We start from the raw sequence: 57,671 nt of genomic DNA, 5'->3' as shown, positions 1-57,671 counted from the left end.
TCTCCACGCCGAACCCCCCGGTCCCCGGCGCGGAGCACCCCTCCTCGAAGAAGCGAACAAGGCTGCGCACGTGCCGCGGGTTCGGCTGAACCAGCAGGTGCGCGTAGGAAACTCGTGGTGCTGTCATAAGTGCCCATACTAACGCGCGCGCATGGGGACACGGCGCGCTTGTTCTAAAAAATCCCTATAACGTGCACAATTCACACACTGCTGCGTCCGGCGGCGGCGTTCTTCTTCGCCGCGGCGATCATCAGTTTGATGCGGTTGAGCTGGTTCGCCTCGCTTGCGCCGGGGTCGTAGTCGATCGAGACGATGTTCGCCTGCGGGTAGAGCCGGCGGATCTTGCCGAACATGCCACGGCCCGTGACATGGTTCGGCAGGCACGCGAACGGCTGTGCACAGATGATGTTGGGGCAGCCCGATTCGATGAGCTCCACGATCTCGCCCGTGAGCAACCAGCCTTCGCCGGCCTGCACGCCGATCGAGGTGACGGTCTGCGCCTTGGCCACGAGCTGGTCCATCGGCAGGTCCTTCTCGAATTTGCCGCCGCTCGCCTCAAGCGCGCGGTTCACCGGGTTCATGTAGGCGTGGATCACGCCCCTGAACGCCGTGTACAGCGCCTTGTTGCGGCCGGTGCCCAGATTGCGCTCGTTCCATTCGTTGATGTACGGGCGCATCGTCATGAAGTCGATGATGCCGGGCACCACGGCCTCGCAATCCTGTGACTCGATCACTTCGACAACGTGGTTGTTCGCATCAGGCTGGTACTTCACGAGAATCTCGCCGACGACGCCGACCCGCACCTTGCGCTCGACATCTTGCAGCGGCAGCGCATCGAAGGTCTCCACGATCTTCGCCACGAGTTTCGCGTACGGCCAGTACGCGCGCCCGTACAGCATCTTCGCGGTCTTCGACATGCCGTGGTTGAGCAGTGTCTCGCGCACGATCACGTTCCACCGCTCGTACAGGCGGTTCGCGGAACCCGGATTCGCCTCGTACGGGCGCACACGGTACAGGCACTTCATGAGCAGGTCGCCGATGACGAGCGACTTCGCCGCACGGTGCAGCAACGGCACCGTGGGCGTGAAGCCGGGATTGTCCACAAAACCTTGCGTGGAGATCGCGATCACGGGGATCTGCGGATAGCCCGCATCCACGAGCGCCTTGCGGATCAGGGCGAAGTAGTTCGTGGCGCGGCACATGCCGCCGGTCTGCGAGATCGCGAGCGCCGTGGTGTCGGGGTTGTACCGCCCGGATTTGATGGCCTCGACGAGTTGGCCCACGGTCATGATCGCCGGGTAGCAGGCGTCGTTGTTCACATATTTGAGGCCGGTCTCCACGTCGGTTTTGCTGGCGTGTTCGAGCACGTCGAATTTGTATCCGGAGGCGCGTATGGCCGCTTCGACGAGCCGGAAGTGGATGGGGCTCATCTGCGGGGCGACGATGGTGTAGTCGCGGCGCATGTCCTTGCCGAAGGGCACGCGGTTGGCGTAGGCGCTCATGGTGGCGCTTTGCCGGTTCTGCTGGGCGCCGCCTGCTTGCCTCCCCATGACGGCGTCGAGCAGGATTTGCCGGCCGGGTGTGGGCGCTGCGGTGCCGGTGTGCCGGAAGGTGCCGGCGCTAGCTGCGGGCGTAGCGGCGCGCTGGGCGTTGCGTTCGCGTTCCTCGACGGCGGCTTTGAGTGAGCGCAGGCGGATTTTGGCGGCGCCGAGGTTGGAGACTTCGTCGATTTTGAGCATCGTGTACACGTCCGCTTTGTCGGCGAGGATCTCGGACACCTGGTCGGTGGTCACGGCGTCAAGGCCGCAGCCGAACGAGTTGAGTTGCACGAGTTCGAGTCCGGGCCAGGAGGCCACGAACTGCGCGGCGCGGTAGAGGCGCGCGTGATAGGCCCATTGGTTCATCACGCGCAGTGGCATGGTGGTGAGCTTGCGGTCGTTGACGTGCCGGAACCCTTCGCTCGTGTGGGCGGCCGGGTCGGTTTCGTCTTCGGCGAGGTATGCGGTGAGCGCGGGCACGTCGTTGGGGTCGAGCCAGCTGACGGAGTCTTCGGAGAGCACGACCATGCCGAGCGAGCAGATCGTCTCGGGGATGCCGTGGTTGACTTCGGGGTCCACGTGGTAGGGGCGCCCGGCGAGCACGATGCCGCGACAGTTGTGCTCCTTCATGTAGGCGAGCGCGCGCACGCCTTCCTGCTGCACGTCGTGTTTGAACACGGTGTCTTCGGCGTAGGCGGCGGCGACGGCTGCTTCGGCCTCCTCGCGTGTCACGCCGGCCCATGCGAATTCCTCGATGATGCGGTCGACCATGAGGCTGTGCTTGGAGAGGTTGAAGTAAGGGCGCATGAACCGTATGCCGTCTTCGCGCAGTTCGGGCATGTTGGCGCCGATGACCACAGGGTAGTTGGCTACGACCGGGCAGTTGTAGTGGTTGTCGGATTCTGGCACCAGGTCGTCTTCGAACGAGACGCATGGGTAGAAGATCGTGCGTATGCCTTTGTTGAGGAGCCACTTGATGTGCCCGTGCACGAGTTTCGCCGGATAGCAGATGTTTTCGGACGCGATGGATTCGATGCCGGTTTCGAACAGTTCGTGGTTGGAGCGCCCGGAGATGATGACTTTGAATCCGAGGCTCGTGAGCAAGGTGAACCAGAACGGGTAGTTTTCGTACATGTTGAGCACGCGGGGTATGCCGATTTCGCCGCGCGTGGCCTTTTTATCGGTCAGGCGGCGGTAGGCGAAGGCGCGCTTGTATTTGAAGTCGTACAGGTTGGGCCGGTCGCTGCGTTTGCGTTTGGCGTCGCCGCCGCGTTCGCACCGGTTGCCGGTCACGTAGCGCGATCCGTCGTGGAATGTGGTGATGGTGAGCTTGCAGTGGTTCTGGCACAGTTTGCACACGTCGCGTTCGGTCGTCATCGACAGCTCGTCGAGGGCGGTGCCGTGCAGGATGCTCGAGACGGTGTGGTCCACGCCGTCGATGCGCGCCACGTGCACGCCGGCGGCGTCGGTGTCGCCGTCCGTGTCGTCGGCGATGTCGTCGTAGTGCATGCGCGCGGTGAGCGCGGCGCCGTAGGCGCCCATGAGTCCGGCGATGTTGGGGCGTGTCACTTCGCGTTCGGTGAGCAGTTCGAACGCGCGCAGCACGGCGTCGTTGAGGAACGTGCCGCCCTGCACCACGACCGTGCTGCCGAGCTCGCCCGAATCGCGCAGTTTGATGACCTTGTACAGTGCGTTGCGCACGACGGAATAGCACAGGCCGGCGGCGATGTCTTCGATGCTCGCGCCTTCTTTCTGCGCCTGCTTGACGCTCGAGTTCATGAACACCGTGCACCGCGAGCCCAGGTCCACGGGGTGTTCGGAGGCGAGCGCGGCCTGCGTGAACTCCTCGATGGTCAGGCCCATGGAGCGCGCGAAGGTCTGCAGGAACGACCCGCAGCCCGATGAGCAGGCTTCGTTGACGGCGATCGAATCGATCACACCGTCGTCGATGGCGAGGTACTTCATGTCCTGGCCGCCGATGTCGATGACGGCGGTGACGCCTTGGCTCACCATTTCGGCGCCGCGGTAGTGGGCCATCGTCTCCACCACGCCCTCATCGAGGTGCAGCCCGGTGGCGATCAGTCCCTCGCCGTAGCCGGTGGCGCAGCTGCGCGCGATCCAGGCGCCTTCGGGCAGGTCGTGTTCGATCGTGCGCACAATCTCGATCGCGGCGGCCAACGGGCTCCCGTCGTTCGTGGCGTACGACGACCAGACGATCTCGCGGTCGTCGTTGACGAGCGTGGCCTTGATCGTCGTCGACCCGGCGTCGATGCCCAGGAAGTGCGGGCCGCGCGCGCCCTCGAGCGTGCCGATGTGCACGTGTTCGCGGTGGTGGCGCGCGTCAAACGCCTCACGTTCGGCGCGGTTGGCGAACAGCGGCGGCATGGTGGCGGTGTTCGCCGGCAGTGTGCTCAGGTGTTCGAGCGCGGCGATGATGCTGTCCGTGGTGCGCGGCGCATAGTCGCCGGCGTGCTCGATCTGGCCGGGTTCGCCGGCGGTGAGCGCAGCGCCGTACGCCACGTACAGGTGCGCGTCGGCGGGCGTGATGAATTCGCCGACCTTGCCGTCGAGCGCGCGGCGGAACGCTTCGCGCAGCTCGCTCATGAAGAACAATGGCCCGCCGAGGAACACGACGGTGCCGTGGATCGGGCGCCCTGAGGCGAGGCCAGCAATCGTCTGGGTGGCCACGGCGGTGAAGATCGAGGCGGCGAGGTCCGGTTTGGCGGCGCCGTCGTTGATGAGCGGCTGCAAATCCGTCTTCGCGAACACACCACAGCGCGACGCAATCGGGTACAGCGTGGTGTAGTCCTTCGCCATCGCGTTGAGTCCGGCGGCGTCGGTGTCGAGCAGCGTGCTCATCTGGTCGATGAACGCGCCCGTGCCGCCCGCGCACGAGCCGTTCATGCGCTGTTCCGGCGTGGGCTTGAGATAGGTGATCTTCGCGTCTTCACCGCCCAGTTCGATGATCACATCGGCCTGTGGCACATCCTGATCGATCGCGCGCGTCTCGGCGATCACCTCCTGCACGAACGGCACATGGAGCGCGTCGGCGAGCGCCAGGCCGCCCGATCCGGTGATGGCGAGCGCGATCGGCTCATCGGCGCGCCCGAGCGTGGTGAGTGTGGCGCGGATGTCTTTGAGCAGGCCCTCCATGGTGGCGCGCACATTGGCGTGGTGGCGGCGGTAGTCGGCGAACAGTGGCTCACTCAGCGCGTCCGATTCACCGAGCACCACGGCTTTGACCGTGGTCGAACCGATGTCGAGCCCCACGCGCAGCGGGCGCGCGGGGTCGGCGCGCTGTTCTGGGTGGGCGGTCGGGATGCGGTTCGGCTCGGTTGTTGTGTTGTCGTTCGGCATGCTCATGGGTGCCGTCTGAACCATCGATACCTCGTTCATCTTCGGGACGTGCGTTGGTGGGCGCGCACCGTCATCTGTATTGTCGCGCGCGCGACTGCCATAATCGTCAATAATCCGATTATCTTAGTGCCGAGCGGGTACGTTGGTAAGAGGCGGTTCAGCGTGTGGCTCACTGCGTAGACACCCATCTATAATTTCCCTAACCGATTTCACATGCGCGCCATTGCGTCCCGGCGGATTCGCCTTTCTCTGATGGCGCGAGGAACGAGGCAGGGATGAGCGGTCGGAGTGCAGACGGGTCCGGGCAGACGCAGCCCACGCAACGCATCGACGTTGCGATGGCGCAGTTCGAAGAGGATCCGCCAACGCAGGCGCTGCCGGTCCATGAGATCCGCGCGAGCGCGGCGCAGGCGGTGCCGCCGAGCTATGTGGCTGGCGGCGTACCGGGTGTGCCGCAGCCGCACAAGCGCAAAAAATGGCCGATTGTGGTGGCGGTGATCGCGGCCATCGCGCTGATCGGCGCGGTGATTGGCGGCGTGGTGTACAGCCACAAGCACTCCGAGGCGCTCGCCCGCTGCCGTACAGCGGTCAGTGAGTTCAGTGACGCGCGCAAGGCACTGCTCGCCACTTCAGACGATTCGCCGGCGATCCAACGGTTCATCCGCAATGTGCTCGGGGTGGATGACATCCTCGACGCGGTGGCGAAGGCCGCGACCGCCGCCGAGGGCACGGTCTCGGACGAGGGGTGCGCCACGAACGCGACGATCATCCAGCTCAACCTGGTCGCGGACACGCTCGACAGCGCCACGGATTCGCTGCGCGAGTCCACGAAGCAGATTGAGCAGAAGGCGCGGGACGAGGTGGATGACGCGCTCGGTGGCGAAGACCTCAAGCAGGGCGCGTCCGATGCGCTCGATGAGGCGGATGAGACGACTGGTGACGCCGTCGACAGTGCGAAAAGCGGATTGCGGTCCGCGCTCGACCGCGCCGGCGACGTGCTCGACGACCTGCGCGCGCACTATGACGGTTCGGCCGTTGGATCTTACTTGACCGGCGTGCTGCAGAAGGCGGTCGACGCCGGCCAACGGCTCATCGACGACTCGGGCATCAAGGATTCCAAGGTGTACAAGGCGGCTGAGGTGACGATCAATGAGGCGATCGACGCGGTGAACACGTGGATCGACACGCAAGCGGCCAAAGCGGACTAGCGTGCCGTGCGCGTCAGCTCGCGTCGCCTTCGCCGGCGGCGCGCTCGTGGCCGTAGATTTCGGGGATGAACCGCTCCTGGTCGTGCAGTTTGCTCCAGATGACCACGTCGCCCTGCTCAAGTGATGCGGGCACGTCGATGATGCGCTGGTTCGACGAACCACGGAACTGCAGCAGCGAATCGTGCTGCGTCTTGATGTAGCGGCCGTCGACGAGGATGTCGATCTCGCGCAGCAGGTCGAGCTTGTCGGGGCTCTCCCCCTCGCGCATCAGCTCCTCCCACGTGTAGCCGGTCCAGCACCAGATGTCTTTCGTGTGGCCGAAGCGTTCGCGAATCTTGCGGGCGAGCGGCAGCAGCACGCCGGTGTTGAGCAGCGGTTCGCCGCCGAGGAACGTGATGCCCTGCACGAAGCTCTGCGCAAGGTCGTCCATGATCTGCGCCTCGAGCTTCTCGTTGTATTCGTGGCCCGCCTGGAAATCCCAGATCGATGAGTTGTAGCAGCCCTCGCAATGGAACGGGCAGCCCGACACATACAGCGAGCAGCGGATGCCTTCGCCGTCGGTCATGAGGAACCGCTTGTAGTCGGCGATCATGTTGTGGCTCATCGCATTCGTCCACTGCCCCGCGCGCGGGTTGTTCGTCAACGGGCTCGGCACCGACGGGCCCCGGTATTCCTTGGTCTTGACGAAATCGTGGCGTGTGCCTGCCTGTACCATGCGTTCCTGCTCCTCCATGCCCAATCTGCATCCATCATGACACAGGGCGGCGCATCCCGCGTTCACCGCGGATGTGCCGCCCTGCCGGTCGCGCTATGCGCGTGCGTTTACTTCGTTTCCTCGAACCATTCGCGCGTCTCGCCGTTGCCGAGCGTGACGCGGCCGGTCTCACCAGCCATGTGCTTGACGCGGTGGGCGATCTCCTCATGGCGGCCGTGCACCATCGGGCGCTGCACCGGGTTGCCCAGATAGCCGCATGTGCGCTTCGTCACATTGCACTTGTCCGGGTCGGAATTGCCGCACTCAGGGCACTTGAAGCCCTCTTCGGTCGGCTCGAAGTCGCCTTCGAAGCCGCATTCGAAGCAGTGGTCGATCGGCGTGTTCGTGCCGAGGTAGCCGATGCCGATGTTGTACGCGTAATCCCACACAGCCTCGAGCGCCTTCGGGTTGGCCTGCAGGCACGGGAACTCGCAGTAGTTGATGAAGCCGCCCGAAGCGTAGTACGGGAAGTCCTTCTCATAGTCGAGCTTCTCCATCGGCGTCGGCTGCAGCCACACCGGGTAGTGGAACGAGTTCGTGTAGAAGTCGTGGTCAGTCACGCCTTCGATGTCGCCGAACTTCTCGCGGTCCATGCGGTTGAAGCGGTCGGTGAGCGATTCCGCCGGCGTCGAATAGACCGAATAATGGTAGCCTTCGGCGGCCGACCAGTCCTTGCACAGCTGGTTCATGCGGCGCACGATCTCGAGCGCGAACTCCTTGCCCTGCGGATCCCAGCCGTGGTCGCGCATCCAGTTCTTGCCGTAGAAGACGGCAGTCGCCTCATACAGGCCGATGTAGCCGAGCGACACGGTGGCGCGCTCGTTGCGGAACAGCTGATCCACATTGTCGTTCGCGCCGAGACGGCCGAACGCGCCGTAGCGGAACAGCGTCGGCGCATTGACCGGCGTGGCCTGCTTGCAGCGCATGATGCGGAACTGCAGCGCCTGGTGCGCGGTCTCCATGCGTTCGTCGAACAGGCGCCAGAAGCGGTCCACATCGCCGTGCGATTCGAGCGCGATGCGCGGCACGTTAACCGTGACGACGCCGAGGTTCATGCGGCCGTCTTCCACATCTTCACCGGTCTTCGGGTCGATCCAGCCCTGCAGGAACGAGCGGCAGCCCATTGGCGCCTTGAACGAGCCGGTGATCTTCACGATGTTGTCGTAGAACACCACGTCCGGGTACATGCGCTTCGTCGAGCATTCGAGCGCAAGCTGCTTGAGGTCGTAGTTTGGGTCGCCCTCGTCGGCGTTGATGCCGTGCTTGATCGTGAACACGAGCTTGGGGAAAATCGCCGTGTGGCGGTCCTTGCCTAGGCCACGGATGCGGTTGAGCAGGATCGCGCGCTGGATCTCGCGGGCGAACCAGCTCGTGCCGAGGCCGAAGCCGACCGTGACGAACGGCGTCTGGCCGTTCGAGACGCGGTTCGAGTTGATCTGGTATTCCATCGTCTGCATCGCGTCGTAGATGGCCTTGCGGGTCATGATCTTCGCATAGACCTCACGCAGCTGGTCGAGTTCGGGCAGGTCCTTGTCGAACGCCTCGTCCATCGGCAGCGGCTCGCGGTTCTCGAAATGCAGCCAGCGCGGCTCCTGCGCCTTGAGGCCACGCACCATGTCTTCGGCCACGGCGATCGGCGTGGAATCGGGGATCATGGCGCGGGCCATGTCCATGTTCTTCGCATAGTCGCGCTTCGCGTAGTCCTCGAGCATCTCGTCGGCGCGGTTGACGGTCTGGCCGCCGTACTGCGCGCCGGCGATGTCCTTGATGATCTGCGTGATCTGTGTGGCGGCGGTGCCGATGGACTTCGGCGAATCCATCATCGCGTTGCCGAGTGCGAAGCCATGGCGCAGCATGTCGCCGAAATCAGGCAGCGAACAGTTGTTCATCGACGTGAACGGCGAATAGTCGGCGTCATGGAAGTGGATGTCGCCCTTCATGTGCGCGTTCGCCACCGCGTCGGGCAGCATCGAGAACGCGGACGCCTTGGAGACGGCGCCGGCGAGCAGGTCGCGCTGCGTGGCGTAGACGTTCGAGTCCTTGTTCGCGTTTTCGCGCACGAGCGACTCGTCACGGTTGACGAGGCGCTTGACGGCCTCGTTGATGTCGGTGGCCTTGGCGCGCTCGATGTCTTTGTTGAGGCGGTAGTTGGTGTAGGTGCGCGCCACTTCGTACAGGTGGTCCTCGATGAGCGCATGCTCCACGAGGTTCTGGATGTCTTCGATCTTGGCGGGGCCGTTGTAGCGTTCCTTGATTTCGCCTTCCACCTGGCTGGCCAGGTCGCGGATCATGCGCTCCTCTTCGGGCCCGACTTCTTTGTCGAGGTCCGCGAAGGCGGACTTGACGGCTTCGACGATGTTGACGGGGTCGAAATCCACGATGCGACCATCGCGCTTTTCGACCAACACCGTGGTCGCGTTCCTTGCCTGTGTCCGCGGGGCGTCCATGACCTGAGCTTCCATGCGCTTTCCTGTTCTCTTAAGGGACCGGTGCCACCCGGCCGTGTTGCCGAAGCGCCCGCAGCGGTGGGGCGCCGTACTTGCTTGACAGAACTGTACGCCAAAGCCACCCCCCATATCTAGTACAACGCGCCGGCAAATGACCCATATCTTGGGTTTTCGTTGAAATTCCGCCCCAAATGTCATGCGTGTGATACTCGTCACGAACCACCTTGTTCGCCGTGCGGAAATCCGCGCGAGCCTATGGTATCCCAAGCGCCCGGCCGAGGTGCGCGCCGGTGCGTTCGCCGGCCGGGAAAACCAACCGACACGCCGCATTGCGCGCCTTGACGATGTCCGTTCGCTGATGGAATCTAGTCAGTATGGTTTGGAACAACAACAACGGCTCGGGCGGCGCCGGCTCGCCGCTCGACAGGCCGCGCACGGCCGACGAACTGCCCAGGTTCGCGCGCGACACGACCCCCGAAAACCCGTGGCCGGTCTCGCTGCTGAGCCAGCATTTCCACGACGCCGTGGAACGCTGGCCCGCCGCGTGGATCGAGGGGCAGATCATCGAGATCAACGCGCGCCGCACCGGCACGGTGTATCTGACGCTGCGCGACAGCTTCCAGGAGGTGTCGATCTCCGCGCTCGGCTTCGGCGCGTTCGCGCAGAAGGCGCGCGCGTTCCAACAGGGCGACCGCGTGGTCATGCATGGGCAGGCCGATCTGTGGGTCAAATCGACGCGCCTGAGCTTCCGCGCCGACGACATCCGGCGCATCGGTTCCGGCGGCATCAAGGAGCAGATTGACGAACTGCGCAAGAAGCTCAAGGGCGAGGGCCTGTTCGACGAATCCAACAAAGTGCCGATCCCCGAATTCCCCACGACGATCGGCATCGTGTGCGGTCCCGGCGCCCGCGCGGAAGGCGACATCATCACGAACGTCAACCTGCGCTGGCCCATTGTGAACTTCGCCGTCAAATACGCGCATGTGCAGGGCCCACAATGCCCCGCCGAAGTGGTGCAAGCCATCCAGGAGCTCGACGCCGACCCGGCAGTGGACGTGATCATTGTGGCGCGCGGCGGCGGCAGCTTCGAAGACCTCATCGGCTTCTCCGACGAACGGGTGGTGCGCGCCACCGCCGCCTGCGTGACGCCGATCATCTCGGCGGTCGGTCATGAGGACGACTGGACGCTCATCGACCTGGCGTCCGACATGCGCGCCTCCACCCCCACCGACGCCGCCAAACGCGTGGTGCCCGACGTGCGCGAACAGCAGCAGCTCGTCGCGAGCGCAATCGGCACGATGAGCATGCGCATGCGCGCGATGGTGGACAACGAGTCACGCCTGATCGAGGGGTATGTAAACCGCCCGAGCCTGACCCACCCGCAGACGATGGTCGAATCCCACGAACGCGACATCGCCGACGCCGTGCGCGCGATGCGCATCGGGCTGACGCGCATTGTGGACGACGCGCAGATGCATGTGGAGAAGCTCAAGGCCACACTGACCGCATTGAGCCCGCAGTCGACGCTCGACCGTGGCTACGCGGTGCTGCAGAACGCCAGCGGCCATGTGGTCGACGACGCGGGCGACGTGCATGTGGGCGACGAACTGACAATCACCCTGCGCCACGGCACCGTGGTGGCGCAGGCGCAGGCCACGCACGTCTAAACGCCCCGGACAATCCCCCTGCAACCGCAATCAACCAGCACTTCAACCATCACACCATCAAGGAGACACCATGGCAGACGACATCGAAATCACGCAGACCGAAGAGACCATCGACACCAATACCGCACAGCCCGCCCCGCAGGCGGCCACGAGCCTGACCCAAGAGGAACGCGACCTCATCGCCGCCATGCCGTACGAGGAGGCGCGCGACAAGCTCGTGCAGGCCGTGCGCGCGCTGGAGAATGGCGGCCTGAGCCTCGACCAATCGATGCGCCAGTGGGAGATCGGCGAGGCGCTCGCCCAGCGCGCCGAGTCCCTGCTCGCCGACGTGCGCGCGCGCCTCGACGCCGCACAGGCGCAGCAGGCGCAGACCGCGAGCACGGCCGGCACGCAGGAGAACCTGCAGTAACCGGCCGCTCAGCGACGCGTGAAGTCGAGCGTGGCGAGCAGTGCGCGGTGATCCGAGCCACCGATGCGCACCGTGCTTACCTGCCCGACGACCACACCACGTTCGGTGACGATGTGGTCGATGCCCGAGAACGCCGGCAGCCACGGTTTGTCGGCGGGCCAGCTGAATACAAGGCCGTGGCCGCTCGCGCGCGCCGCGTCCTGGAACCGCGATCCGAGCAGGTCGCGGAACACCGCGTGGTCGTAGGTCGCATTGAAATCGCCCATGAGCACGTATTGTGTGCCGGTGCGCGCGGTCAGCTGCTGCATCTCAGTGAGTGACTTGCGCCATAGGTCCCACGACTGCGCGGTGGGCGACGTGGTGTGCACACTGACGAACCGCACCGGCAGCGCGCCGTTGTCAAAGCGGATGGTGCCGGCGGGCATGGCCGAGGCGCTCGACGGGAACTCCGCGTCGGCCGGTTGCTGCAACGGCTGCGCGGACCACAGGCCATTGCCATACCCGCTGCCTGACGACGCGCTGACCGCGTACGGCAGATAGTCACCGATCCCCGCCTGTTCGAGCCGCTGCACGAACTGCGGCGTGGTCTCCTGCAGCGCGAGCACCTCGACATGCTGGTCGCGCACCGCATCGACGATCGCCTGCGGGTCGGCGGCGCCCTTGTACACATTGCACGTCATCACGCGCGCGAACGCGTCGTCGATGGCGGGTTTGGCCTGCGCCACCGCGGCGATGGCCTGCGCGCCGAGCGGCTCGCCGTTGCGGTAGAACGGCAGTTGCCAGTACCCCTGCAGCACGATGCACGCCACGGCCACCGCGGCGGTGAACCAACGGTGTGCAATGCACGCGCAGACGAGCGAGACCATCGCGGCGAGCGCGAACCACGGACTCAACGCGATCACATACGGCACATAGGGCAGCGCCTGCATGTCTTCGGGCAGCAGACGGGCCGCGCAGCCGAGCAATGCGACGAGTGCGAGCAGGGCCCCCACGGAAGCCAGAACAGGGTGCCTACGCGATGCCATATGATGCCTCCTTGCGGGCGGTTGTGTGAACTTATATCGACAGCATATGGCCGGCTCGCCCGCCAGGGTCCGCCGGCCGCATGCCAACCACGGTACCCGCGGCCGCCCGGCCGGCGCTATCCTCCCCGTGAATGATTCGCAGCGCGCCGAAAACCACAGCGCTGGCCACAGGCCGTGCCGCTGTGTATAATGGCAGGTTGTTTGCCCTGGTAGCTCAGTGGATAGAGCACCGCTCTCCTAAAGCGGGTGTCGTCGGTTCGAATCCGATCTGGGGCACCATGGGCGGGTATGAGACCCGCCGGACGTGCGCGCGTGCCGAACGGTACAGTGGTGCGAACCAGCCGTTGTACAAACGAAAGAAGGCCCACGATGACGATGGCCGCATGCGGTTCCGTGACCGCCGAAACACTTGGATTCGAAGCCTCGCAGGCGATTCCCGCGGCGAAAGGCACCCTGCCGAAGGGCCTGTTCGTGGCGAAACCGACCGCTCCCCTTTCCGCGAAGACCAAGCAGCATCTGGTGCACAGCATCGCGTCGATCACGATGCTCGCACTGCTGCGCCCGGCGAGCACCGGTCTTGAGGCGAGCGCCCGCATGCCGGAGATCCTGGTGTTGGGACTGCGTCTGGCCGACGGCGTGCAGGAGACGCCGGACGATGTCATCGAGCTCATCGCCTCGCAGCGCGCATCCGGCATCCTCTTCGCCGTGGTACGCACAGCCGAGCATGAGGGCACTACGCGCGAGGAATGCCAATTCGCCGTGCGCCGCGCGATCCCCGGGCGCGCAGGGCACACGCCCACGTTCCGCGTGTTCCACAGCGCATGGGAGCCCGCCGGCGAGATGTTCCTCGACGTCAATGGCGCCACGATGGACGAGCTGTGGGCGTCATTGTGTTCGCAGACGATCCTGGGGTCGACCGATTTCGCCGACCTGGACGCGCGCATCGCCCGCGTTGAGCGGGTCCGTGCGCTGGAGGCGGCGGTCGCGAAGCTCACCGCCGACCACAAGCGCGCGAAGAACCCGGCGCAGCGCAACGAGATCTACGCGAAACTGCACAAGGCGAAGAACGAGCTCGCCGCGCTGCAGTAACGCCCCGATCAGAACCCAAAGCGCGTGCGCCCGTACTGGTCGAGCCAGCGCAGGATCGCGCCTTCGCGCAACGCCCATGGGCACACTTCGATTTCGTTGATGCCGAGCGCGCGCATGATTTCGACGGCGATGATGCCAGCGCCCACGATCGTCATGGCGCGGTCCTGCGTGATGCCGGGCAGTGCGGCGCGCTGGGCCGGTTCGATCGCGGCGAGGCGCGGGATCCAATCCTCGAGCTGCCCGCGTTCCACGCACAGCGCGTCCTCGCGCCCCGGCTGGTGGATCACGGTGCCAGCGAGGCGCGCGAGCGAACGGATCGCCTTCGACGTGCCGACGGCGTGGCTCGAATAATCCTCGGCGGGTACGGCGTCGACGACCGGCGCGATCATCTTGCGCACTTTCTTGTGGATCGACTCAAGATCCTTGGGCGAGGCCATGCCGCCCGGCAACAGGTCGCGCGTCACCACGCCGGCGCCGGCGTTCACGGCGGCGGCTATGGTGGGCTCCTCGTCGGAGCCGAGCGCGACTTCGAGCGAGCCGCCGCCGATGTCGATCATCAGCAGGCGGCCGGCGTCCCACCCGTACCAACGGCGCGCGGCGAGGAACGTCAGGCGCGCCTCGTCTTCGCCCGAAAGCACGGTGACGCGCTGGCCGATGATCTCTTCGACGCGGTGCAGGATCTTGTTGCCGTTCGGCGCCTCATGCATCGCCGACGTGGCGAGCGCGAGCAGTTGCGAGACCTTGTATTGTTCGGCGAGCCGCATCGCGTCGTCGACGGCGGCGAGCAGCGCGTCGACCGCCTGTTTCTTGATGCTGCCGTCGTCTTTGAGATGGTCCATGAGCCGCACGGTGGTCTTCGAGCTCGCCTCCGGTTCGGGGCGCGCGCCGACGGCCGCGTCGACGACGAGCATGTGCACGGTGTTCGACCCGATGTCGAGCACGCCCAAGCGGGTGGACTGCAGTTTCAGATTTGCCACGGGGGTTCCTCTTATGTGGTTGTTCTTCAGTCCTGCCGCGTGCCGGCGAGCCCATGCACGAAGGCGCCGAGCCGCGTCAATCCTTCGCGTAGGTCGTGGCGTGAGGCCGCGTACGACAGGCGCACGTGCGTGTCGGCGGTCGCCTCGCCGAAGTCGGCGCCCGGGGTGAGCGCCACATGCGCCTCGCGCAGGGCGCGCTCGCAGAATGCGGTGGCGCTCAGGCCGGTGGAGCTCACGTCGAAATACGCATAGAACGCGCCGTTCGGCTCCACGTCGACCGGCAGGCCCAGGTCACGCAGGCCGTCGATCACGATCGCGCGCCGGGCGAGCAGTTCGAGCCGGCGCTTCTCACTGACCGCGAGCGCCTCGTCGCCGAACGCCTCGACTGCGGCGATCTGGGTGGGCGTGTGCGCGCTGAGGAAGAAGTTCGCCGCGAGGTTGTCCACCGCGTCGGCGGCGGCGGGCGGCACGACGATCCAGCCGAGGCGCCAGCCGGTCATGCCGAAGTATTTCGAGAAGCTGCTGCAGACAATCGCGTCGGGGTCAATCGAGAGCACGGATGGCACACGCGAACCGTCGGGCTCGACATCGGCCAGGTCGAGGTAGGTTTCGTCGACGATGCGCCATGCGTCGTGCGCACGCGCGGCGTCGCAGACCGCGCGCAACGTGTCCGGGGTGATCGTGGTGCCGGTGGGGTTCGACGGCGAGGTGATCATGACGGCGCGCGTGCGCTCCGACCAGTATTCGTCGAGCAGTTCGGGCGTCAGGTGGAAGCGTGTGGCGGCGCTCGTCGGCACGTCCACGACGACGCCTTCGAACGCGCGCACGAGCTCGCGGTTGGTGGGGTATGACGGGTCGGCGATGAGCACTTCACTGCCCGCGTCCACGGTGAGCGCCACGGCGAGCAGCAGGGCGGTCGAACCGCCCGCCGTGATGACGATGCGCCCGGGGTCCACGTTCACCTGGTGTTGCGTGGCGTAGAATTCACTGATCTTGCGGCGCAGTTCGGGCAGCCCCTTCGCCTCGGTGTAGGGCAGCGCGCGCCCGTCGTACAGGTCGCGCATGGCCGTGCGCACCGGTTCGGGGGCGTCGTAGTCCGGCTGGCCCAGATTGAGTTTGATCACGTCGACGCCCGCCGTGATCATCATGTCCGCCTGCGCGCCGATGCGCATCGCGCGGAACGGGTGCACCGCGCCGGCGCGCGTGGCGAGCGGCGGCAGCAAGCGCAGATTATGGGATTCGTCCATCATGTCTCCTTTGTGGGTCGCACATGCGCGCCCTGATGCACAATTCATGCTCCGTGGTTCATACTACGCGTTGGGCGTCATGTGGCGTCGCGCGCGCGGCGAAGCGTCTACGGTGGGAATAGTGCGGCCGCGCGCCGCACTGGAATGTTTCCATAAGAAAGGCGGCCATGATGACCGATTCCACCCAATCCCAACCCGAGACCACAACCGGAGGGACCGACACGGCACGCCCGCTCAATGTGGCGATCCTAGGCGCGGGCCGCATTGCCCAGACGATGGCCAAGACCCTCACGATGATGGCCGGCTCCCCCACGTACAGTGCGATGGTCACGCCGTATGCGATCGCCTCACGCTCGCAGGACAAGGCGGACAAGTTCGCCGCCACCTACCATCTGCCGCACGCCTATGGCTCATATGAGGCGATGCTCGCCGACCCGGCGGTGGACCTGGTGTACATCGCCACCCCGCACAGCCTGCACGCCGAACAGGCAATCGCCTGCATGCGGGCGGGCAAGCCCGTGCTCGTGGAGAAGGCGTTCGCCGCGAACCTCGAGCAGGCGCGCGCGGTCATCGACGAATCCGACAAGACCGGCCTGTATTGCGGCGAGGCGATCTGGACGCGCTACATGCCGTCGCGCGCGGTCATCGACCGGATCATCGATTCCGGGCGCATCGGCGCGGTGACCGGCATCAACGCCAACCTGTGCTACCCGATGACGCACAAGGCGCGCCTGACCGACCCGAATCTCGCCGGCGGCGCGCTGCTTGACGTCGGCATCTACCCGCTCACGTTCATCGACATGGTCATGGGCGCCCAGGAGATCGACCACTTGGCCACCTCGATGCAGCCCTACCCCACCGGTGTGGACGCGCAAAGCACGACGACGCTCTACTACGCCGACACGACGATGGCCACGGCGCTCAGTTCGATGCTGTGCGTCTCGGACCGCGAGGGCATGGTATACGGCACCGAAGGCTACCTGGTGTGCCACAACGTCAACAATGTCTCCGCGGTCGACATCTACGACACCGACCATGCGCGCGTCGACCACATCGACATGCCCGAACAGCTCACCGGTTACGAATACGAAGTGGCGGCAAGCGTGCAGGCGATCCGCGCAGGCAAGCGCGACACCATCGAGATGCCGCACGCGGACACCTTGCGCATGATGGCGCTGCTCGACCAGATTCGCGACGAATGGGGCCTCGTGTTCCCATTCGAGCATCAGGACTGAGCACCCGCGCGCACCGGCCGCCATGTGAACCGTGTGCGTGACACACTCTGAGACGGGCGCGTACACATCGTAGAACCATGCCGGTGCCGCGCCCGGGAAACTGCTAGCGTGAACCGTGTGCGCACCGGACCGGCACGCCCGACAGGCCCCGCGCCGCGCGCACAGCCACACGAGGCCGCCGACGGCGCCGGGGCAAGGGGACGACACATGACAATGCGAGCTGACAGTTCAAACATCGCGCAGTACCGCGAACTGACGCAGATGGTGGATTTCGTGGAGACCGAATGGGGATTCGACGAGGAGTTCGACGGCCCCACGTTCCTGTGGGATCCCACCATATCGTCATGCTCGCAACACGAGGACCCGCGGCGTAACCCCACCCCGGTGGCACGGCCCGATGAGGCACGGCTCGTCATGGCCCAGCCGATGCAATGGTATTTCGATGGCATCGCCGCCATCACCCCAAGCGCCACCCCCACGCCCGAAGGCCGCATGGACGTGCCGTGCAAGGACATGCCGTCGTTCCGCATGGAATCGCAGGCGCTCGCCGGCGTGGAGGCGGTCGTGGCCAACGCGCTCGCGAGCACCCAGTGGCTCGACGCCACGCGCAACCTGTGCATGGCGGTCGAACTGACCGCACGGTTCATCGGATCGTGCGAGGACCGCAACCAGGAATGCCTGGAATACCTCAAGGAACTCATCCAGCTTGTGCGCATCTACATGGATTCGGTGGCGCGCAACGCGGACCCCGAGACGAGCGCGCATGCGCTGCGCATGGTGACCGACGTGGCGTGCAACGAGGACTTCCGCATCAACCCGATGCCGATGGTGGAGCTGCTCTCCTGCTGCCTGTCGTTCGCGCAGTGGGACGACACGCGCGTCTTTGCGTATGAGGCGCTGGACAACGCGGTGGCCAGCATGGACGGCATGGCGCGCCAGTACGGCGACGACGCAATCGCCGACGCCCGATTCCGCGAAATGGTGACCGGCGAATACGCGCATGAATTCGCCGATCTGGACGGGTTCGAAGGGCTCGACGACGAACCGGACCCCGACACCTGCACGGACCGGCGCGAGCTGGAGCTGCACGCGCACTTCCACTTCAAGCAGGCGATGCTGTTGATGCGGCACGACCTGATGCGCATGAGCGGTGATGCGGACGGAGCCGACGCGCTGCTGCGCGAACACTGCACGATTGCGCCGCTCGCCGACGCCTATGCGGCGCGGCTGATCCATGCACGCCGATGGCGCGACCTGCTCGAGTTCATCGACGATGTGGAAGCGCACCGCCCCGAACAGTTCACGATCATGTTCCCCGAAGACCTTGTGCCCTACGACTGGGAGTCGCTGCGCGAAATCGCGTTGCAAGGCCTCGACGAGCGCGGGCAGTTGCAGGAGATCTACCGCGCGCGCGTGCTGGGCGCCTTCGACATGGATGAGTTGGCGGCGCTGACGAACCTGCGGCGCCTGTGCGACGACCGCACGTGGGACGAGCAGTCTGCGCGGATCGTGGACGACTACCACCGTGAAGGCCCGCATCTGGCGCGCAACCCCGTCTACGAGCACATGCTCGTGATGCGCGCCATGCGCAACGAGGCCATGCGCTACCTGGAGGATTTCCCAGACGCATGGCCCGATCTTGCGGCTATTCTCTAGCGGTCAGCCAACCGCTCACTGCTCGTGGCGCTTCTCATAGAACGCCTTGAGCTCGGGGCCGGCGGCCTCAAGCGCCACCTGGTCGCAGTACAGCATGTGGCCGTTGGAATGCACATGGTATTCGATGCGGTCCTTGAGCGCCTGCGGCAGGAACAGCTTGCCCATGTCGTGGCGCACGTTCCAGTACGGCGTGGCGGCGTCGTGGATGCCACCGAAGAACAGGATGCGGCTCGTGGGGTTGCGGCGCAGCGCCGTGGCGATGTCGAACGCGACGTTCGGCGTCTGCGGCGAGCCCATCGTGCCCGGGGCCTGATGGTTCCAGTTCCACGACTCGTTGACCTTCATCGACAGGCCTTCGTAGTTGGCGTAGCCCTTGAACCCGATGTCGCCGAGCATCTTCATGTAGACGTCCAGATAGGCGGCGTTGATCGCGTCGTACGAGGGGTCCTCTCCCGCGAAGAACTCGTTGTCGCCCTGCACGTCCGGGTAGCCGAACGTCGTGAAGCGCGTGTCGTAGCGGCCGGTGGTCTTGCCTTCGTCGGCGAGCAGCGTCTTGCGGAACGTGTCGAGCTCGATGCGCAGCCCCTTCGCCTTGATGAAGTCCTTCGGCAGGCCGATGAGTTCGCTCATCTGGCCGGCGATCTCGTCCATCCTGTCGGCGGGCAGCTCATCGCCGAGGACGAGCGCGCCGGCGAGCGTGGAGTTCACGAAGTCGAACGCCTTGTTGTACCACTCGTACTGATCGACACCCTTGCCGGCCTTGCCGAAGTAGTTCGCGGTGGCGGCGTACACCGGCACCATGCCCATGTAGTACGCGTCGTTGCCCGAAAGCGTGGGTGCGTAGTCCAGGATCGTGGACTGCTCGACCACACCGGTCACACCAATGCCATGCTCGCCGAGCAGGCGGTACACCACGGCGTTGCGCATGGTGCCATAGGATTCGCCATACAGGTAAATGGGGCTGTTGAAGCGCTTGTGCTCGGTGAGCCATGCGATGATGCCGCGGGTGAACGCGTCACCGTCGCCATCCACGCCCCACACCTTCTTGGCGTCGAAGCCGGGCGCGATGTGCGAATAGCCGGTGCCGAACGCGTCGATGAACACGAGATCCGAGCTCGGCAACAGCGTGTCGGGGTTGTCTTCCACCTCGCCCACGCCGGTCAGGTGCGCCATGCCGTCGGTCTTGACGCGCACGGCGCCCATGCCGCCGATGTTGACCATGTACGACGCGCCGCCGGGGCCGCCGTTCCAGCAGAACGTGACCGGACGGTCGGACTTGTCGGATGCGTCCGAAACCTGCGAGAGCATGAACATGTGTCCGATGAGCGTGCCGTCGTCCTCGTGCACCGGCACCATTTCCGCGGTGGCCGTGTAGTTGATGGTGGCGCCGTCGGGGCCGGTCCAGACATAGTCCTTGGCGGCGGTGGCCGGAACCGGTTCGAGCGATTCCTTCTTGCCTTCCTTCGCGCTGGATGCAGCGTTGGTTTCGTCAGTCATAGTGACTCCTTAGATTGAAAATATGTGCATCAGTTGGATGAGGGACCCGCGGGCTTGGACGGCGTGGACGCGCCGCCGGAAAGCGTGGGTTTGGCCGTCTTGGCGGCAGCCTCGCTGGCTTCGGCCTCGTCGACCTGCACACGGTGCTCGGCCTTGGCCAGTGCGGCGTCGTCCTTGGCTTCGTCTTCGAGCGCATGCGCCTCGTCGGTGTAGCCTTGCACGTCGGCTTCGAGCGCCTGCGCACGGGCTTGGGCGCGCTTGGCGTCGGCGGAGGCGTCGGTCGGGACGGCTGCGGCCTTGACGTCCGCGGCGGCGGGCGCAGGCAGCATGTTGCCGTCGTCGTCGGTGTGCACCGGTTCAGGCTCATAGGCGATCATCTTCATGCCGGCGTTCGGATCGCCCACAAGCGCGACCTTCGCGGGCTCGCCCGGTTCGGTGATGCCGTGCTTCTTGAGCAGCGCGGCGGCTGCGGCAGCCTGGGCGTCCGGCTCCTTGGAGCTCGGCAGGTCGATCATCTCGTTGGGATCGTACAGGTGCCTGATCGGCTGGCCCATCGGGTTCTGGCCTTCGCTGAGCAGCGCGGTCGGGATGTTCGACAGGGCCTTGCCCGGCTTCTTCAAGCCTTCGATCTGCCATGTGAACGGGGCGAACTGGTTCGTCGGATCGGACCAGTTGTGCTTGCGCGACGCGCGGTAGATGAGGATGCAGGCGATCAGTACGAACGCCAGCAGGCCGATGATGATCAGGTCATAGGTCATGCCCGAGCCGACTTCGGCCTCAAGCTGCGCCGGCGGATAGAACGCCAGCACGATGCCGAAGATGCAGGCGATGATGCCCACACCGGCCACGATCCAGGCGCCGACCATGCCGCCGGGCACCTTGAAGCCACGTGGACGGTTCGGCTGCTGGTAACGCAGGCGCAGGAACGCGACGAACATGAGCACGTAGTAGGTCAGGTACAGGATCGTGATGGCCTGCGTGATCAAGGCCACGAAGCCTTCGACGTTCGGCAGCAGGAACACGATGAACGCGATCACGGTCATGAGGGCCATCTGCGTGTACATCAGGCGGCTCGGCATACCGTGCTTGTTGTTGTTCTGCAGGAACTTGGGCAGGAAGCCCGAGCGGCCGGCTTGGCCGAGCATGTACGAAGGACCGGCGAGGTTGGTGATCAGCGCGGCGAAGCTGTTGAGCATGCCGAGCCAGCAGAACACCAGGTACAGGTCGGGGAATCCGATCGTGGCGCCAAGCGCGCGGTACGTGGCGAACAGCGTGTACAGTAGGTTGATCTGCTTGTTCGGGATGACCATGGCGATGATCAACGTGCCGATGATGAAGATGAGCAGGGCGAGGATCATCGAGATGAAAATCGCGAGCGGGAACTGCCTGTTCGGCTTCTTCAGGTCCTTGATGTGCGCGGCGTTCATGTCGATGCCGGCGAACGAGAAGAACACGCCTGCGGCCAACGCCAGTGTGGACATGCCCTCCCACTTCGGCACGAGGTTGCTCGGTGCCATGTCGATGGCCGGCGCATTGCCCTGGCACAGCCAGACGACCGCGAGGATCGTCATGACGCCCAATGGCAGGAACGTGCCCAGGATCACACCGTACTTGGCGATGTTGCTGAAGGTCTTGACGCCCTTGGTGGCAAGCCAGCAGCAGAACCAGTAATAGGCGAGCCAGCCGATCATGATCGGCAGCGTGACCTTCCAGCTATGCGAGTTCTTGGCGAAGTCCACCGCCCAATCGTATTTGGTGGTGAAGAAGCCGATGGTCGCCGACATCGAGGGGATGCCGGAGCCGAAGGTGAAGGTCGTCTGGAACCAGAGGATCAACAGACAGGCGATGGCCGGGAATGTGCCGATGCCCTCGCCGACCCAACGGAAGATACCGCCGCGTTGGCTCCAACCGGAGGCGAGTTCGGCTGCGACCAGACCGGTCGGCAGGAAGAACAGCAACCCGCCGAGAAGGAACAATGTGACGGAGGACAGACCATAGAACGACTGCTGCACGTCGTTCGCCAGGCCGGCGATGACCGTGACGTTCATCATGATCAACGCGATGGTGGTGAGGTTGCCTGCGCCCCCCTTGGCGTCTTTGACTACGGCACCGGATTTTGATTTGGTATTTGCACTCATGATTTCCTGCTTATCTTGCACAACGACGAAGCGAGGCCGAAGCCCCGCGTCTCATATCACGGTTCCGGGTTGAAGGTGTTCCAGTATGGCAGCACTTCGGGCTCGGAGTCGTACGCCTTGACCACGTCGTCAGGCAGGTATTCCCTGCGCACGGCGACCTCATAGTTGTATTCGGTGAACCACGAGTCATCCATGATGAAGTAGCCTTGGTGGCCGACCGGCTTGCCATGCGCGGTGGTGCCCCACGAGTTCTCGACCTTCCAGCGAATCGGGTTGCCGTCCTCGTCGAGGTCGACGCCCGCGATCATCATCGCGTGGGTGGGCAGGCTCTGGTTGTATTGGAAGCGCTCGCCCTTGTTGAGCTTGAACTCAAGGCCCATCATCTTCTGCACGTCGTACAGGTCGAGGGACATGATGCCCTTCGCGAAGTCGGAGTCCTGCAGCACATCGCAGCCGAACCAGACCGGTTCGCCCGCCTTGAGCTGCTTGATCGTGGCCTGCTTCATCACGTCGATCGGCACGTTGACGTAACGGCAGCGGCGCTTGGCGCCGAGCACTTCGCCCGTCATGTCGATCTCATAGGCCTTGTTGTACGCCATGCCTTCCACCGGCAGGTTGATGACACCGATGCAATCGTCGAGCTTGACATCGCCCAGGTACTTCTTGTAGAACTCGAGCGGGGTCAGGCCGCGGTCCGCATGGTACTTCTTGTCGGTGTCGCGGTAGACGAAGTCGACCGTCTGTGGCGGTTCGCCAAAGCTCACACACAGCACGCGGTAGATGTCGGACAGCATGCTCTTGCGCGCTTCCTCGATGTCCGCCTCCGACTTGCCTTCGGCGACGAGCTTGCGCAGCGCATACGCGTCTTCGCGCAGCATGCGGTTGAGCAGCGCGTCGAGCTCGGACGAGTTCTTGGTCACCGCGGTCTCCGGCATGGCCTCCTCTGGCACAACGCCGTACTTCTCGACGAGCGCGACGATCGGATCGAAATCGCCGCCGTCCTGCTGCGGGGTGGCCAGCAGGAAGTCGATGCGGCGGTCGTTGAGGTCACTGCCCGCGTACTTGACGATGTTCTCCATGAAGAAGTTCGACTTTTCGAGCTTGTCATAGAAGAAGTTGTATGCCTGCGATAGTTCGAAGCTCCCCTTGGGCAGCTTGAGCTTCTTCTCCATATGGAAGCGCAGGAAGTTGAGCGCCGAATACATCCAGCAACGGCCCGACTGGCGCTGGTTCGCCACGGCTTCGTCATCCACGTCCACCGAGAACACGAAATTGTTCTTGGTGACGACGACGTTCTCGCGCTCGCTCGACGCGTGGATGCCGTTGTTCTTCACGGCCTGCTCCGCTATCTGCTGGGCGGCGTCCTTCTTGTAGGCCTGGGCCATGCGCGCCAGATCCTCTGTGGTCAATTCCATGATCAATGCCTTTCTTTATGCGGTAATCCCGGATTGTTGTATGGCGTTCAGTCGAGCAGCGTCCACGGCTGGCTCGGGCGGTCATACAGGTAACCGCGCTGCCAGTTCCATTGCGGGTGCTGTGCCATGAACTCATCCGCGTCGAACGGCTCGCCGTCCGCGCGTCCGAAGATGCCCCACATGCGCAGTGCCTCGATGTCTTCGGCACTGGCGCATTTTCCGTCGCACGAGCCGCCCGGGAAGAACGGCACATTCCACACACCGTGCGGATCGTCGGCGTAGTATTGCGGATCAACGTCGTAATGCGCGCAGATGTTGCGCGAGCATGCGTTGATGTACCCCAGATAGGGGTCGAATTTGTCCGCCAGGATGCGCTTGGCCACATCGTCGTCGATGGTGCCCGCAAGCTGCGGCATGAGTTGTTCGAACCGGGCGCGGCGCGCGCCAGTCTGCTGGCGCACGTCGTTGTAGCCGTTGTCGACGCATTCGAGGTTGCGGATGCGCGGGTTGTGGCACGCGTTGCAGCCATAGTAGAAGCCGTCGGTCGTGCGCAGCAGCTCCTGATGCTTGAGGCCTTGCTCGTAGCGCGCGATCTCGCCATTCTTGGTGTCGGCGAGCAGCCAGATGTTGGCGTAGCCGCCATTGTTGCCCTGATTCGCAAGGTTGACCCATTCGTCGATCGAATTGGCGTATTGCGTGGCCTTGCGCGAGCGCACATATTCGGGTATGCCGTTGACGTCGTAGCCCATAAAGCCGGCGATTGTGGTCTCGGTGATGCCCAAGCCGGCGGAGGTGACGTAGAAGTCGGTCATCGAATCGATGTAGCCCGGCACGGTCTGCATCTTGAAGCGGTTGCCGTGGGCCGGCACCACTTCTTCGCACACGTTGAAGTACTGGCCGCTCCAGAAATCGTCGAAGCTTTCATGGGCGATGACGGGCCGGCCGTCCACCGTGGCGGAGCCGGTGGCCACGAAGCCCGAGCAATGGGAGCCCTTGGGGCCCGCCGGCGGGTTGTTGGAGTACTGCGCAGCGACCTGCGGCCACCAGTAGCCGGTCAGTTCCATCCATGCATTCCAGCCGATGATGTCGCCGAGCGTCGTGGGGAACCCGCCGGCGGTGAATCCGTCAGCCATGCCCTGCATCTCATCGAGGTATTCCTGCTCGATGTGCGCCTGATGGAGCTTCACGGCTTGTTCCACAAAGAACGAATAGTCCATGCCGAGCGTTTCGAGCGTCATGTATGTGTAGACACGGATGGCGTCACGGAACTCGTCGGTGAGTAGGTAGCCGTGCTGGAACCCGATTTCGTAGGGTTCGCCTTCCACGTGCAGGTAATGCCAACCATTGATGTCGTCGCGGCTCGCTTTGTCCACAATGGCACGCTGCTGATCCGTAAGTTCTGTCATGACCGTTCCTTAGTGCCTCTTATCGGATACGCTTTCACGATAGAACCGGAAAAAATGCGGACCTTACTGTTTCAATCAAGGCATAATACACTGCAGGCGTTGTGGAAAAAACGTAAATTCATGCTCTTATGCGAGGAATGTGAATGTTTTTCACCCTACAAACAAACTCCGCCGTCGGTATCCGGTTGATTGTTGCACCTCTGACCAATAAGCGACGTGGTGGCCACGGGAATATACGCGCCTTGACCGACATTTTCCGGCCCAAACATAACAGAATCCCTCCTGCCGTGATATGGCGGCAGGAGGGATTTGCAGCGATCAGAGGTCGAATCCGAGCTCCTTCGCGGCTTGCGTGGGCACCGGGTCTTCGCACCAGAAGTCTTCGAGGTTCTCCACGGTCGTCAACGAGCGGATCTCCGCCTTGTCGATATACAACTCGCCGCTCAAATGGTCGGTCTCGTGCTGGAAGATGCGCGCAGGCCAGCCATGCAGGCGTTCCTCGTGGCGGTTGCCTTCCTCGTCGTGCCAGTGGGCCACAATGTCGAGCCAGCGCTTGCGCACCGCCTGGTAGCCTTCCACGCTGAGGCAGCCCTCGTAGAACGAGCGCGTCTCCTCCCCCACCGGCTCATAGGCGGGGTTGATGATCACATGGAACGGGAACTCCGCGATTTCACGCGGGTCGTCGTCACCGTCGGCATGGTCCTCCACCACGGCGAGCGCAAGGTTCAGCCCGATCTGCGGGCCCGCCAGCCCGACGCCCGGTGCTGCGAGCATCGTGGTGCGCATCGTCTCGATGAGTTTGTGCAGTGTGTGCTTGCTCAACTGGCCGTCGTACTGCACGCATTGCGCGCGCAGCACCGGCTCGCCGGCCTCGACGATCGGCAATACGCCGTGGTCGGCGGATTTGAGCAGCCGTTCCACGTCCCTGTTGAGCGCCATGTCGACGCGCTTGTGTGATCCGAACATCCGTATCCTTCTCTCCTACTATATGAGGTATGTCTACTGTGCGCTCACAGCCCGAGCTCGTCGGCCACGACCTGCGCCAGACGCGCGGTCACGGCGTCCGCCTGTTCCTGCGTGGCGGCCTCGGCCATCACGCGCACGAGCGGTTCGGTGCCGGAGGGACGCAGCAGCACGCGGCCGGTGTCGCCGAGCAGTTCCTCTTCGCGCGCGACGGCCGCGAGCACCGCCTTGTTGGTCTTGGCGGCCATCTTGTCTACATTCGGCACATTGATGAGCTGCTGCGGCAGCTGCGGGAAGTCCGCGGCAAGGCTCTTGAGGCTGCGGCCGGAATCGACGACCTCCTTGCACAGCGTGAGTGCGGTGAGTGTGCCGTCGCCGGTCGTGGCGAATTCACGGTTGATGACGTGGCCCGACTGTTCGCCGCCGAGCGAGTAGTCGCCCTTGAGCATCTCTTCGAGCACATAACGATCGCCGACGTTGGTCTGCACGGTGGTGATGCCCATGTCTTTGAGCGCGAGCTTGAGGCCGAGGTTGCTCATCACGGTCACGACGAGCGTGTTGTGGTTGAGCTTGCCTTCGCGTTGCTTGGCGCGCGCCAGAATGCCCATGATCTGGTCGCCGTTGACGAGCGTGCCGTCTTCGTCCACCGCCAGGCAGCGGTCGGCGTCGCCGTCGAAGGCCACGCCCAGGTCGGCCTGCGAGGCCTTGACCATGGCCTGCAGCTGCTCGGGGTGGGTGGATCCGGCGTTCTTGTTGATGTTGTAGCCGTCCGGTGACGCGTTGATCACCACGACGTCGGCGCCCGCACGGCGCAGCGCCTCGGGCGCCACGACCGAGGTCGCGCCGTTCGCGCAGTCGGCCACGACGCGCAGACCCTTGAGCGGCTTGGTCTGCGTGCCGTCGACGATCGGGGCGATCGTGGCCACGAGATGGTCGATGTACATGTTGGTCGCGGTGTTCGAGTCATGGCTCACGCGGCCGACGCCCGCGCCGGTGGGGCGGTCCCAGTCCTGACCGAGCACGTCTTCGACCTCGTCTTCCTTGCTGTCGGGCAGCTTGAAGCCGCCGCGCGCGAAGAACTTGATGCCGTTGTCCGGCATGGGGTTGTGCGAGGCGGAGATGACCGCGCCCATCTCCACGTTGAGCACGCTCGTCAGGTACGCGACGCCCGGCGTGGGGATGATGCCCGCGTCGATGACGTCGAAGCCGCCGGCGCTCATGCCTGCGGCGAGCGCGTTGGAGAGGAAATCGCCCGAAACGCGGGTGTCGCGTCCGATCAGCGCGCGGCGCCGGCCTGTCGGCTGCTCCGGGCGCGCGCTGTCGCTGCCGAGCACGCGCACCGCCGCATCGCCCAGATCGAGCGCGAGCTGGGCGGTCAGATCGCGGTTGGCAAGCCCTCGAACACCATCGGTTCCAAACATACGTGGCATATCGTCCTCACTTATGCATCAAACAGGCCCTGCCATACCATGCGGCCGGACCACACGTGCACGATTCTACTGCACCGTTCAGCCTTTGCGATGGCGAGCGAAACGGGCGGGGCGCCCCGGTCACTGCCGCGTTCCGGCGTCTGGGCGCATGAAGAACCCCCACAGCAGCCGCAGCAGAATCGCCTACCCAATCCACAGCGCCCATTTCCCCAACCGGGGCACCCCATACGGCGGCTGTGGCCCGGTCATTCCTTCTCCTTATCCTCTTGTGCTCCACAAAGTACTTTGCCAGCGTAATGGACCAACAGTTTCACACAGCACCCAATGATTTGTTTTTCTTTGACAGCATACTGGAATGCTGCGATGGGCTGGGGCCATGGTACCGGGAACGACTGTGCCCCAGCCACAATGCAGTTGGGGCCTGTGCCGTCATGGACGGTACAGGCCCCAACATCGGTAGCGCTTGTGACTATCGCCTTTCGTCACTCATCGATGTCGTCGTTGAGCGAAGCATTGAAGTCAGCCACCATCTTGGTGCGGTGCGAGCTTTCCACGTTGGCGCTGATCAGGCGGCGCAGCGCGTTGTCCGCATCCGCATGCGAGGCGAGCCACTTGTCGCCCAGCTCCACAAGCGTGGCCGGGTCCGCGTAGCGCGGGTAGAGGCCCTCAAGCAGCGCCTCGGCCATGTGGAAGGTCTTGTGGTTCCAGATCCATTCCGCGCTGTCGAAGTATTCCTTGACATACGGCTCGGCGAGCTCCTGGCTCGGTGTGGAGGCGAATCCGCCGGCCACCGACTCGAGTTGCGCGTTGGTCAGCACTTCGTCGTGGATCGCTTCGTTCCACGCCCACGCCTTCGCCTCTGCAGTCGCGCGCGCCGCACGGGCTGCAAGCGCGAATTCGCGGTTCTCGGTCGTGTCTTTCCTCTCGAGCTCCTGCTGGATGTCCGCTTCGTCAATCGCGTTGATTGACGAGAGCGCGCGCACGAGCGACCAGCGGAAGTTGTTGTCGAGCTCCAGGCCTTCAAGCACGAGCGAACCGCTGAGCAGTCCGCGCACGGTGTCGGCGAACGCGCTGTCGCCTTCGACGCCGTACGTCAGGTAGGCGCTGATGAGCTGGAACTGCATGTCAGAACCGGCGGGGGCCTGCTTGGCTAGGTCGAGCAGCGCCTGCGCCGTGTGCTGTGCGATCGCGGCGCGCTTGGTGCGGTCGGTGTAGTGCCACACGGTCGTGGACAGGCACGCGAGCGCATAGCGGAACGTGGTGGACTCCGTCTCGGTGGAGAGCAGCTTGAGCGTCGTGCCGATGAAGTCGGAGGCGGCGAGCTCGCCGTCGCGCGTCATGTCCCACAGCGCGAGCCAGATCACGGCGCGGGCGAGCGCGTCGTCGAACCGGTACAGGTTCGCGGTGGCGAACGCGAGCGACTCGTCGTCGAAGCGCAGCTTCGTGTACGTCAGGTCGTCGTCGTTCGTGAGCAGGAACTGCGGGCGCGGCTTGCCGGCGGCTTCGGTGACCGTGGTCGCTTCGCCGTCCACGTCGAGTTCGATGCGGTCGGTGCGCACGACCTTGCCGCTCTCCTCGTCCTCGTTGTAGAAGCCGACGGCGAGGCGGTGCTCGCGCAGCACAGGGTGGTCGGTGGGTGCGAACTGGTGCAGCGTGAGCTCGCTAATCGTGCCGTCCTGCGCGGTGTGCAGGTCGGTGGCGATCGTGTTGATGCCCGCCTGTTCGAGCCACTGCGCGCTCCACGTCTTGAGGTCGCGGCCCGACGTGCCTTCGAGCTCGGTGAGCAGGTCGTTGAGCGTCGCGTTCGAGTACGCGTGGCGGTACAGGTAGTGGTTGATGCCTTCGAAGAACTCGCTGCGCCCCACGTAGGCCACGAGCTGCTTCAGGACGGACGCGCCCTTGGCGTAGGTGATGCCGTCGAAGTTCACGTAGGTGTCGTTGAGGTCGTTGATCGGCGCCACGATCGGGTGCGTGGTGCTCAACTGGTCCTGATTGAGCGCCCAGCTCTTCTCGCCCGAGCAGAACGTGGCCCACGCGTCGTGCCATTCGGTCGCTTCGGCGGTGGCGAGCGTGGAGGTGAACTCGGCGAACGACTCGTTGAGCCACAGGTCGTTCCACCACTTCATCGTCACATAGTCGCCGAACCACATGTGCGCGAGCTCGTGCAGCACGGTCACCACGCGGCGTTCGGCGAGCGCGTCGGTCACCTTCGACGAGAACACGTACGAGTCGCGAATCGTGACCATGCCGATGTTCTCCATGGCGCCGGCGTTGTATTCCGGCACGTAGATCTGGTCGTACTTCGCGTACGGGTACGGTACGCCCCACGTCTTCGCGTAGAACGCGAAGCCCTTCTTGGTGATGTCGAACAGGTAGTCCACGTCTTTGGCGAAGTCGTCCTTGAGCGACTGGCGGCAGTACTGCGCCATCGGGATCGTGCGGCCGTCCTCGTTCTGGTACGTGGTGTGCCATTCGGCGTACGGGCCGGCGCAGATCGCGGTGAGGTACGAGCTCATCGTGGGCGTGGGCGCGAAGGTCCAGCGCTTGGCGTGCTCGGCGGGTTTGGTACCGAGCGTGCCGTCGAGCGTCATCTGACCGGTGTCTTCGGTGCTTTCGACCGGCATGTTCGACGTGACGATCCACGAGCATGGCGCGAGCACGGAGAACTTGAACACGGCCTTGAGGTCGGGCTGGTCGAACACGGCGTAGACACGGCGTGCGTCCGGCACTTCGAACTGCGAATACAGGTACACATTGCCGTCGGAGGGGTCCACGCTGCGGTGCAGGCCCTCGCCGGTCGTCGAATAGCGGCACACGGCGGTGACGACGACCTCGTTGCGCTCACGCAGGTTGTTGAGAGCGATGCGGCTGTCGGCGAACACCTCGCCCGGATCCACGGACTCGCCGTTGAGCGTGACCGACGTCACCTCGTCGGCGATGAGGTCGAGGAACGTGCTCTCCCCCGCCTTGGCGCCGAACTGGATCGTGGACGTGGAGACGAAGGTCGTGTCGCCTTGCGTCAGGTCGAGGTCCACACTGTAGTGGATGGGGTATTGCACGATGGATTTGCGTTCTTCCGCTTCGACGCGGGTCAGATTCGCTCCCGGCATGGTTGGCTCCTCACTGTCTTCTGTTCTGTTTCCCGTAGGTTCTTCTTGATGGTTCTTCCACGCAAAGCGCCGGCGCGCACGGTCTGTAACCTGTGCGCGCCGGCGTGCCGCCTTCAGTCGGAGTATGTCTCCATGCTCTCCATGTCGGCCGCGACATCCGCCACAACGGGCACGATCATCGGCTTGCGGTGCAGTTCGCGCGCCACCCAGCTGCCGAGTGTGCGCCGCATGATCTGCTGCAGCTTGTGCACGTCCTTCGTTCCGCCCATCATCGCGTCCTGCAGCTGCTCGACGATCTGGTGGCGCACCTTTTCGAACGACTTCTCGTCTTCGGCCACGGCGTTGAGATACACCTTGGGCCCCGAAATCACGTCCTTCACGTCGGTGTCCACGACCGCGAAGCACGAGACGAAGCCTTCGGAACCGAGGATACGGCGCTTTTCGAGCTCGTCGTCGGTCAGCTCGCCCACCGAATCGCCGTCCACGTAGATGTAGCCGCACGGCACGGAGCCGACGATCGCGGCCTTGCCGTGGTAGAGGTCGACCACATCGCCGTCTTCGGCCAGCACCACGTTCTCCGGCTCGATGCCGGTCTTGACGGCGATCAGGCCGTTGGCCACGAGGTGGCGGTTCTCGCCGTGGATCGGCATCGCGTTCTTCGGCTTGACGATGTTGTACATGTACAGCAGCTCGCCTTCGTTGCAGTGGCCGGAGACGTGCACGGCCGCGTTGTCGCGGTTGACGACGCGCGCGCCGAGCTGCACGAGCTTGTTGATCACCTTGTACACGCCGTGCTCGTTGCCTGGGATCAGCGAGCTGGCCAGGATGACCGTGTCGAACTCGTTGATCGTGATGTCGCGGTGGTTGCCGTCGGCGATGCGTCCGAGCGCGGCCATCGGCTCGCCCTGCGAACCGGTGCACATGTACACGAGCTTGTTGTCGGGGTAATCCTTGGCCTTCTTCAGGTCGATCACCGTGTCCTCCGGCAGGTGCAGGTAGCCCAGGTCGGCGGCGATGGCCATGTTGCGCACCATCGAACGGCCGACGAACACGACCTTGCGGCCGTACTTGTGGGCGGCGTCCACCACCTGCTGCACGCGGTGCACATGGCTCGAGAAGCTCGCCACGATGATCTTGCGCGTGGCGGTGGCGAACACCTGGTCGAGCGCCGGGCCGATCGAGGTCTCGGGCTTGACGAATCCGGGCACTTCGGCGTTCGTCGAATCCATCATGAGCAGGTCGATGCCCTGTTCGCCGAGCTTGCCGAACTCCACCAGGTCGGTGACGCGGTGGTCGAGCGGCAGCTGGTCGAGTTTGATGTCACCGGTGTCGATGAGCGAGCCGGCGGGCGTGCGCACGCACACGGCGAGCGCGTCGGGGATCGAATGGGTCACCGTCACGAATTCGAGGTTGAACGGGCCCACCTTGAGCTTGTCGCGGCCTTCGACCTGGATCGTCTCGGGCTCGATGTGGTGCTCCTTGCACTTGGCCTCCACAAAGCCGAGCGTCAGCTTGGAGCCGATGAGCGGAATGTCCTTGCGCAGCTTGAGCAGGTAGGGCACGCCGCCGATGTGGTCTTCGTGGCCGTGCGTGAGCACGAGCGCATCCACCTTGTCGAGGCGGTCCTTGATGTAGTTGAAGTCGGGCAGGATCAGGTCGACGCCCGGCTGCTCCTCTTCGGGGAAGAGCACGCCGCAGTCGATGAGCAGGATGTGGCCGTTGTATTCGATCACGTTCATGTTGCGGCCGATTTCGCCAAGGCCACCGAGCGGCACGATGCGCATCGAGCCCTTGCGGTACTTCGGCGGGGCGATGCGGTTGGTATCGTTGGTGTCCGACGTGGCGAGCTTCTTGCCCTTGGCGGCGTTGTCGCCGTACTGCGGCGTGGTGTTGGCGCCCTTGCCGGCGCGCTTGCGCGCGGCGGTTGCCTTGGCACCCGACTTGGCCGTCTTCGCGGTGGTCTTGGCGCTTGCCTTGGCGGCCGTCTTCTTCTTCGATCCGCGCACGTGTTTGCGCGGCGTTTGTTCTTGTGTTTCTGTCATGGTGTTTTCGTTTTCTTCAATAAGTGCCGTCCGCCTATGCGGACGGCAAGGAATCAGTGCGGCCGCGGGCACGCGCGGCCATTGGGTGTCACAGCAGCCCGGACGCCTTGAGCCCGGCCTTGACCACGTCGATCTGCTCGGCGCTCGGGCCCACATTCGGCAGACGCATCTCGGTGCATTCGAGCAGACCGCGCACGTTGAGCGCGGCCTTGGCCATCACGGCCTGGAAGCCGGTGCCGTTCATCGCGTCGATCGCGGGGGCGATGCGGTTGGCGAGCGCCTGCGCGCGGTGCACATCGCCGCGGTCGAAGGCGTCGGCCAGATCGCGCAGCGGGCCGGCGGCGGCATGCGCCACGACCGAGATGATGCCGACGGCGCCGATCGAGAGGAACGGCAGGAAGAGCGCGTCGTCGCCCGAATACCACGTCAGGCCGGTTTCGAGGCGCTTGCGCACGGCGCCGGCGATGTCGCCGGTCGCGTCCTTGACGGCGCACACATGGTCGAGTTCGGAGATGTGGCAGTATGTGTCGAGCGAGATGCGCACGCCGGTGCGCCCAGGCACGTCGTAGACGATGATCGGCTTGTCCGCCGACTCGTTGACGGCGCGGTAATGGTAGAAAATGCCCTGCTGTGAGGGGCGCGAGTAGTATGGGCAGACCACGAGCACCGCGTCGGCGCCCGCTTCCTGCGTCTGCTCGACCATGCGCACGGTATGCGCGGTGTCGTTGGAACCGGCGCCGGAGATGACCGGCACATCCACTACGTCCTTTACGGCGCGCACCAGCTCGACCTTTTCGTCCATGTGCGTGGTGGGCGATTCGCCGGTCGTGCCGTTGACGACGATGCCGTCCGCGCCGTCGGCCACCAGCTGGCGGGCGATCGTCTGCGCGGCGTCGTAATCCACCGCGCCGTCGGACTTCATCGGGGTGACCATCGCGGGCAGGATGCGCCCGAACGGGGCTGGGTCAAGAAGGTGCATGGTTCCGTCAGTCATACGTGCAACGGTACTGTTGGGTTAGGACGCCGAAAACGTCTCTTCAGCGTTGGGGAAAGTGCGCAAGTTGAGCGTATGCGCATCAACTTACGCACCGATGGGCGTGCGCCGGCGGGCACCCCGCCACAGGCGCACGCCCTACGGCGTCGATCACAGGTCGAGGAATTTGTCGAGCCCGACCGTCAGGCCCGGGTGGCCTGCGCCGTCCACGTTGCGCACGGCGAGCAGCACGCCGGGCATGAACGAGATGCGGTCGAAGCTGTCGGCGCGGATCGTGAGCTGTTCGCCGGCGTTGCCGAACAGCACCTCTTCGTGCGCGTTGAGGCCGCGCAGGCGCACGGCGTGCACATGCACACCGTCGATGACCTGGCCACGCGAGCCGCCGTCGGTCTCAGTCGCGTCGGGCACCTGGCCCAGACCGGCCGCGGCGCGCGCCTCGGCGATGCCCTGCGCGGTGTGGATCGCGGTGCCGCTCGGCGCGTCCACCTTGTTCGGGTGGTGCAGCTCCACGACTTCGGCGGATTCGAAATACGGGGCGGCCACGCGCGCGAAGTGGTCGGCGAGCACGGCGGAGATCGCAAAGTTCGGCGCGATGAACACGCTCTGGTCCGGGTTGCCGGCTTCGGTGAGCGCCGCCGAGACCTGGTTGAGCTTGTCTTCGGTCCAGCCCGTGGTGCCGACGACGACGTTGACGCCCTGCTTGACGAGCGTGAGCACGTTGCCGAGCGCGACCGACGGCACGGTGAACTCGACGACGACGTCGGTGTTCTGCGGGCTGATCGCCGTCAGGTCGTCGCCGGCGTCGAGCGCGAGCGCGAGCTGCATGTCCGCGGCGCCTTCCACCGCGGCCACGACGTGCGATCCCATGCGGCCTTTGGCCCCTACTACCGAAACTCGAATCATGATGCATCAGCTTTCTGGTTGTGGTTGCTTCTTGCGGCTTGTTCCACCGTCCAGTGTAGCGGCGGGGGTGAGCAGCAGTGGCCGGCGAACGCGCTCCACGCGGTTTCCAGCGGATTCAGGCACAAAGATGAGAAACGCAAAACCCGGAAAAGAACTATGGAACCCAAAAAAGCGAAGGAAGCACTATCCGTAGCTAGAAGGAAGCATTGAGTATGTCCGTCCATGTCTAGTGGGTAGACACCAACAACCATCGATTGTGTGCCGGACAGCTGTGCGTGTCTAGCACATAGCCACCAGTTGCCATCACTGGCGGTTCACGTGTCCATCCGTGTCTGGGGGCTAGCCACCAGCTGCCACCATGGGCGCCTCACATGGCTGTGCGTGTCTGGGGGCAGCCGCCCGCGGCCATCACCGCTCGGCGTTCTTGCGCGTGAACACCCACCAGCCGAGCAGGGCGAAGGGGATCGCGGCGGCCGTGTACACCCACGTCATCATGACGCCGGCGTGGGCGTCGATGTGGTCGAGGATCACACCGCCGAGCAGTGAGCCGAGCGAGGCGCCAATCTGACCTGCTGTTGTGAGCCACGACAGGCCTTCGGTGAGCGACTGCTCCGGCACCGTCTCCCTGACGATGAGGTTGCCGGTGGCGAACAGCGGCGAGACGACGAGACCCGAGAGCAGTTCGACGGCGCCGAGCACGAAGTAGTTGCCCATCGTCCAGCGCATGCACGCGAAGCCGACCACGAGGATTGCCAGGCACACGATCATGCGGCGCCAATGCGGGCCGCGGTGCTGGCGTGAGCCGAAATACAGCGCGCCGATGCACGAGCCGACGGCGATCATCGCGAGCTGCAGGCCGAGGAACTGGTCGAGATGGTCGTGTTCCATCGCCGCCGTGATCGACACGTCGAAGGTCGTAAAGCTCATGTTGAAGCAGATGAACGTGAGCATGAGCGGCAGGATGCCGGCGTACAGCAGCACGTTGCGCGTCGCCTTGCGCGACGACGCGGCGAGCGAGTTGCGTTTGCGCAGGGAATCCTGCGGCGCGCCGCCGCGCTGCGCGGCGTCGTCGAATTCGCCGCGCGCGATGCGCAGCTCCATGTCGTCGGACGCCACTGGGGTCGTCGCCACAGCGCGCAACACGGGAGGCTCCGAGCGTTTGAGCGAGAAGAAGACCGCCCCGCCGATCGCGCACGCGGCGGTGGGCACGAACAGCTGCGAGACGGGGTGCACCGAGATGGCGAGCGTGGCCGCGAGGATCGGCCCGAATATGAATACGATCTCGTCGATCGCCGATTCGAGCGCATAGGCCGTGTTGAGCAGGTCCATGTTGCCGGTGCGTTCGAGCAGGTACGTCCAGCGTGTGCGCACGAGCGCGCCGAACGAGAACTGCGTGGCGCCCATGACGAGCGCGAGCACGAACAGCAGCGGGATCGGCACGCGGGCGAGCGCGCTGAACGCGAACACGAGCATCGCCACGACCTGCACGGCGAGCGCGGTGCGGCCCACCTTGCGCTGGCCGAAGCGGTCGAACAGGCGCGCGTAGAACGGCGTGACGGCCGCGACGGCGAGGATGTACGCGCCGCTCATCGACCCGGCGATCGTCCAATTGTCGTACAGGTGGTTGAGCGCGAGCACGATGCCGAGGCTCATCATGCTCATCGGCAAGCGCGCGAGGGCGGCCGACAGGCAGAACGCCTTGGCGCCGGGCAGCGCGAACATGCGCGCGTATGGGGAACGCGTTGCGGTGGTTGTGCTCATGCGCCGCACACCTCGCCTTGCGTGCCGCGGAACGCGCCGCTCGCAAGGTCGGCGCGGTAGATGAACTGGTCGTCGGTGTTCATGCCGGGCGCCAGATCCGCGTCTTCCGGATGGTCGGCGGCGAGGCGCTCGGCCACGCGGCTCAGCCCCTTGTGGTCGTAGAACCCGAAGTCGCAGCTCGAATCGGTGTGCAGGAAGAACGCGCGCACGCCCATCGACCGCAGGGCGGCGAGCAGCTGGCGCCACAGCGCGCCGCCGACGCCGGCCCCGCGCACGTCGGGGTTGACCATGAACAGTTCGAGCTCCGCCTGCGTGGTGGCGGTCACATCGCTGTCTTCTTCGAGGATGCCTTCGCGCACGAAGAACCCATCTTCGAACATCGTGACGGTCGCGGCGCCGCGCGGATCGGCGAGCAGCAGTGCGCGCGTGCGCAGGAACTCCTCATGCGCCTGCGGGAACATGGTGGGCTGGCCCACCACGCGGGCGAGCGTGATGCCCGCGAGGTCGCCTTCGGCCGTGACCGCCACGTTCGACCATGTGCTTTGCTCCAGATAGTGCAGGGTCAGGTAGCGGGCCACAAGCAGCGCGGTCGGCGTACCGGCGAGCGCGGGCCCCTGTGGCCATACGCGGTCGAAGCACGCGGCCACGGTGTCGAGGTCGTTCCATTCCATCGGCCGGTAGCTCACGGCGGGTGTGCGTGCGGTGTATGCGTCTGCTGAGGTGTGGGGGTCGCTGTTGGCGCCCATGTGCATTGCTCCTTTGGATTCGCATTGCGCATGTGTGCCCGCCCACGCATGCCGGTGGTTCAGTTGTGCCGCGCAGCCAGTGCAGTGCGTTCCCCTGCACCCCGGGCGCCCCTGCACCTGCAGTGGGCGTCTGGTTCATCGGCGCGCTCCCGCTCGAGTGTACCCAGCAGGGTCGATGCGCCGGACGCCCCGCTCAGTCCACGTCGGAGACCTCGGGCACGCCTTGGCGCAGCTCCTCCATGATCTGCGCCTCACCCTTCGGTTCAGCCACGATCTGACGGCGCGCCTCGTCCGGTTCGCTCAGGTAATACAGCGCGCCGTCGATGCGCTCAAGCGGCACGCCGCGTTCCTTGGACAACAGCAGCCGGTAGAAGTCGAGCTGCTTGAGCTTCTGCGCGCGCTGGGCCGCGTTGCGCGGGCGCGCGCCGGTCTTCCAGTCGACGACCGTGTAGTCCTTGGACTCATCCGAGGGGTCGACGCCGCCGGCGAACACCGCGTCGAGCTTGCCCTGCACCAGATTGCCGACGCCGTCGAGCGCCGCGACGATGCTCTGTTCGGCACCCGCCAGCTCGCGTTGCGCCCACGGCGAACTGATGAGCCGCTCGGCCCATACGAGCACGTCGTGCTCCTCGCCGCGCGCTTCGCTGGCCTGGGAGAGCGCCGCGCGCACATCGGCTTCCATCGACGCGCGCGTGGCTGTCTCACCGGGGCGCCCGGCGAGCAGGAAGCGCTCGGCCCACGCGTGCAGGCGTGTGCCCGCCTGCGCGGCCGGCGACGACATCTGCGGGATCGGCCGCAGCACGCCGCGCACAAAATCGCGGCGCGCGTAGTCGTCATGGTCGTTCGCGTTCGCTTGGATCGTGGTGGCGTTGAGCCGCTGCGCGGCGAGCACGCGCTGCGCCTTGGCGCGCAGCAGCCGCATGATCTGCTCGGTGGGCATGTCGGGCATCGGGCCCAAGTCTGCGTCGCCGGCGAGCCGCAGCGCATGGTGCGTCAACACGCCCGTCGGGCCGGCCGGCACCCCTTCTGTGTCCATCGCCTCGCGCACCTCTTCCACGCCGTTGCGCAGGCATGCGAGCATCGGCGCGCTCAGCGTGAACGGCCATGGCAGGTGCAGGGTCTGGCCCTGGCCGCCCGCATCTGCGTTCCATGCGCCACCGACGACCGCATCTTCGAATTCCTGGGCGTGCGCGCCCACGAAGAAGCCTTCCGGCAGATCCTCGCCGCGCGCCGCGAGCGACTCCCCGTCCGTATGCACATTGCCCGGTTCGGTGGCGCAATCCTTACGCCTGCCCAGTGCATCGCGCACTTCGGTCCAGAAATTCGACGGTTTGCCGGATTGTCGTTCGTCACCGCTCGTGGCCAGCCCATCGCCGTTGCTGCGGCTGTACGTGAGCAACGCCTCCGAACGCGCACGCGTGAGCGCCACATACATGAGCCGGCGTTCGTCGGCATGGGCCATGCGCCCGTACTCCTCTTCCTGCGTCAACGCCCACCGGCGCGCATCGTCCTCATCGGCCTCGCCGAGTTCGACCTGCACGCCGCGCAGTTCGCCGAACACCTCGTCTTCGAGCTCTTCGGCCGACTCGATGGCGTCGAGTGCGTCCAACGGGTCGGCCCCCGGCGCCATCGTGCGCGGGAAGCGCGGCAGAATGCCGGCGTCGACGCGCACCGGCACCGGCACCGCCGCCGGGTCGGACAGCCATGTGCGGGCGCGTTCGACGTATTCGGGCGGCCGCCATTTCCCCTCGTGGGTGGCGATGATCTCGTCATCACCGTTCTCCGGCACTGTTTCGATGGCAAGATAGTCGCCCTGCTTGCTGGGGAACGTGCCCGCGCGCATGTCGACGACGGCCACGGCGTCCCATTCAAGCCCCTTCGACTGGTGCACGGTCATCAGCACCACATCGACCGGCACGTCGGGCGCCACCGGCTGTTCGTCCTCAAGCGAGCCCATCGCGTCAATCCACGCCAGGTACCCGCGCAATGTGGGTGTCTGCGAGACCGCGATCTCCTGCGTAAAGGTGTCGACGGTGGCGAGCAGCGCGTCGATTGGAGCACGCACCGCCGCCGTGTTCGGCGTCTCGCCGGCGTGAATGCCGGCGGCGAGCAGCATGTCCACATCGAGATTGAGCGCCTGGACCGCGGCGCGGATCACATGCGCGATCGGCTCATAAGCGGCGCGCTGCACGTGCCGCAGCACCGCGCCCGCGTGCTTGGCGGCGCGCTTGCCGGCATCGGAGAGCGTACTCGTGTCGATCAGATGGTCGGCGTCGTCGCCCATCAGCACATCGGCCACGAACACCGCGTTCGGCACGCGCTGCGCGTGCTCGCGCACCGCCGCGTATTGCGTCTGATAGTCGGCGTCCGGCGCCCCCAACCCGGCCTGCACGAGCGCGCGGTAGCGGTACTGCGTGTTGAGGCGCTCGGCGAGTCGCGCGAGCCGGCGCAGGTCGTGCGCGCCGAGGCCGAAGCGCGGGGTGGCGAGCAGGCGCATGAGGGCCTGTGAGTCGGCATGGTCGGCCACCACGCGCAGCACGCCGAGCACGTCGATGATCTCGGGGCGGGCAAGCAGTGCCGAGGCGCCGACCGCGAGCGTGGAGAGCCCGGACTGTTCGAGCGCCGCCTGGATGAGCGGGATGATCTTCTTGCTGCGGCACAGCACCGCCACATGCGGGCCCTCGTTCGGCGCCGAATCCGCGCTGACGGTCCAATGCAGGTGGCGGTACTGCACGTCCAGATGCCGGTGCCGCAGCACCGCCTCGTGGGCGAAGCGCACCACGCCGTCGATCTCCTGCCCGCGCAACGCGTAGCCGAGCACACCCACCGTGCCCTCTTCGACGAGCGCCGACCCATCGTCCACATTCGTCAGCGGCTGCACGCCCACCTCACGCGTCAACGCGCTGCCGGGGCGGGCATGGTGGCGGCGCAGCACGCGCGTGATGTCGTTGGCCGCCTCGAGCACGACGCGCGCGTTGCGGCGCGTCTGTGTGAGCGGGAGCGGATCGACGTCCTCCCGCAACCCGAACTGTTCCTGGAACAGGCGGAACGCGCCAGGGCTCGCCCCACGGAACGAATAGATCGCCTGATAGGGGTCGCCGACGGCGCTCACCGCCGCACGGTCGGACGGCGAAGCGTGGAACAGTTTGGCGAGCAACGCCGACTGCGTGGTGGACGTGTCCTGGTATTCGTCGAGCAGCACATGCGTGTAGCGGCGGCGGTAGCGTGCGCCGATCGAGGGGAAGCGCGAGACGAGCTGGAACGCGGCGATTGTGAAGTCGCTGAACTCCGCCATGTGGCGTTCGCGCTTGGCCTGCTGGAACAGCGCAACGAGCGTGAGCAGCGTGTCGCGTCGGCGCGCGACCGACCGCAGTTGCGCGGCGCGCCACAGCGGCAGGGCGGCCGCATAGTCGCGCAGACTCGCCTCGTAGCATGCCATATTGGCTTTGTCGAGCTCGGTGGGGCCTTTTTTGCCGCGCTGCGTGGGCCGCTTGGGGCGCTGCGGCTGCTCGGCCGGCACCTCGAGGCCCTCGAGCATCGCGTCGGCGCGCGCGATGAACCGGCTGTCCCATGCGCGGATGCGCGCGATCGCCGTGTCGATGTCCTCGCACCCCTCGCCGATCATCGCGTTGGCGATGCCGCTGGACAGCTGCAGCACTTGGCCCACGAGGCTCGTGAACCCGCCGAAATCCTCGCCTGAGTCGAGCACAACGCCCATATGGGCGCCAATGACCTCACTGACGAGCTGCACGGCGCCGGCCGCACTGAGCGGCTGCGTCTCCTGGTCGAATCCGACAAGCAGGCCGTATTGGCGCACGATCGACTGGAAGAACGCGTCGTATGTGGAGACGTCGGGCTTCATGAACGCCGACCGTGCGCCGGCGTGCGCCGACACGGCCGCCGAGACGCGCGCGAGCAGTTCGGCCGCGGCCTTGCGCGTGAACGTGAGGCCCAGAATGCCTTCGGGCGCCACACCGGTCTCGATGAGGTGGATGATGCGCTGCGTCATCGTGAAGGTCTTGCCGGAGCCCGCGCCCGCCACGACAAGCACGTCGTCGTCTTGCGGCGCGCCGATGATGCGCTGCTGCTGGGCGCTGGGAACGGATGCCGCCATGGTTAGTCCTCCCTCGTCTCGAACACGGTGGATATGCGCCCGTTGCACGCCGGGCACAGTGCGGTGAGCCGGCAATGCGCGGCGTGGGCGGCCGTCGGGTGCGCCTCGATCTGCACCGACCGGCTCGCCGCGGCCGTGTAGAACACGCGCGCAATCATCGTGAGCGCCCACACCGCCACTGTGCCGCGCAAAGCCATGAACTGCCGCCATGCCTCGTGTGGCACGCCCGCCGGCGCCTCGTCGGGCAGGTCGAGTGTGAAGAGCTTGCCCACCGCCGTCACATAGGGGCGCTTGGTGAAGGCATGCGCATTGATCGCGCCATCACGGAAGAGCGGCTCCTGGAAGTAGGTTTCGGCGTTGGCGCCGCGCATGGCTGGGGCCGGTGCCTCCTGCACGTCGAACAGCGTGCTCTGCGCGATGGGCATGCCGGCCGGCTCGCCTTCTTCTGGGAACATGCGCGAAAGCTGGTAGCACACGAGCTGCAGGTCGTTGAAATTGTCCGCCCCCGAATGCCTGCGGCCAGTCTTGTAATCGATGAGGCGCGCCACGTGCGTGCCGTCTGCAAGCACGCGCGTCTCCTCGCGGTCGATGCGCCCGGTCAGGCGCACCACCAAGTCCCCGCTCATGCCGTCCGGCCAGCCGCCCACGAGGGCGCCCATCAACGCGACCATCGTGGATTCGCTGACCGGGTCCACAGCGCTGATCGCGTTGTAGGCGCGCGTCACCTCGGGCACACCGAACCGGGCCGTGAACTCGACCTCGGCTTTCGCATCGGTGAGCGTGCCCACCTCGAACTGCGCCGTGCTGCCCAGCTCATAGCGGCCGGGCAGGTTCGAATTGACGAAATACGCGGCGATGTTCCCGAACGTGCCGCGCGCGTCGTCGTCTTTCGCGAGCGCGCGGAACCGCTCCTCCATGTCTTCGACGTCGAGCGGGTCGTCACGCTCCTGCTCGTACAGCGCGAACATGTCGTCTGCGATGCGCCCGATGCGTTCATCGGGCGCAAGGTCGGGCAGGTGGCCGGGCCTGTCCCATCCGCGTTGCGTGGCCTCGCACGCGATGTCGTGCACGATCGTGCCGAAGTTCTGGTCCGCGGTGGAGCGCTGCGGGCCGAAGAACTGCTGCTCCATGCGCGCACAGACCGGACAGTTCCACAGGCGGTCCACCTTGGACGGCGACAGCGTGACGACGTTGCCTTCCTGCTGCGCGAAAGGGTCGGCTGGGGTGGCCGCGGCGCGCGCCTCGGGCGACGCGGTGTGGTGCGCCGCGCGCGACCGGTGCGTGGCCGCGCGCGTGGGTTCGGCGGCGCCATCATCCGAGTCGTTCCACTCATCGAGGAACGGCCATGTGCCGGGGTCCGCCGCGGCAAACCCGTTCTTCGCCAGCACGGCGAGCGCCTCGATTGCGTCGCGCGCTTCGGGCGCGTCGGCGCTGTGCGTGGCGAGCGTGGTACGGGCGAGCGCGATCAGCCCGCGCACGTCGGCGTCGAGCGCCTCGTGCGCGCCATCGCCGAGCTGCGTGTAGCGGCGCGAGCGCGGATTGGCGTCGCGGCTGCGGTCGAAACGCTCGGGCAGGTAGGTGTACAGGAAGTCGGACGGTGCGAGGTCGTCGTTGAGCACGGCACTGACGGTGACGCGCTCGCTCGCTCGCGTGAGCGCCACGAGGAGGCTTTTCTGTTCCGAGGCGAGCACGTCCTGCAGGCCCGTGCCGCCGGGCGCGCCGTCCTGGATGGCGTCGAGCCGGCCGTGCAACAGCACGTCCACGAGGTCTTCGCCGCCGAACATCGTGTTGCGCGCGGCGAGGTTGGGCCAGACGTCCTGCTGCACGCCCGGCAGCCATACGAGCGGCCATGCGTGGCCCGCGGCGCCGGCGGGCGTGGTCACGGTGACCGCTTCGTCGACCGGCGCCACATGCGCGAGCGAGTCGGCTTCGATCTGCAGGCCGCGCACCTGTTCGATGAACGCGCCAATCGTGTGGGCGGCGCCTTCGGTGCGCGCGTATTCGAACAGGCGCATCGCCGTGTCGAGCCGGTCGTTGGCGGCGCGGCCGGCGGGCGTATTGAACAGCGCCTGCTCCTGCCAGTCGCGCGCCACGCCGCACGCCTCCCAGGCGGCCTCGAGCGCGAACTGCGGGCCGGGGTCGCGCAGCTCGCGCAACGCGCCGGCGATCTGCCCCACCTTGCTCCACAGGCGCGCGAAGCGGCGCGCGGGCGCGTTCGGGTTGACATAGCGGCCGTCGCCTTCGCCGCGCCATGTGCCGCAGATGCGTTCGATGCTGTCGATGACCTGCGGGGCGCCGTCGTGCGCGAGCATGAGCGTCATCGCGTCTTCGCCGAAATCGGGAACGGCGCGCGCCGCCGGGTCGACGATCGATTCGTCGACGCGCACGTGCGCCTCCTCTTCGCGGGCGGCGCGGGCGGCTTCGAGTTGTGCCGCAAGGTCGACCCACTGCGCGATCAGTCCAGCGAGCGCGTCATCACCGCCTTCGGCCTGCGCCACCTGTGCGAGGGTCTGCAACGAGCGCATCGCCGTCTGCACCGGCCCCATGTCCATGGGGCGCGGCGGTTCCTTTGTGGGGGCGTCGAGCAGCGGGCTCGCGGTGATCATGCGCACGCGCGCGCCGACCCAGGCGGCGAGCGCGGCAGGGGCGAGCGTGCGGTTGGCGAGCCCCTGGTTGCGCAGTTGCGCAAGTTCGATGAGCGCGAACAGCGCCTGGACGAACGGCTCTTCGGCGAGCGGGCGCGTGACCGACGAGAAGCGCACCGGCACGCCGTCGCGGCGCAAGCGGTCGCCGAGCGTGCGGATCGCGCCGTTGTCGTGCATGATCACGGCCATGCCGTTCCACGAGCGGCCCGACGTGAGGCGTTCGGTCTTGATGTGCCACACCACATCGTCGAGTTCTTCGTTCGCCGAACGGTACAGATGCGCGCGCACCGTGCCGTCGGCGCGTTGCGGCGCGTCTTCGGGCAGGGTGCGGATCGGGAACGCGTTGGCGAGTTCGGGCATTTTGCCGGGGCGCTGCGGCAACGGCAGGTCCTGCGCTTCGCTCGCGGCGATCGACAGGCTCACGCGTGCGGCCAGCAGTTCGCGCATCGTGGGACCGGCATGCTGTGCGGGCCCCAGATCGACCGGCTCGGCATGCAGCCGCTCTTGCGCCTGACGGCATACATATTCCGGGTACGATCCGCGGAAGGTCTGCACCGATTCGTCCGGGTTCGCGGTGAGCAGCAGCCGCACACCGCGGCCGTGCAGCGCCTCGAGGAACGCCAGCCCGGCGAGCGTCGTGTCGTGGAAGTCGTCGACGACGAGCATGGCCGGCAGGTCGCCGGGTTCGGCCTCGCGCGCGGCGGCGGCGCCGGCCACCTGCAGGTACGACGAATCGAGGCGGTAATCGTTGGGGTATTGCGCGCCGATCATCGCGATGTATTCGGCACGCAGCGCGAACGCGAGCCGCCATTGGATCGCCAGGCGCGCGCCGGTGATCCCCGCGCCGTCCGTGGCGGCGAGCACGCGCTGCTCGCAGTCGGGGCCTGCGCCCGATTCGTCCATGCGCGCGAGCATGTCGCGCAATTGCGCGGTGAACGCGCCGTTCACGTCGGCCGAGAACAGCGCCTCGGTCGTGGCCGGGTCGCCGCCGTGCTCCCCTTCGCGCATGTCTTCGGCCACGTAGCGCGCCCAGTGCTCGTTGGCGAAGTAGTCGCGCAGCAGCTGGCACGTGGCGCACATCTCACCGGCCTGCACATGGGCCAAGTGCGCGCCGAGCACGCGGCGCAGCAGCGCGTCCTGTTCGGCGCCGTTGAGCAGTTTGGGCAGCGGCAGGCCCGCACGCGCACGCGCCTGCGTGATGAGGCGGAACGCGAGCGCGTTGAGCGTGGTGGCAGGGCGCGCCTGCGTGCTCACGCCGGCATGGCGGATGAGCAGCGGCGAATACTCGTCCGCGAGCACGCGGTTCGGCACGGCGAGCACGGCCGACGATTCGCCGAACACGTCCATCGCGCGCATCGCCGCGGCCACGGCGAGCATCGTGCGGCCGCGGCGCGGCGGCGCCGTCACTAGTACGGCCGGGGCCTCGGGGACGCCCCCGGCCTCGAACAGCGGAGCGAACCGTGCGTCGTCCAGTGTGGCGCGTGCCTGTGCGAGCGCGTCGTCGATCGATACGGCGCGCCCCGCCTGTGGAGCCGCCGCAGAAGCTGTGTTGTGCGTCATCGCCCGTCTATCCCTTCCGGTCCAACCAGTGCCGGCCTCCCAGCATACCGTGGCGCGCACGCGCATGCCAGCGCCGACTGCACAGGCGCGTCGAAAGGGCCGTATGATGCCAATGCGAACGATGTCATATATTGGCCACGGGGTAGACAACCGCCGGCCACTTCAGCACAATGGACTTCATTCGCGAACAACGGCCGCCCGCACCGATGAGGGGATGAGATGTACCACACAGCGCATGGCGCCACGCCAGACTCGGCAGCAGCCCCACCACAATTGGACGGCTACGAGTACCGCGGCACCCTCGGGTCCGGGTCGACGGCCACCGTGTACCGGTACCTGCAGCACGGCACCAACCGCGAAGTGGCGGTCAAGGTGAGCACGGCGCAACTCGACCCCAAGGCGGGCGCGCGCTTCCGCACCGAGGCCAACTTCATGGCCAAGCTTTCCGCGCACCCCTACATCCTGTCGATCTACGGCGCCGGCATCACCGCCGACGGCCGCAGCTACATCGTCTTCGAATACGCGCCCGGCGGCAACCTCAAGGACCTGCTGGCCACACGCCGCTTCGACGCCGAAGAGACGCTCGACATCGGCGTCAACCTCGCGAGCGCGCTGGCCACCGCGCACCGCAACGGCATCGTGCACCGCGACATCAAGACGAGCAACGTGCTCATCACCGAGCAAGGGCTGCCCGCGCTCGCCGACTTCGGCATCTCCGCTTCGGTGTACGACAAGCGCAGCACCGGCTTCTCGCTGCCGTGGGCTCCGCCGGAGGTGCTCGCCTCCAATGGCTCGGGCACCGACGCGAGCGACATCTACTCGCTCGCCGCCACGCTGTATGCGATGCTCGCGGGGCGCTCGCCGTTCGAACACGGCTACCGCCCGCGCACGATGCAGGAGCTCGGCGCGCATATCATGAACGATCCGGTGCCGCCGCTGAACCGCCCCGACGTGCCGGCGCAGGTGGAGCGCGTGCTCGCCAAGGCGATGAGCCACAACCCCGAGGACCGCTATTATTCCGCCGTCGAGTTCGCGCGCGCCATGCAGCAGGCGCAGATCGACTGCTACGGCCATGCCACGCCGCTGACAGTGGAAGGCGTGGACCGCTTCGGCAAGGCCGTGCTGCAGCGCCGTGGCGCGCACACCGCCACCACGGCCACCGCCGACACCGCCAAGCGCGGCCCCTCGCGCGGCGCGTGGATCGCGATCGGTGCCGCCGTGGCCGCGGTGGCCGCCGGTGTGGCGCTGTTCTGCACGCTTGTGCTGCCGAACCTCGACCATGTGGACAGCGGCGAGGCGCAGGTGGTCAACCCGAGCTTCGGCTCGCAGGCCACGCCAAGCGCCGGCGCGCAGCCCTCCGCCGGCGCCGCCGTGCCCTCCCCCACCGACGTGGTGGGCAGGTACAGCGGCGATTCCGTGATATTTACGTGGAAGAATCCCGATCCGCAGCCCGGCGACCGGTATGCGTGGGTTATCGTCGACGACGATGCGGAAGGGCTCACGAACTCCGCCCTCACCGCCGACCAGCGCGTTGTGGTGAAGGCGGGCGACCGCACGCAGACCTGCATCCGCGTGAGCATCGTGCGCGAGGACCGGCAGATGTCCACCAACCCGGCCACGATCTGTGCCGCGCGCTGACCCATCCACCACATGGGACCCACACTGAACAGTCACGACGAGAAAAGGCATGCCATGGCCCGAATGCCGCACCCCCAGCCGCGCCCCGGCGTTGACGCCGGCGGCGCACGCCGCCGCACGCACGACCTGAACGCCCGCGTGCGCCAGTTCGTCGCCGCGCGCCACCGGCCGTGGCTCGTGCCGCTCGTCACACTGCTCGCGGTGGTCGCGGTCATCGCCGGCGCGGTCATCGTCAGCTCGGTCACCCAGCGCCACCTGCAGCTCGACGACGGCACCGTCTGGGTCACGTCGTTGCAGGACGGCAAGGCGGCGCGCTACAACGTGCGCCTGCAGGAGCCCGACACGGCCGTAGCGGCGAGCGACCCGAAGTTCGACGTGGCGCAGCAGGGGGCGAGCACGGTGCTCGCCGAAGGCACGCAGGTGAGCGCGATCCACCCCTCCACGATCAGCCTGACCGATTCGGCCCCCACCGGCGCCGCCATGCAGTCGTTCGTGGCGAACGGCACGCTCGCGCTGTTCAACCGTGCGCGCGGCGACGTGTGGGCCGGCGATGCCGGCGATGTGAAGGCCCTGAACGCGGCGGAGACGCCCGCGCACATGAAGCTCGGCGTCGGCGGCCTGGCCGCCGTCACGGCCGACGGCACCGTGTACGGCTACCGGCCGAAAGACGGCATGGTGCTCGCGATCGACGACCGTGGCGCGCCCGACCATGTGCGCGAGGTCGGCTCGCTGAGCGGCGGCAAGGCGCAGAGCGCCGACTCGTTCACCGTCGTCGACGGCCAGGGCGTCATCAGCGACGGCGACGACATCATCTGGAACGGCGGGCGCGCCACGTTCGCCGACGCCGCGCCGCTCGTGCTGCAGGCGCCGAGCGCCGACGGCAAGCAGGGCGCATGGGTCGCGGCCGGCGCGTCCAGCGGGCTTGCGCTCGTCGACCTGACCAAGCGCGGCGGCGAGGCGCGCCTCATCTCGTCGGGCGGCCAGGGCGAACCCGCGCAGCCGGCCTCGAGCGGCGGCTGTGTATACGCGGCGTTCGCGCAGCACACGAACAACTCTGTGCGCGCATGCTCGGCCGCCGACGACCCGGCCTACGCCACACTCGAGGAGGTCACGCCGACCTCGCAGCTGCAGTTCCGCGTCAACCACCGGCTTGTGGTGCTCAACGACGTGGCGAACGGCAACATCTGGAATCCGGACGAGTCGACCGACGTCATCAAGATCCAGTGGAAGACGATTGAGACGCAGCAGAACGAGGCCGAGCGCAGCAACGACGACAGCACGAGCAACAAGCACACCTTCGAAAAGACGTGCTCCACGCAGTCCGGGCAGATCAAGGCCGTGGACGACACGTTCGGCGTGCGCGCCGGCGCGCACCAGATCCTCGACGTGCTGCGCAACGACGAGCAGACGGATTGCTCGGTGCTGCGCATCACCTCGGTCAGCGCGCCGAAGAACGGCACGATCACCGTCTCGCCGATCTACGACGGCCGCTACCTGCAGCTCGACGCAAGCCATGCCGGCGCCGGCGCCGTGACGTTCACGTACGAGATTGACGACGGCCGCGACCAGACCTCGCAAGGCACGGTCACGCTCAATGTGACCGGCGCGGAGAACCACGCGCCGCGCCAGACCGACGCCCCCGAACAGCTCGACGTGGAGCAGGGCGCGAGCTACACCGGCAACGTGCTCGGCGCGTTCACCGACGACGACGGCGACCCGCTCACGCTCGTCAACGCCACGGTCGAGAACACCGACGAGGCCACGGTCTCGACGCGCGCCGACGGCCTGCTCACGTTCCACGCCGGGTCGATGGCCGCGGGCCGCGCCACCGTGCGCCTGACCGTCTCAGACGGCCGTGAGACGGCCACCGGCACGGTGTATTTCTCGGTGCGTCCGGCGAACACGCTGCCCGCAGTGATCGATCCGCTCATCCGCCGCGCCACGCCCGGCACCGCCATGCGCGTGTCGCTCAAGCAGTATGTGCATGGCACGTCGGCCGAACCGGCGCGCCTCACGCAGGTCGACACGCCCGACAAGGCCACGACCACGCTCAACGCCTCCGACATGAGCTTCTCGTTCACCGCGCAGACCCCCGGCACGTATTACGTGCCGTACACGGTCACGCAAGGCACAATCCCGGCCACGGGCCTGGCGCGCATCGAGGTGGAGGCGCTGACCGAAGATACCTCGAAGCCGGTGGCCGCGAACGATGTGGCGCTGCTGGGCGCCGACAACACGGCGATCGTGGAACCGCTCGCCAATGACGTGGACCCGATGGGCGGCGTGCTGTCGGTGACCTCTGTCAAGGCGCCCGCCAACGCCAACGTCAAGGTGGGGCTCGTGGCGAACAAACGCGTCTACCTGACCGCCGTGCGCATGCCGACCGAGCCGATCTCAATCGAATACACGGTGGCGAACGAGGTCGGCACGTCCAACGGCACAATCGTGCTGCAGCCGCCGGCGCTCTCGCATGCGAGCAGCGCGCCGAAGGCGTTGAATGTGAGCGTCTCCGTGCGCACGGGCGGCATCGTCTCGGTCGACGTGCCCGACCACGTGAGCTACAGCGACGGCACCACAATCACGCTCGGCAACGACCTGCAGTACGACCCCGAGACCTTCCGCGGGCTCGTGTTCGTGGCCTCCGACATCGTGCGCTACCAGGCGCCCGCCGAGCCCGGCTCCTACCCCGTCACGTACACGGTGCGCGACAACCTCGGCAACGCGGCCTCCGCCACGATCACCTTCGCCGTGCACGAGGCGAATGCCGAGACCAAGGCCGAAGCCAATCCGATCGACGTGGACGCGCAGGTGGCGGCGGGCCAGAAGATCCGCATCCCCATCACGCTGCGCGGCATCGACGCCGACGGCGACGACGTGCAGCTGCTGGGCCTGGGCAACACCGCGCCCGCCAAGGGCCGCATCGCCGAAGTGGGCGCCGACTACCTGATCTACGAGGCGTACACCGACAGCACCGGCACCGACGAGTTCACGTACGCGGTCGAGGATTGGACCGGACGGCGCGCGCAGGCGAGTGTGCGCGTCGGCATCTTCCAAAGCGGCGCCAATTCCACCGTGTATGCGCGCGACGACACGATCACGCTGCGCCCGAACACGACGACGACCGTGCCTGTGCTGATCAACGACGTGGCGAGCGACGACAGCGAGCTCACCGTGTCCGACCACCTTGAGCTGCAGGGCATCAGCGAAGCAAGCGTGCATGACGGCCAGATCACGTTCACGACGCCCGACAAGGCCGGTACCGCGTTCATCGTGTATGCGATCAGCAACGCGGCCGGCCTGAGCGACACCGCCACGCTCACCGTGACGACGGACCCACAGGCGCCGATCGACCCGCCGACCGCCTACGACTACCGCGTGCCGGCGATCGCCACAATCGACAAGCGGTCGGTCGATGTGGACGTCTCGCAGTGGATCGCGAATCCCTCGGGCGGCGCCGACGAGCTCGAGGTGGGCATCGACCCCTCGGCCGCAGGCAGCGCGCGCGTGCGCGGCGGCACGACGATCACCGTGGACCTGACGGACGAGGCGCGCGCCGTGCCGTACACCGTCACGAACACGACGCACAACGTGACGTCGACCGCGTTCATCCAAGTGCCCGCATACGGTGTGTTCCCGCCGACGCTGCGGCCCAAGGCGCCAGCGCTCACGGTGAACGCCGGCTCGACGGTCACGATCAACATCGCCGATTACGTACGCGTGGGCGCCGGCAAGACGGCCGTCGTCGAAAGCCGGGATTCGGTGAGCGCCACCAAGGCCGCGAACGCGGACCTCTATGTGGATGACCAGACGCTTTCGTTCACCGCACCCCGCGACTACAGCGGCCCCGCCTCGATCACGTTCACCGCGACCGACGGCAAGCTCGAAGGGCGCCAAGGCGGCGTCAAACTCGTCAATTCCGCGGTGATCACACTGCCGATCACGGTTGTGGGCGGACAGACGCCCCCGCCCACATTCTCGTCCACCGCGGTGGATGTGGTGGCGGGCGAATCCCCCATCACGATCGACCTGACGGCCCTGACGCACAGCGCCGCGTCGGGCGACCACGACCCGTACACCTACCGCGGCGGCGCCACCGCGTCGGGCATCACCGCGAACCTGAGCGCCGAAGGCAAGCTCGTCGTCAGCGCCGAAGCCAGCGCGAAGCCCGGTGCCACGGCCTCGGTGCCGATCGCGATCGGCTACGGGCATGGCGAGGTGAACGCCGGCATCACCGTGCGCGTCGTGGCCTCGCTGCGCCCGCTCGCGCGCGTGAGCGGCACGACGACGAAGCTCAACGCCGGCGAGACGGTGACCGTGCCGGTGCTGCAGGGCGCCTACAACCCGTTCCCCGACGAACCGCTGAAGATCGTCGACGCGGCCATGGAGTCGGGGTCCACGCTGACGCTCGCCACAAGCGGCGACTCGCTTTCGGTCACCGCGCCGCAAGACACGTCCGCGCAGAGCGCGCGCGTCGTCGTGACGGTCGAGGACGCGACCGGCAGTGCGGCGCGCCATGTGACGGCCACGTTCACGTTCACGATCGCCGCCGTGCCCGACGCGCCGCGGCTGTCGCCTGTCGGCGGTGACGCGCAGGACGGCGCGGTGGCGCTGCAGTGGACGCCGGGCAACGCCAACGGCAGCCCGATCACCGAATACGAGGTGCGCTGGAACGGCGGGCAGAAGGTATGCGGCGCGGTCACGACATGCCAGGTGACCGGCCTCAAGAACGGCACGACCTACCTGTTCACCGTGCGCGCCAAGAACGCCGTGGGCTGGTCCGCCGATTCGAACCAGGTGGAAGGCAAGCCGGACCGCGCGCCGGAAGCACCGGCGAACGTGGAGGTGAAGGGCGGCTACCGCAGCGCGTCCGTCTCGTGGTCCACCGGCAATTACGAAGGCACACGCCCTGATTCCTACACGGTCAAGCTCGTCGGCCCGCGCGGCTGGACGCAGCAGCAGTCGGGAGTCACGTCGTCGCCAGCGAATTTCGAGATCCCCAACAATGTGATCGGCGAAGGCTCGTTCACCGCCACGGTGATCGCGCACAACCCCGTCGGCGACAGCAAGGAGGGCGTCTCGAAAGGCACATCGGACGTGTGGGGCGACCCGGAGGCCCCCGCGGTCAAGCTTGAGCAGGTGGACGACGAGCATCTGCGCGTGAGCATGACGCCGGGCCATCTGCGCGGCACCGGCTGCACCGCGGTCACGCTGTCGCGCGGCTCGGGCATGGACTGCTCGGGCAGCTCCGTGCTCGTCCCCATCACGAGCGACATGTATTTCACCGACGTCACCATCAAGGCCACGATCGCCCCGGCCAAGCCGGGCGTCACCCCCGCGTCCGCCGATTCGAACCCCGTGCCGGTGAGTGTGGGCGTGGGCACGTCGAGCGTCACGGTCAGCGGCGACGGCGGCACATGCACCGCGCGCTGGTCCACCGACGGCGGCAAGGCGACCGAAGTGCATGTGCGGTTCGGCGACATCGACCGTCGCGAAGGGCGCGACGGCAAGGTCTCCACGTCAATCGGCCCCTGGCAGTCGTGCCCGGTGGCCACCGTACAGCCCTTCGTCAAGGACCATGGCGGCGCCGTGGCCACCGGCGAAAACCCCCACGTCCACAAGGTCGACCCCAGGATCGACGCGGGCCAGCTGAGTGTGCAATGGTCGCAGAACGACGAGCACAAGGTGCTCGTGACCAACAACAACGCAATCGACACGTATGGCATGGGCAACGAGACGAACCTGTACGTGGGTTCGTCTTCCAACCCGGTGCTCGTAGGCTGGGACGGCACCAGCACGGCCGTCACCGTGCCCGACGGGGTGCCCGACGACGCCCAGTGGTTCGTCAAGGTCACGATCAACGGCGAAAAGTCGTCGCAGACCAAGTGGGCGCGCATCTCCGGCACGCGCCACAAGCTGCCGGTCATGCCCACGCCCGACCCGTCGACGCCCGGACCGGCGCCATCCCCTTCCCCGACCGGCACGACCGACCCGGTGCAGCCCAGCGCGGCCTTCGCGCGCATGGCGCACACCCACATGATCCACATCCTCATGCCATTCACCAACACCCAAGGAGCATAAGCCATGGCGAACCACGAACCAGAGCAGCCGCAGATCACCGAGGAGACGGTCCTCTCCACCGAGGCCGTTGGGCTGACTGCCGATCCGCTTGCGGCGGCGGCCGACGCGACCGTGCTTGGCCAGTCGCCGGTCCGCCCCGCGGCCACGGCGGTGCCGGTGCCCGGCCTGCCCCCGCGCACGGCGGCACCTGCCGTGCCATCGGTGACGTCGCCGGTGGCGCCGACCGCCACGCCGCGCACGCCAAGCCGCCCGACGGCGATGCCGCAGCCGGCAGCCGGCGCCTCCACGCTGACGGCGGACCAGATCATGCGGTTCAGCACGCAGTTCGAGGCGATCGTGCGCAACGTCTCGCAGGTCGTGGTGGGCAAGGAGCAGCCGGTGCGCCAGTGCGTCACCGCGCTCGTGGCCGGCGGCCACATCCTGCTCGAAGACTACCCGGGCACCGGCAAGACGCAGCTCGCGCGCGGCTTGGCCCGCTCGATCGACACGTCGTTCAAACGCATCCAGTTCACACCCGACCTGCTGCCGAGCGACGTGGTCGGCGTCACGCTCTACGACCAGAAGACCGGCGAGTTCAGCTTCCGCAAAGGCCCGATCTTCGCGTCGATCGTGCTCGCCGACGAGATCAACCGCGCTTCGCCGAAGACGCAGTCTGCGCTGCTCGAGGTGATGGAGGAGCAGAAGGTGACCGTGGACGGCGCCACCTACGACGTGCCGCAGCCCTTCGCTGTCATCGCCACGCAGAACCCGGTCGAACAGCTCGGCACCTACAAGCTGCCCGAAGCGCAGATGGACCGCTTCCTCATCAAGACCACGATCGGCTACCCCTCGCATGAGTCGAGCGTCGACATCCTGCGGCAGATCAACATCGGCGACCGCGCCACGCATGTGTCGCCAGTGGCCACCGGCGCCGACGTGCTTGCGATGCGCACGCTCGCGCAATCCGTGCACATCGACGATGCGATCTACGAGTACATCGTGCGCCTCGTGGAGAGCACACGCCACCACGAAAGCATCGCCGTGGGCTCGTCGGTGCGCGGCGCGCTCGCGTTGACGCTGTGCGCGCGCGTCTGGGCTGCCGCCGACAACCGCGGCTACGTGATCCCCGACGACGTCAAGGCCCTGGCGGTGCCGGTGCTCGCCCACCGCGTGCTGCTCACGTCCGAAGCGCTGTTCACGGCGCTGACCGCCGAGCAGGTGGTGGCGCAGATCCTCGAGGAAGTGCCCGCGCCCGCGCAATCCGCCGCACTCTGACATCCCACACGACCATCCACGAAAGCAGCACCATGACCGATTCCGCAGCACGCGCACTGCGCCGGCGCGCGTTCCAGCAACGCGCGCGCCGGGCCCGCAGGCGCGCACAGCGCGCGCTCACCGCCTACATCTCGCCGCTCGGCTGGGCCACGATCGCGTGCGCCGCCATCTGCCTGACCCTGTTCGCCACGCTCGGCTGGCATGAGATGCTCGCCGCGGGCCTCGTGTGCGTGGCCATGCTGCTCGCCGCGCTCGTGCTCTCGCTCGGCAACACGTCGTTCCACGCGTCGATCGATGTCTCGCAGCGCCGCGTGAGCGTGCACGACGCTGTGCATGTGCAGGTGACGGTGGAGAACCCGGGCGCCACGCCGACCGCGAGCGCACGCGCCGACCTGCCGATGGGCGACGAACACGAACGCTTCGGCATCCCGATGCTCGCGAGCCACCAGTCGAAGCGCACCACGGTGAGTTTCACCGCGATTCAGCGCGCCGTGCTGCCGATCGGCCCGTTGATGATCCGCAAGGGCGATCCCTTCGGCCTCATGCGCCACGAGCGTCGGCTCGCCGAACGCGTGACCGTCTACATCCACCCCACCGTGGTGGCGCTCGGCATGCTGCACGCCGGCATTCCGCGCGACCTCGAAGGCAACCCGACCGGCGACATTGTGGACGACGACCTCGATTTCTACGGCCTGCGCGAATACGAGCCGGGCGACGATGTGCGCAATGTGCACTGGCTGAGCAGCGCGAAGACCGGCACATTGATGATCCGCCAGTTCGAAGCCACGCGGCGCACCGACACGTCGCTCAGCCTCGGCGTGAACCCGGACGACTACGTGGATGCAGGCGAATTCGAGCTCGCCGTCAGCGCCCACGCGTCGATCGGCGTGCAGGCGCTGCGCGAGGACCGGCCATTGTATGTGCACGTGGGCGCCACACACACCAATCCAGCCAATCCCATGGTGTTCCTCGACGAGTGCAGTGCCGTCGAGCCGCGGCTCGGCGACGAGCGCAACCTCGCGCAGGGCGCGCTCGCGTTCACGCCGGACGCCTCGCTGTACTGCTTCACCGTCGGCTCGCTCAAACCGCTCGACGACATTCGGCGCATGGCGTCCACGTTGCCGCGCCCGGCACGCGTCGTCGTCGTGCAGACCGCGCCGGGCGCCACGCGCGGCCTGCGTGATTTCGGCGATTTCACGCTCGCCACGATCGGTGAGCTCAATGATCTGCCGCTCGTCATGGGAGCGATGCGATGAACCTCAACCCCATGCACTCCCCCGACCTCGACCGTTCGCTGACGACCGGCACCGGCACCACAACCGGCTCGTGGGCGCAATCGACCCATTCGGTGATCTGGCGCACCAACACCGGCACGCCGTCGCACCGCATGGTGGGCGAACGCATCCCGTGGCGCCCCACGCTCATCGCCTGTGCGGCCGTCGCGCTCACCGTGCTGCTCGCGTGCGCCAATCTGGTGGATGTCTACGGCTCGTTCGGCCTGTGGGCGGCCGCGGCCGTGCCCGCCGCCCTGATCGGCGCGGGCGTCGCCGCGATGAGCGTGCTGCCCACACTGCGCGTCTGGTGGCAGCTCGTGGCCCTTGTCGTGGCCCAATGGATCCTCGGGCCGGTCATCTGCTGCAACGGCACGACGCTCGCCCATGTGGTGCCGACGGCCGCCACCTTACGTGACGGCTGGTCAGCCACATTCGGCTCGTTCAAATACCTCATCTCGATCGCGCCGCCGGTCGGCTCCGGACAGGGCGCGTTGATGGCCGTGTGGACGCTGTGCCTGTGGGGCACGACGCTCGCCGGGTTCTTCGCGGTCATGCGCGAAAGGCGCTGGTCCTTCGTCACCGTGGCCCTCCTGCTCGCCATCAGCGCGGCGAGCGCGCTGCTCGGCACCGACGACGGCTGGATGCGTGTGCCGGCCGGCGTCATCGCCGCGCTCGTGCTCATCGTCTGGATGGCCTACAAGTGGGGCGTGCTCGAAGCCGGCCGTTGGCTCAGTTCCGCGGTGATCATGGTGCTCGCCGCAGTGGTGGCGTGCGGCGGCTGCCTGCTCGTGGGCCAACAGCGCGTCACACTGCGCGACCATTACGACCCGCCGCTGAGCCCCTATGACTATGCGAGCCCGCTGAGCGGCATGCGCGCCTACATCAAGGAGCACAAAGACACCACGCTGCTCACCGTGCAGGGCCTGCCCGCGGGCACGCCGGTGCGCCTCGCCGTGATGGACCGCTTCGACGGCAACGTGTGGAACCTGTCCGATCGGCGCGAGGCGCGTGACTCGTCGAACTACGTGCGCGTCGGCACGCGCATCCCCACGCAAGACACCGGCCGCGCATTCGATGCCACGTTCACCGTGCACGAAGGCCTGCACGAGGATTGGCTGCCGCTCGCCGGCGCCGCGACCGGCGTGCGGTTCGCCGACGAGGGGCTCACGCGCGCGTTCTACTACAACACCGGCACCGACACCGGACTGCTGGCGAGCGGTGTGCGCGACGGCCTCACCTACACCGAAAGCGGTGTAGTGCCCGCCATGCCCACCGACCAGCAGATCGCCGGGGCGAAAGGCGCCACCGTGGCCCAGCCGCAGGCGCAGGACGTGCCGCAGTCGGTGGGCGCGCTCGCCACGGCGATCGCCGGCGGCCGGTCGAACGGCGGCGAGGCGGCGCAGGCGCTCGCCGAGACGCTCAAGGACCGCGGCTGGTTCTCGCATGGCCTCGCCTCGGACTACCCGTCGCTGCCCGGGCACGGCAATTTCCGCCTCACGCGCCTGCTCGCGGGCACGGCGATGGTCGGCGACAGCGAACAGTACGCTTCGGCGATGGCCCTAATGGCGCGCGAACTGGGCCTGAGCAGCCGCGTCGTGCTCGGGTTCCTGCCCAAGGACAGCGACGGCGAGATCTCCGACGAGCGCACACAGACCGCGGGCGGCACCACGACGATCGACTTCACTGGCAACGATGTGACGGCGTGGGTCGAGATCAACCTCGTCGGCCATGGCTGGGTGCCGTTCTACCCCACGCCGAAAGAGACGAAGACGCCCGACGACAACCAGAACCTGACGCCCCCCAATCCGCAGTCGCTCGTCCGGCAGCCGCCGGTGCCGCTGACCGACCCGCTGCGCGACGAGCAGAACACGACCGGCCAGTCGTCGCTCGACGGCGACGAGGCCGAGGAGACGCCGCGCGACGAGCGTTGGGCGCGCGTCGCGCAGGTGGCGCGCGCCGTGGCCGTCTACGGGGCGCCCGTGTGGACCGTGCTGCTCGTGTGCGCGTTGATCCTGACCGTCAAGGCGGCGCAGCTCGCCTGGCTGCGCCGGCATGGGCGCCCCGGCGCGCGCATCGCGGCCGGCTGGCGCGCCG

At 66.5% G+C, this 57,671-nt stretch carries 32 protein-coding genes and 1 tRNA gene (1 of these 33 running past the window's edge); 12 read left to right on the top strand and 21 right to left on the bottom strand.

The genetic code is table 11. The features are described 5' to 3' along the window. Both BPSG_RS05365 and BPSG_RS05360 read right to left on the bottom strand, forming a co-directional pair. Positions 1-127 carry the 5' portion of a glutamate-cysteine ligase family protein gene (locus BPSG_RS05365; protein ID WP_026643618.1) on the bottom strand. It extends 1,145 nt beyond the left edge of the window, so 127 of the gene's 1,272 nt are visible here — the first part of the coding sequence; the start codon lies at positions 125-127; its stop codon lies beyond the left edge, outside the window. A 73-nt stretch (positions 128-200) separates the two neighbouring features. Beyond that, entirely contained in the window at positions 201-4,919 is a 4,719-nt protein-coding gene (locus BPSG_RS05360) for an acyl-CoA dehydratase activase-related protein (protein ID WP_236822961.1), read from the bottom strand. 251 nt (positions 4,920-5,170) lie between these two features. Between BPSG_RS05360 and BPSG_RS05355 the strand changes: the two genes are divergently transcribed. Further along, complete coding sequence (locus BPSG_RS05355) at positions 5,171-6,103, top strand: hypothetical protein (protein WP_225531967.1); 933 nt, start codon at positions 5,171-5,173, stop codon at positions 6,101-6,103. Between the two features lie 13 nt (positions 6,104-6,116). On the opposite strand, the gene nrdG is transcribed toward BPSG_RS05355, so the two are convergent. Both nrdG and nrdD read right to left on the bottom strand, forming a co-directional pair. After that, entirely contained in the window at positions 6,117-6,818 is a 702-nt protein-coding gene (gene nrdG, locus BPSG_RS05350) for an anaerobic ribonucleoside-triphosphate reductase activating protein (protein ID WP_080699239.1), read from the bottom strand. Between the two features lie 107 nt (positions 6,819-6,925). Then, positions 6,926-9,319, bottom strand: a complete 2,394-nt coding sequence (nrdD, locus tag BPSG_RS05345; RefSeq protein ID WP_026643621.1) for an anaerobic ribonucleoside-triphosphate reductase — start codon at positions 9,317-9,319, stop codon at positions 6,926-6,928. A gap of 359 nt (positions 9,320-9,678) precedes the next feature. Between nrdD and xseA the strand changes: the two genes are divergently transcribed. Continuing rightward, complete coding sequence (gene xseA / locus BPSG_RS05340) at positions 9,679-10,971, top strand: exodeoxyribonuclease VII large subunit (RefSeq protein WP_022858707.1); 1,293 nt, start codon at positions 9,679-9,681, stop codon at positions 10,969-10,971. A 70-nt stretch (positions 10,972-11,041) separates the two neighbouring features. Next, positions 11,042-11,380, top strand: coding sequence for an exodeoxyribonuclease VII small subunit (locus BPSG_RS05335; RefSeq protein ID WP_026643622.1), 339 nt, complete (start codon positions 11,042-11,044; stop codon positions 11,378-11,380). Between the two features lie 8 nt (positions 11,381-11,388). Here the strand turns inward: BPSG_RS05335 and BPSG_RS05330 are convergent, their stop codons facing one another. Continuing rightward, complete coding sequence (locus BPSG_RS05330; protein ID WP_026643623.1) at positions 11,389-12,405, bottom strand: endonuclease/exonuclease/phosphatase family protein; 1,017 nt, start codon at positions 12,403-12,405, stop codon at positions 11,389-11,391. Between the two features lie 203 nt (positions 12,406-12,608). Between BPSG_RS05330 and BPSG_RS05325 the strand changes: the two genes are divergently transcribed. Together BPSG_RS05325 and BPSG_RS05320 are read left to right on the top strand one after the other, a co-directional pair. Continuing rightward, positions 12,609-12,684 (top strand) — tRNA-Arg (locus tag BPSG_RS05325). Positions 12,685-12,774: 90 nt separating this feature from the next. Beyond that, positions 12,775-13,494, top strand: coding sequence for a DUF4391 domain-containing protein (locus tag BPSG_RS05320; RefSeq protein WP_026643624.1), 720 nt, complete (start codon positions 12,775-12,777; stop codon positions 13,492-13,494). An 8-nt stretch (positions 13,495-13,502) separates the two neighbouring features. On the opposite strand, the gene BPSG_RS05315 is transcribed toward BPSG_RS05320, so the two are convergent. Further along, positions 13,503-14,471, bottom strand: coding sequence for a Ppx/GppA phosphatase family protein (locus BPSG_RS05315; protein WP_026643625.1), 969 nt, complete (start codon positions 14,469-14,471; stop codon positions 13,503-13,505). 26 nt (positions 14,472-14,497) lie between these two features. Continuing rightward, a complete protein-coding gene (locus BPSG_RS05310) occupies positions 14,498-15,721 on the bottom strand; it encodes a pyridoxal phosphate-dependent aminotransferase (RefSeq protein ID WP_033502333.1) in 1,224 nt (407 codons plus the stop codon). 167 nt (positions 15,722-15,888) lie between these two features. Between BPSG_RS05310 and BPSG_RS05305 the strand changes: the two genes are divergently transcribed. Both BPSG_RS05305 and BPSG_RS05300 read left to right on the top strand, forming a co-directional pair. Further along, complete coding sequence (locus BPSG_RS05305) at positions 15,889-16,953, top strand: Gfo/Idh/MocA family protein (protein ID WP_080699240.1); 1,065 nt, start codon at positions 15,889-15,891, stop codon at positions 16,951-16,953. 207 nt (positions 16,954-17,160) lie between these two features. Continuing rightward, positions 17,161-18,609 carry a hypothetical protein gene (locus BPSG_RS05300; protein WP_026643628.1) on the top strand — a complete coding sequence of 483 codons (1,449 nt, stop codon included), beginning with the start codon at positions 17,161-17,163 and terminating at the stop codon, positions 18,607-18,609. A 15-nt stretch (positions 18,610-18,624) separates the two neighbouring features. Here the strand turns inward: BPSG_RS05300 and BPSG_RS05295 are convergent, their stop codons facing one another. The 14 genes from BPSG_RS05295 to BPSG_RS05230 form a co-directional block, all read right to left on the bottom strand. Next, a complete protein-coding gene (locus BPSG_RS05295) occupies positions 18,625-20,106 on the bottom strand; it encodes a S10 family peptidase (protein WP_026643629.1) in 1,482 nt (493 codons plus the stop codon). 29 nt (positions 20,107-20,135) lie between these two features. Continuing rightward, positions 20,136-22,244 carry an APC family permease gene (locus BPSG_RS05290; RefSeq protein ID WP_026643630.1) on the bottom strand — a complete coding sequence of 703 codons (2,109 nt, stop codon included), beginning with the start codon at positions 22,242-22,244 and terminating at the stop codon, positions 20,136-20,138. A 56-nt stretch (positions 22,245-22,300) separates the two neighbouring features. Continuing rightward, positions 22,301-23,659 (bottom strand): C1 family peptidase, encoded by a 1,359-nt coding sequence (locus BPSG_RS05285; RefSeq protein ID WP_026643631.1) that lies wholly within the window; start codon positions 23,657-23,659, stop codon positions 22,301-22,303. Positions 23,660-23,706: 47 nt separating this feature from the next. Then, positions 23,707-25,065: a C45 family autoproteolytic acyltransferase/hydolase gene (locus BPSG_RS05280; protein ID WP_026643632.1), complete on the bottom strand. Its 1,359-nt coding sequence runs from the start codon at positions 25,063-25,065 to the stop codon at positions 23,707-23,709. 318 nt (positions 25,066-25,383) lie between these two features. Continuing rightward, a complete protein-coding gene (locus BPSG_RS05275; RefSeq protein WP_022858694.1) occupies positions 25,384-26,031 on the bottom strand; it encodes a peptide deformylase in 648 nt (215 codons plus the stop codon). A 44-nt stretch (positions 26,032-26,075) separates the two neighbouring features. Further along, on the bottom strand, positions 26,076-27,458 hold the full coding sequence (glmM, locus tag BPSG_RS05270) for a phosphoglucosamine mutase (protein WP_026643633.1): 1,383 nt from the start codon (positions 27,456-27,458) through the stop codon (positions 26,076-26,078). Between the two features lie 482 nt (positions 27,459-27,940). Continuing rightward, on the bottom strand, positions 27,941-30,568 hold the full coding sequence (pepN, locus tag BPSG_RS05265) for an aminopeptidase N (RefSeq protein WP_026643634.1): 2,628 nt from the start codon (positions 30,566-30,568) through the stop codon (positions 27,941-27,943). A gap of 113 nt (positions 30,569-30,681) precedes the next feature. Beyond that, positions 30,682-32,610, bottom strand: coding sequence for a ribonuclease J (locus BPSG_RS05260; RefSeq protein WP_033502334.1), 1,929 nt, complete (start codon positions 32,608-32,610; stop codon positions 30,682-30,684). 88 nt (positions 32,611-32,698) lie between these two features. After that, on the bottom strand, positions 32,699-33,604 hold the full coding sequence (gene dapA, locus BPSG_RS05255; protein ID WP_033502335.1) for a 4-hydroxy-tetrahydrodipicolinate synthase: 906 nt from the start codon (positions 33,602-33,604) through the stop codon (positions 32,699-32,701). Between the two features lie 150 nt (positions 33,605-33,754). Then, on the bottom strand, positions 33,755-34,507 hold the full coding sequence (dapB, locus tag BPSG_RS05250) for a 4-hydroxy-tetrahydrodipicolinate reductase (RefSeq protein WP_026643636.1): 753 nt from the start codon (positions 34,505-34,507) through the stop codon (positions 33,755-33,757). Positions 34,508-34,915: 408 nt separating this feature from the next. Continuing rightward, entirely contained in the window at positions 34,916-36,268 is a 1,353-nt protein-coding gene (locus tag BPSG_RS05245) for an MFS transporter (RefSeq protein WP_026643637.1), read from the bottom strand. Next, a complete protein-coding gene (locus tag BPSG_RS05240; RefSeq protein ID WP_051592002.1) occupies positions 36,265-37,014 on the bottom strand; it encodes a GNAT family N-acetyltransferase in 750 nt (249 codons plus the stop codon). Before BPSG_RS05240 ends, BPSG_RS05245 begins: the two co-directional genes overlap by 4 nt. A 193-nt stretch (positions 37,015-37,207) precedes the next feature. Beyond that, complete coding sequence (locus BPSG_RS05235; RefSeq protein ID WP_026643638.1) at positions 37,208-41,128, bottom strand: ATP-dependent DNA helicase; 3,921 nt, start codon at positions 41,126-41,128, stop codon at positions 37,208-37,210. 2 nt (positions 41,129-41,130) lie between these two features. After that, on the bottom strand, positions 41,131-45,333 hold the full coding sequence (locus BPSG_RS05230) for a PD-(D/E)XK nuclease family protein (RefSeq protein ID WP_051592003.1): 4,203 nt from the start codon (positions 45,331-45,333) through the stop codon (positions 41,131-41,133). 219 nt (positions 45,334-45,552) lie between these two features. Here BPSG_RS05230 and BPSG_RS05225 point away from each other — a divergent pair, with 219 nt between their 5' ends. From BPSG_RS05225 to BPSG_RS05205, 5 genes are all read left to right on the top strand, one after another. Then, entirely contained in the window at positions 45,553-46,971 is a 1,419-nt protein-coding gene (locus BPSG_RS05225) for a serine/threonine-protein kinase (RefSeq protein WP_051592004.1), read from the top strand. Positions 46,972-47,034: 63 nt separating this feature from the next. Then, complete coding sequence (locus BPSG_RS05220; RefSeq protein ID WP_051592005.1) at positions 47,035-53,049, top strand: Ig-like domain-containing protein; 6,015 nt, start codon at positions 47,035-47,037, stop codon at positions 53,047-53,049. 3 nt (positions 53,050-53,052) lie between these two features. After that, entirely contained in the window at positions 53,053-54,303 is a 1,251-nt protein-coding gene (locus BPSG_RS05215) for a MoxR family ATPase (protein ID WP_026643641.1), read from the top strand. Positions 54,304-54,335: 32 nt separating this feature from the next. Beyond that, positions 54,336-55,559, top strand: a complete 1,224-nt coding sequence (locus tag BPSG_RS05210; protein WP_026643642.1) for a DUF58 domain-containing protein — start codon at positions 54,336-54,338, stop codon at positions 55,557-55,559. Next, positions 55,556-57,671: transglutaminase TgpA family protein (locus BPSG_RS05205; RefSeq protein WP_051894174.1), on the top strand; the 2,116-nt coding region annotated here is incomplete at its 3' end. The genes BPSG_RS05210 and BPSG_RS05205, both read left to right, overlap by 4 nt.

Source organism: Bifidobacterium pseudolongum subsp. globosum, from assembly GCF_000741295.1.
Classification (GTDB): Bacteria; Actinomycetota; Actinomycetes; order Actinomycetales; family Bifidobacteriaceae; genus Bifidobacterium; species Bifidobacterium globosum.
This window is presented reverse-complemented; position numbering and strand designations above follow the sequence as displayed.

Coding starts and splice junctions, on each gene's coding strand:
- BPSG_RS05310 (WP_033502333.1), bottom strand. CDS start 15,721: ATGATGGACGAATCCCATAATCTGCGCTTGCTGCCGCCGCTCGCCACG.
- BPSG_RS05280 (WP_026643632.1), bottom strand. CDS start 25,065: ATGACAGAACTTACGGATCAGCAGCGTGCCATTGTGGACAAAGCGAGC.
- BPSG_RS05210 (WP_026643642.1), top strand. CDS start 54,336: ATGACCGATTCCGCAGCACGCGCACTGCGCCGGCGCGCGTTCCAGCAA.
- xseA (WP_022858707.1), top strand. CDS start 9,679: ATGGTTTGGAACAACAACAACGGCTCGGGCGGCGCCGGCTCGCCGCTC.
- BPSG_RS05225 (WP_051592004.1), top strand. CDS start 45,553: ATGTACCACACAGCGCATGGCGCCACGCCAGACTCGGCAGCAGCCCCA.
- BPSG_RS05330 (WP_026643623.1), bottom strand. CDS start 12,405: ATGGCATCGCGTAGGCACCCTGTTCTGGCTTCCGTGGGGGCCCTGCTC.
- BPSG_RS05295 (WP_026643629.1), bottom strand. CDS start 20,106: ATGACTGACGAAACCAACGCTGCATCCAGCGCGAAGGAAGGCAAGAAG.
- pepN (WP_026643634.1), bottom strand. CDS start 30,568: ATGCCGGGAGCGAATCTGACCCGCGTCGAAGCGGAAGAACGCAAATCC.
- BPSG_RS05235 (WP_026643638.1), bottom strand. CDS start 41,128: ATGGCGGCATCCGTTCCCAGCGCCCAGCAGCAGCGCATCATCGGCGCG.
- BPSG_RS05335 (WP_026643622.1), top strand. CDS start 11,042: ATGGCAGACGACATCGAAATCACGCAGACCGAAGAGACCATCGACACC.
- BPSG_RS05220 (WP_051592005.1), top strand. CDS start 47,035: ATGCCGCACCCCCAGCCGCGCCCCGGCGTTGACGCCGGCGGCGCACGC.
- dapA (WP_033502335.1), bottom strand. CDS start 33,604: ATGACTGACGGAACCATGCACCTTCTTGACCCAGCCCCGTTCGGGCGC.
- BPSG_RS05215 (WP_026643641.1), top strand. CDS start 53,053: ATGGCGAACCACGAACCAGAGCAGCCGCAGATCACCGAGGAGACGGTC.
- nrdD (WP_026643621.1), bottom strand. CDS start 9,319: ATGGAAGCTCAGGTCATGGACGCCCCGCGGACACAGGCAAGGAACGCG.
- BPSG_RS05290 (WP_026643630.1), bottom strand. CDS start 22,244: ATGAGTGCAAATACCAAATCAAAATCCGGTGCCGTAGTCAAAGACGCC.
- BPSG_RS05360 (WP_236822961.1), bottom strand. CDS start 4,919: ATGGTTCAGACGGCACCCATGAGCATGCCGAACGACAACACAACAACC.
- BPSG_RS05260 (WP_033502334.1), bottom strand. CDS start 32,610: ATGACAGAAACACAAGAACAAACGCCGCGCAAACACGTGCGCGGATCG.
- BPSG_RS05300 (WP_026643628.1), top strand. CDS start 17,161: ATGACAATGCGAGCTGACAGTTCAAACATCGCGCAGTACCGCGAACTG.
- BPSG_RS05240 (WP_051592002.1), bottom strand. CDS start 37,014: ATGGGCGCCAACAGCGACCCCCACACCTCAGCAGACGCATACACCGCA.
- BPSG_RS05320 (WP_026643624.1), top strand. CDS start 12,775: ATGACGATGGCCGCATGCGGTTCCGTGACCGCCGAAACACTTGGATTC.
- BPSG_RS05245 (WP_026643637.1), bottom strand. CDS start 36,268: ATGAGCACAACCACCGCAACGCGTTCCCCATACGCGCGCATGTTCGCG.
- glmM (WP_026643633.1), bottom strand. CDS start 27,458: ATGCCACGTATGTTTGGAACCGATGGTGTTCGAGGGCTTGCCAACCGC.
- BPSG_RS05275 (WP_022858694.1), bottom strand. CDS start 26,031: ATGTTCGGATCACACAAGCGCGTCGACATGGCGCTCAACAGGGACGTG.
- dapB (WP_026643636.1), bottom strand. CDS start 34,507: ATGATTCGAGTTTCGGTAGTAGGGGCCAAAGGCCGCATGGGATCGCAC.
- BPSG_RS05230 (WP_051592003.1), bottom strand. CDS start 45,333: ATGACGCACAACACAGCTTCTGCGGCGGCTCCACAGGCGGGGCGCGCC.
- BPSG_RS05305 (WP_080699240.1), top strand. CDS start 15,889: ATGACCGATTCCACCCAATCCCAACCCGAGACCACAACCGGAGGGACC.
- BPSG_RS05355 (WP_225531967.1), top strand. CDS start 5,171: ATGAGCGGTCGGAGTGCAGACGGGTCCGGGCAGACGCAGCCCACGCAA.
- nrdG (WP_080699239.1), bottom strand. CDS start 6,818: ATGGTACAGGCAGGCACACGCCACGATTTCGTCAAGACCAAGGAATAC.
- BPSG_RS05285 (WP_026643631.1), bottom strand. CDS start 23,659: ATGGAATTGACCACAGAGGATCTGGCGCGCATGGCCCAGGCCTACAAG.